Source organism: Acetivibrio cellulolyticus CD2 (genome assembly GCF_000179595.2).
GTDB lineage: Bacteria > Bacillota > Clostridia > Acetivibrionales > Acetivibrionaceae > Acetivibrio > Acetivibrio cellulolyticus.
Genome location: NZ_JH556657.1, coordinates 692,017 through 749,687, shown reverse-complemented (window position 1 = coordinate 749,687; position 57,671 = coordinate 692,017). Strand labels below are relative to the sequence as shown.

General features: G+C 34.6%; 42 protein-coding genes and 1 pseudogene (1 of these 43 running past the window's edge). 27 read left to right on the top strand and 16 right to left on the bottom strand.

The genetic code is table 11. The annotated features are described in order from the left end of the window. Positions 1-111, top strand: partial view of an S-layer homology domain-containing protein gene (locus tag ACECE_RS0215070; RefSeq protein WP_010248686.1) — the end only. Its footprint begins 2,475 nt before the window's first position; only the last 111 of its 2,586 coding nucleotides appear in the window; its start codon lies beyond the left edge, outside the window; its stop codon occupies positions 109-111. 119 nt (positions 112-230) lie between these two features. Here the strand turns inward: ACECE_RS0215070 and ACECE_RS0215065 are convergent, their stop codons facing one another. From ACECE_RS0215065 to ACECE_RS0215050, 4 genes are all read right to left on the bottom strand, one after another. Next, positions 231-449, bottom strand: a complete 219-nt coding sequence (locus ACECE_RS0215065) for a zinc-ribbon domain-containing protein (protein WP_010248683.1) — start codon at positions 447-449, stop codon at positions 231-233. Positions 450-718: 269 nt separating this feature from the next. Continuing rightward, entirely contained in the window at positions 719-1,468 is a 750-nt protein-coding gene (locus ACECE_RS0215060) for a peptidylprolyl isomerase (protein WP_010248680.1), read from the bottom strand. A gap of 365 nt (positions 1,469-1,833) precedes the next feature. Next, complete coding sequence (locus ACECE_RS0215055) at positions 1,834-6,696, bottom strand: hypothetical protein (protein ID WP_162862555.1); 4,863 nt, start codon at positions 6,694-6,696, stop codon at positions 1,834-1,836. A gap of 235 nt (positions 6,697-6,931) precedes the next feature. Next, positions 6,932-7,345: a hypothetical protein gene (locus ACECE_RS0215050; protein WP_010248676.1), complete on the bottom strand. Its 414-nt coding sequence runs from the start codon at positions 7,343-7,345 to the stop codon at positions 6,932-6,934. A gap of 608 nt (positions 7,346-7,953) precedes the next feature. Between ACECE_RS0215050 and ACECE_RS0215045 the strand changes: the two genes are divergently transcribed. The 15 genes from ACECE_RS0215045 to ACECE_RS0214975 all read left to right on the top strand — a co-directional run bounded on the left by ACECE_RS0215045 (position 7,954) and on the right by ACECE_RS0214975 (position 22,503). Continuing rightward, positions 7,954-8,598, top strand: coding sequence for a PilZ domain-containing protein (locus tag ACECE_RS0215045; RefSeq protein WP_010248674.1), 645 nt, complete (start codon positions 7,954-7,956; stop codon positions 8,596-8,598). 75 nt (positions 8,599-8,673) lie between these two features. Further along, a complete protein-coding gene (locus ACECE_RS0215040) occupies positions 8,674-10,035 on the top strand; it encodes a P-loop NTPase family protein (protein WP_010248672.1) in 1,362 nt (453 codons plus the stop codon). 19 nt (positions 10,036-10,054) lie between these two features. Further along, on the top strand, positions 10,055-10,951 hold the full coding sequence (locus ACECE_RS0215035) for a hypothetical protein (protein ID WP_010248670.1): 897 nt from the start codon (positions 10,055-10,057) through the stop codon (positions 10,949-10,951). Beyond that, complete coding sequence (locus ACECE_RS0215030) at positions 10,924-11,754, top strand: MinD/ParA family ATP-binding protein (protein ID WP_010248668.1); 831 nt, start codon at positions 10,924-10,926, stop codon at positions 11,752-11,754. The genes ACECE_RS0215035 and ACECE_RS0215030 overlap by 28 nt, the downstream gene beginning before the upstream one ends. 45 nt (positions 11,755-11,799) lie before the next feature. Further along, a complete protein-coding gene (locus tag ACECE_RS0215025; RefSeq protein WP_010248666.1) occupies positions 11,800-13,257 on the top strand; it encodes a CpaF family protein in 1,458 nt (485 codons plus the stop codon). Beyond that, complete coding sequence (locus ACECE_RS0215020; protein WP_010248664.1) at positions 13,235-14,206, top strand: hypothetical protein; 972 nt, start codon at positions 13,235-13,237, stop codon at positions 14,204-14,206. Before ACECE_RS0215025 ends, ACECE_RS0215020 begins: the two co-directional genes overlap by 23 nt. Beyond that, positions 14,206-15,090, top strand: coding sequence for a hypothetical protein (locus ACECE_RS0215015; RefSeq protein WP_010248662.1), 885 nt, complete (start codon positions 14,206-14,208; stop codon positions 15,088-15,090). The genes ACECE_RS0215020 and ACECE_RS0215015 overlap by 1 nt, the downstream gene beginning before the upstream one ends. Positions 15,091-15,305: 215 nt before the next feature. Next, positions 15,306-15,515: a hypothetical protein gene (locus ACECE_RS0215010; protein WP_010248660.1), complete on the top strand. Its 210-nt coding sequence runs from the start codon at positions 15,306-15,308 to the stop codon at positions 15,513-15,515. 167 nt (positions 15,516-15,682) lie between these two features. Next, on the top strand, positions 15,683-16,132 hold the full coding sequence (locus ACECE_RS0215005) for a hypothetical protein (RefSeq protein WP_010248658.1): 450 nt from the start codon (positions 15,683-15,685) through the stop codon (positions 16,130-16,132). Between the two features lie 10 nt (positions 16,133-16,142). Continuing rightward, a complete protein-coding gene (locus ACECE_RS0215000; RefSeq protein WP_010248657.1) occupies positions 16,143-16,646 on the top strand; it encodes a hypothetical protein in 504 nt (167 codons plus the stop codon). A gap of 48 nt (positions 16,647-16,694) precedes the next feature. Continuing rightward, positions 16,695-17,681, top strand: coding sequence for a copper amine oxidase N-terminal domain-containing protein (locus tag ACECE_RS0214995; protein ID WP_010248656.1), 987 nt, complete (start codon positions 16,695-16,697; stop codon positions 17,679-17,681). A gap of 21 nt (positions 17,682-17,702) precedes the next feature. Further along, positions 17,703-20,474, top strand: coding sequence for a hypothetical protein (locus ACECE_RS0214990; RefSeq protein WP_010248655.1), 2,772 nt, complete (start codon positions 17,703-17,705; stop codon positions 20,472-20,474). A gap of 198 nt (positions 20,475-20,672) precedes the next feature. Continuing rightward, on the top strand, positions 20,673-20,948 hold the full coding sequence (locus tag ACECE_RS0214985) for a stalk domain-containing protein (protein ID WP_010248653.1): 276 nt from the start codon (positions 20,673-20,675) through the stop codon (positions 20,946-20,948). A gap of 548 nt (positions 20,949-21,496) precedes the next feature. Continuing rightward, a complete protein-coding gene (locus ACECE_RS0214980) occupies positions 21,497-22,216 on the top strand; it encodes a hypothetical protein (protein WP_010248651.1) in 720 nt (239 codons plus the stop codon). Between the two features lie 59 nt (positions 22,217-22,275). Beyond that, positions 22,276-22,503: a hypothetical protein gene (locus ACECE_RS0214975; protein ID WP_010248650.1), complete on the top strand. Its 228-nt coding sequence runs from the start codon at positions 22,276-22,278 to the stop codon at positions 22,501-22,503. Between the two features lie 131 nt (positions 22,504-22,634). Here ACECE_RS0214975 and ACECE_RS31190 read toward each other — a convergent pair whose 3' ends face one another. Together ACECE_RS31190 and ACECE_RS31185 are read right to left on the bottom strand one after the other, a co-directional pair. Continuing rightward, entirely contained in the window at positions 22,635-22,775 is a 141-nt protein-coding gene (locus tag ACECE_RS31190; RefSeq protein WP_162862554.1) for a hypothetical protein, read from the bottom strand. Positions 22,776-23,062: 287 nt separating this feature from the next. Beyond that, positions 23,063-23,230 (bottom strand): cyclic nucleotide-binding domain-containing protein, encoded by a 168-nt coding sequence (locus tag ACECE_RS31185; protein ID WP_162862553.1) that lies wholly within the window; start codon positions 23,228-23,230, stop codon positions 23,063-23,065. A gap of 178 nt (positions 23,231-23,408) precedes the next feature. On the opposite strand from ACECE_RS31185, the gene ACECE_RS0214955 reads away from it, so the two are divergent. Next, on the top strand, positions 23,409-24,002 hold the full coding sequence (locus ACECE_RS0214955) for a hypothetical protein (protein WP_010248648.1): 594 nt from the start codon (positions 23,409-23,411) through the stop codon (positions 24,000-24,002). Positions 24,003-24,289: 287 nt separating this feature from the next. On the opposite strand, the gene ACECE_RS0214945 is transcribed toward ACECE_RS0214955, so the two are convergent. Genes ACECE_RS0214945 through ACECE_RS0214930 form a run of 4 tightly spaced genes read right to left on the bottom strand, consistent with a single transcriptional unit; the run spans position 24,290 to position 28,326 of the window. Further along, positions 24,290-25,384 (bottom strand): GerAB/ArcD/ProY family transporter, encoded by a 1,095-nt coding sequence (locus ACECE_RS0214945; protein WP_010248646.1) that lies wholly within the window; start codon positions 25,382-25,384, stop codon positions 24,290-24,292. 7 nt (positions 25,385-25,391) lie between these two features. Continuing rightward, positions 25,392-25,601 (bottom strand): hypothetical protein, encoded by a 210-nt coding sequence (locus tag ACECE_RS0214940; protein WP_010248644.1) that lies wholly within the window; start codon positions 25,599-25,601, stop codon positions 25,392-25,394. Between the two features lie 5 nt (positions 25,602-25,606). Then, positions 25,607-26,761, bottom strand: coding sequence for a Ger(x)C family spore germination protein (locus tag ACECE_RS0214935; RefSeq protein ID WP_010248643.1), 1,155 nt, complete (start codon positions 26,759-26,761; stop codon positions 25,607-25,609). Positions 26,762-26,766: 5 nt separating this feature from the next. Then, a complete protein-coding gene (locus ACECE_RS0214930; RefSeq protein ID WP_010248640.1) occupies positions 26,767-28,326 on the bottom strand; it encodes a spore germination protein in 1,560 nt (519 codons plus the stop codon). A gap of 901 nt (positions 28,327-29,227) precedes the next feature. Between ACECE_RS0214930 and ACECE_RS0214925 the strand changes: the two genes are divergently transcribed. From ACECE_RS0214925 to ACECE_RS0214915, 3 genes are all read left to right on the top strand, one after another. Next, positions 29,228-30,616, top strand: a complete 1,389-nt coding sequence (locus tag ACECE_RS0214925; protein ID WP_456049024.1) for a bifunctional diguanylate cyclase/phosphohydrolase — start codon at positions 29,228-29,230, stop codon at positions 30,614-30,616. A gap of 339 nt (positions 30,617-30,955) precedes the next feature. Then, positions 30,956-33,871 carry a LamG-like jellyroll fold domain-containing protein gene (locus ACECE_RS0214920; protein WP_010248637.1) on the top strand — a complete coding sequence of 972 codons (2,916 nt, stop codon included), beginning with the start codon at positions 30,956-30,958 and terminating at the stop codon, positions 33,869-33,871. A gap of 68 nt (positions 33,872-33,939) precedes the next feature. Continuing rightward, on the top strand, positions 33,940-37,767 hold the full coding sequence (locus tag ACECE_RS0214915; RefSeq protein ID WP_010248635.1) for a LamG-like jellyroll fold domain-containing protein: 3,828 nt from the start codon (positions 33,940-33,942) through the stop codon (positions 37,765-37,767). 265 nt (positions 37,768-38,032) lie between these two features. Here the strand turns inward: ACECE_RS0214915 and ACECE_RS0214910 are convergent, their stop codons facing one another. The 3 genes from ACECE_RS0214910 to ACECE_RS0214900 all read right to left on the bottom strand — a co-directional run bounded on the left by ACECE_RS0214910 (position 38,033) and on the right by ACECE_RS0214900 (position 42,924). Beyond that, on the bottom strand, positions 38,033-39,754 hold the full coding sequence (locus tag ACECE_RS0214910) for a methyl-accepting chemotaxis protein (protein ID WP_010248633.1): 1,722 nt from the start codon (positions 39,752-39,754) through the stop codon (positions 38,033-38,035). 319 nt (positions 39,755-40,073) lie between these two features. Further along, the gene (locus ACECE_RS0214905; protein ID WP_010248631.1) at positions 40,074-41,048 is read right to left on the bottom strand and encodes an aromatic ring-hydroxylating oxygenase subunit alpha; all 975 of its coding nucleotides are present in this window, start codon (positions 41,046-41,048) and stop codon (positions 40,074-40,076) included. A gap of 442 nt (positions 41,049-41,490) precedes the next feature. Next, complete coding sequence (locus ACECE_RS0214900; RefSeq protein WP_010243494.1) at positions 41,491-42,924, bottom strand: ISNCY family transposase; 1,434 nt, start codon at positions 42,922-42,924, stop codon at positions 41,491-41,493. Positions 42,925-43,083: 159 nt separating this feature from the next. Between ACECE_RS0214900 and ACECE_RS0214895 the strand changes: the two genes are divergently transcribed. The 3 genes from ACECE_RS0214895 to ACECE_RS0214885 all read left to right on the top strand — a co-directional run bounded on the left by ACECE_RS0214895 (position 43,084) and on the right by ACECE_RS0214885 (position 48,416). Further along, positions 43,084-43,902, top strand: a complete 819-nt coding sequence (locus tag ACECE_RS0214895) for an alpha/beta fold hydrolase domain-containing protein (protein ID WP_010248629.1) — start codon at positions 43,084-43,086, stop codon at positions 43,900-43,902. A 388-nt stretch (positions 43,903-44,290) separates the two neighbouring features. Then, a complete protein-coding gene (locus ACECE_RS0214890; RefSeq protein ID WP_010248627.1) occupies positions 44,291-46,228 on the top strand; it encodes a carbohydrate-binding protein in 1,938 nt (645 codons plus the stop codon). A 475-nt stretch (positions 46,229-46,703) separates the two neighbouring features. Continuing rightward, positions 46,704-48,416, top strand: a complete 1,713-nt coding sequence (locus ACECE_RS0214885) for a dockerin type I repeat-containing protein (protein ID WP_010248625.1) — start codon at positions 46,704-46,706, stop codon at positions 48,414-48,416. Positions 48,417-48,623: 207 nt separating this feature from the next. Here ACECE_RS0214885 and ACECE_RS0214880 read toward each other — a convergent pair whose 3' ends face one another. Beyond that, positions 48,624-49,760 (bottom strand): DUF6688 domain-containing protein, encoded by a 1,137-nt coding sequence (locus ACECE_RS0214880; protein ID WP_010248622.1) that lies wholly within the window; start codon positions 49,758-49,760, stop codon positions 48,624-48,626. Positions 49,761-49,900: 140 nt separating this feature from the next. Further along, complete coding sequence (locus ACECE_RS0214875; protein WP_010248621.1) at positions 49,901-51,646, bottom strand: hypothetical protein; 1,746 nt, start codon at positions 51,644-51,646, stop codon at positions 49,901-49,903. A gap of 242 nt (positions 51,647-51,888) precedes the next feature. On the opposite strand from ACECE_RS0214875, the gene ACECE_RS27700 reads away from it, so the two are divergent. The 4 genes from ACECE_RS27700 (at position 51,889) to ACECE_RS0214855 (ending at position 56,696) form a co-directional block, all read left to right on the top strand. Next, positions 51,889-52,395 carry a hypothetical protein gene (locus ACECE_RS27700; protein ID WP_010248619.1) on the top strand — a complete coding sequence of 169 codons (507 nt, stop codon included), beginning with the start codon at positions 51,889-51,891 and terminating at the stop codon, positions 52,393-52,395. Between the two features lie 133 nt (positions 52,396-52,528). Next, on the top strand, positions 52,529-53,944 hold the full coding sequence (locus tag ACECE_RS0214865) for a L,D-transpeptidase family protein (protein ID WP_010248616.1): 1,416 nt from the start codon (positions 52,529-52,531) through the stop codon (positions 53,942-53,944). A gap of 217 nt (positions 53,945-54,161) precedes the next feature. After that, the gene (locus tag ACECE_RS0214860) at positions 54,162-54,704 is read left to right on the top strand and encodes a hypothetical protein (RefSeq protein ID WP_010248614.1); all 543 of its coding nucleotides are present in this window, start codon (positions 54,162-54,164) and stop codon (positions 54,702-54,704) included. A gap of 258 nt (positions 54,705-54,962) precedes the next feature. Next, positions 54,963-56,696, top strand: a complete 1,734-nt coding sequence (locus ACECE_RS0214855; RefSeq protein WP_010248612.1) for a hypothetical protein — start codon at positions 54,963-54,965, stop codon at positions 56,694-56,696. A gap of 482 nt (positions 56,697-57,178) precedes the next feature. On the opposite strand, the pseudogene ACECE_RS0214850 reads toward ACECE_RS0214855, so the two are convergent. Next, positions 57,179-57,671 (bottom strand): annotated as a pseudogene (locus ACECE_RS0214850) (ISNCY family transposase); the annotation flags it as partial.

Below are 57,671 nucleotides of genomic sequence, written 5' to 3'. Positions count from 1 at the left end.
GGATATACGGATAAAACATTCAAACCAAAGTCGTTTACTAAAAGGGCAGAAGCAATTGTAATTATAAACAGGTGCCTGAATATAAAGGAATCTGGTAAACCTACGAAATAATTTGTTTCGAAATTTCTCAAATAAAAGCTCTGGGGCATAGAGCTCCAGAGCTTTTGCCACTTTCAGATTATTCGAAAGGGGCGTAATCAAAGATGGGGAAGCCTAGGGGTTCCTCATTTTTACCATCTGTTTAGTCCAACGCCGCCAAACCTGTTCCCAAAGCCTTTGCTTTTAGGAAAACTACTTGGACCTCGTCTTTGACTCTTGATTTTTGTTCTACAGCTTAAACATCTCTGCGGTTCGTTCTGAAAGCCTTTCTCCTTGAAGAAGTTTTGTTCACCTTCCGTGAATAAGAATTCAGCACTGCAACTTTTGCATACCAATGTTTTATCGGCCATTTGACATACCTCCTTAGTAATTAGGATTTAACCGATTTTTGACGTGACTCCGTAGGTTAGAAAGGAGGAATGTACTCAAAAATAAATTAATCCTTTATTTTAATTATTATCCAGCAAGGACTAATTTATACAAAGATGGGAATAAATTTTTGGGATCAATAAAATATAACTTCCACTACTTTTGTGTCTAAGGCTTTTTAGGAGCCAGACCTTCAAAAAACAGTGGAAGTTATATTTCTGCAATTACCTCTAATGGAAATAGGGCTTTGTTATATAAATAACTTAACGTCATATTTGCCTTTAAGTTCGTCAACTTTTTTATAATACTCTGCTTGCTGTTTTTTTGCCATTAGCTCTGCTTTAACCTTATCTTCTGCTTCACTGAATGTTAATTCCATGGCATCTCTTTTTCCTGTAAGCTTTATAATATGAAAACCAAACTGTGTTTTGACAGGAGTTTTAGTGATTTCACCCTTGTCCAATGCAAAAGCAGCAGTTTCAAATTCAGGAACCATTTGTCCTTTGGAGAAGAATCCAAGATCTCCGCCATTAGCTTTTGAAGGACAAGTGGAGTACTCTTTTGCAGCATCTTCAAACTTTTTGCCTTCGTCTATTTCAGAGAGAATTTTATTGGCTGTTGCTTCGTCTTGAACAAGAATATGACTTGCTTTAACTGATTCAGGTTCATTAAAAAGTCCCTTGTTTTCGTTATAAAATTTCTTGGCTTCAACTTCGTTGATAGTTACTGATTTAAGGAATTTGCTCAAAGCATATTGCTTTAGAAAATTTACTTTTATTCTCTCGATTTCTTCAAGATACTCAGTTTCGTTTTCTAATCCTTTTTCAATAGCATCCAAGTAAAACAGTTCCTGCTCTGCTAACTGTGCAATGAGTTGTTTTACGCCATCTGGGCTTGTAAATTGAGTAGCAATTTTAGGATCAACACTTTGTAAAAAATTCTGTAAGTCTTGTGAAGTAATTTCTCTGTTACCGATTTTTGCAAATACTTTATTATCCATGACAGGTCTCCTTTTAATAATATACAGCTATAATAACAGATTATAGCGGATATGTCCAACCAGTATTATTTTACCCCAAAAATCCAATTTATTTAGAAATATCAGAAAATCACTTTATTCTCTAAATGACTTCTTTTTCAAACTCAGTGCTTCCTGAATCTTTAAATAAAATCTTCTAAATTCTTATCAACTTTTTCAAATCTAAAAGTATTCAAAATATAGCCGAAAAGTTATGTATAGAGAGGTAAAAGAAGATATTGAGGCAGCAAGTAAAAATCCCGCTTATAGTGGAAAAATCAAGCTATACCACCATTTGAAAGGGTAGTACAGCCTGATTTTTGCAAGTTCCAAAAGATTTTACAAATCTACTGATTAAAGTTACCGGTAATAAGAAAATCTCCGGGTATATTAGCTGATTTAAAATTAATATAATTATTGTTTACAAATAATAGGTTCTTGAGGGCAAAAAGAGAAATCTCATTAAAACTAATGTTCATGTGCCCAACAATTTGTCCTGGTAGCTGTTGGTTTATTTGTTGATTGAACCGGGCATCCAAATCATCACAGCCACAAGGTCCTCCTCCTGAAAGATGCCCTGAAACAACACAGGAATCATCACTCATGCTTATACTAATCTTTTGTTCCATACCCGTACCAGTAATTCCGATAGACATATTTGCATTTATATCTAGTGTATAGTCAGTGCTTAAGGGATTATCCGTTTCATCCGTATTTCCACTAGGATAGGTAGTTATTATATGTTCAGTATAAGATTGTGTCATTATACGATGGAATTCTAGGCCTATAGCATTTGTATTTGGAAATAAAGTCATTCCATCAACACTATTATTTACCTGTGACACAAAATAACTATAATCATTATTAGTGCAATAACCGTCACCAGAGTATGTAGTCTCACTATGATTTAAAGAACTCAAATCAACATTCGCAGCTAGATTTCCCTGAGTAAATTTAGCATTCCAACTTCCAGTTATATTGCCTGGATTTATACCAATCAGGCACCACCCGTTGGTGTTCAAACTATTAGGCAGTACGTTGTCAAAAAATACCTTGCTGCTAATCATCAGACTACACTCATTACCTAATGGAATAGGTTCATCTACATTATTGATAAATGCTTGACTATAGCTTTGTGCATCTCTATTAGCTGTTGTAATAAATAACTGTAAAATTCGGTTTTTACATGTTCTTGTGATTAGTGTTTTAAATAAAAATTTATTGGGGCAAAGATCTGGTAGTATGCTTATATTACTTAAATCCAAAGAGTTTAATATAAATTGGACTTTATTGTTGGTAAAGTAATTTATTAATGATGTATTGAAAGCGGATTTATCATCGTCATTATCAACAGTCATATTTTTGCTGGTGAAAGTCCCTGCTTGCATATCTATAGCAATACTTAAAACTTTACTCTGATCGCTATTCCCTGTTCCTTCAATTTGGCCTAAAGGAACAGTAGCAAGAATCAAAGCATCCGGATCAACCACAACAGGATCATCCCAATCAATATCCTGATCAGTATTTTGAGAACCATTTTGTACATAGCCATCTAGAATTGGGATCTCCAAATTTATATTAACTGTATCATTTTCCATAAAGGATAATTTAGGATAACCGTATGTTACTTTGAATTTTTTATAAGTAGTTAATTTGCTGGTTGGATGAGATTCGGTTGTTACGTCGATTATAGTGGCATAACTAGTACTTTCTTTTAGTTGATCATACTGTTCATTTAAAGCTGATTGAATTTTATTCAATGCCATATTAAACACTACGTCCCAACCGTTTAAAACAGTACAATTACTCATATTTCCTATTAAGCTTTCAATCGGAGGTGTGTCAGGTGAAACAGAAGGAACTTCATCAGACATCGCATTCAAAGGAATATAAGCTTTTTCTGCTACAAGAGGTATAGACATTTCCCCATGCAATACCGCTGTATCCACAATTCTCGCATTAAGTATGAATTTTAAAGATACGTCTGCGAAAACATCATTAAATTTAAGGCCTTTATTGATGGAGGTATTAGGTAAGCTGATATTCCATGTGGAAAACGGGCTTATTGGGTTTACACCATCTGACCAACTCTGCCCCTTATCAGAAAAATTAGGTTCATTTGTTCCTGCAATGAACTCATAAATACGCTCTCTGGCAACCGTTCTGAAAAAAATCGGATTTCGTTCCGTATCTCTATCCACAAAAGAATTGCCTGGATAATCCAATTTAACAATATACTTACCGCTTTCTGTTGAAGAAATACCATCAATATTAACAACTACTGATTGGACTCTGGCACATACATATTCGTAGAAGTTTATGTTATCCGGAGTGATATTGAGACTATAGGAATTGCCATCAATTAAATTATTCACTGGAACTTTTACGCATACATTAATCTCAGTTGTTGTTGATTCTTGTATAGCTTTCAATTTTGTAAGAGCATTCATGGTATTTTGTTGCTGATTAACAATTGCTCCCTTAAAATTCAACAAATCAAAAGAGTTTATAACTGTAGCAGGCTGAAGGTTACGATACTGTAACGATTGGTCCTGAAGTAAAAAAGTCTTTGCCAAAGTTCCGAGCATTTGAGTACGTAAGAAAATTAAACTACTAGTCATACCAATCAAATCGAGCGATAATGGGTTTAAAGAAGGAATGTTTTCAGGTTTTAGAGAATCAGACAATTGATCAAGACGCACTTGTTGAAACTGACTTAAAGAATTCAAACGCTGCTGGTCATAAACTTCTTTAGCTATCTGTGTAGCGGAGTTTTTTGCACTCAATAAAGCTTTACCTCTTAAAACAAGAATGCTAAATTCTTTTTGCAATTCCGATTTGGCATCAATATTAGGTCCACAATTTAAAATACACGTCATATTAGTATTTAGCTCATCCCAAGCTAGGTAACTGTTTACGTCAAAATCACAGCCATCAAGATCATTTAAAGCTGTTTGTGCATTATTCAAGGATTTGTAGTCAGCGTTAACAGTAGTGTAAACCTTGTAGGTGTTATTTAAAATATTTAGCAACTTCTGTATCCGTTGGAAGGTCAGACCTAATTCCTTGACAGCATTGATGGAACTTGCCGGAATAATAATAGATGTAACAGCAGAAAAAAAAGTTGTTGCAACATCCAGACCAAATTGAATTTCTTGTTGTGTCTCCCAATTGCTAACAGCTTGTTTGTAGGCTTCTACTGCATTACTAACGTTAATTCTTTGTTCATCAACACTTATTTGCATTTTGTTGATGTTATCGTTGGCTAGACGTAACTCATCTTGTTTCTGGCTGATAACTGACTGGTAGTAAGAGGAAAGGTCACGTTGTTGATCGGCGTTTGCTTGAATAAATTTTACAAGAAGTTGGCCTGTTTGAATAATGTCATCATTCAAAGTTTTACCGACATCAATAATCAGTTCCTGTGTTTTGCGGGTATCGATAATCTCTTGATATTGATTTATTTGAGCAGTTATTGCATCAGAATAATTTAGAATGTTTGTTACTTGTTGCTGATAATTTTCAGGTGGCAACAGCGGCACGAATGTCCCTTGAGAAGGATTTTTAACCATACGGACAGCATCAAGGGCAGAAACTCTCAATTCGATCATATCCATATCTGTGCAATCATCAGGGATAATTTCACCAAGCCAGCGCATAGCTTCTTCTGCAAATTTGTATGAAGGATCATTTCTATTTGTATAATTACATCCACCAATTATTGAATCGGCATAGGTATAGGCGAATGATAAATTGTCTTTTAATCTAGGTAAATATTTTACATCTGGAGCAATGCGAATATCATCTTTTATAGAAACAAGATATCTTCCATATTCATTAATATTGTCACAAACATATCTTAATCCATCACATATAGTTTCACTTCTTGTGCAGGAACGGTTAGAAATCTGTAAACAACCATAAAAACTGAAACAAGAGATTGAATAATCAAAAAAAGCATCGTCATCGATAATGATGTTTGTAATATTTTCATTGCTTTCAAGTTTTGCCGTTTGAAAAGCGAACATAATATCGTTACCGGGAATCTGTATTTCACTTGATGTGGAAGAAATCATATTAGCACACAATGTAAATTTGCAATTTTTTTCTGAAGCAACAAATTGCAAATCACCAAGATCTATAATAGGTTTGTAAGTATTTACATTGGTTGTAGCAATAGTTGATACAAATCCTGGAATATCATTATATGAGGGTAAGGTAGAATCACTATATGGAAAATAACTTTCAAAGTGAGGAGTAATAGCTTGTTTGAATTTTTGAACCATTGCAGATTTAAATACACGCTTCCAAGCTTTTCGTCTCTCAAATTCCAAGAAAATAGCCAGAGTTGTTAGGTTGTAATTTATTGGGGCTATCTCCGTATATTCACTATTTAAAATCAAGCTATTGATATTGCAACCGTCGATATAAGGGGCAAAAATACTATTATTTTCACTCCAATATTTATCCTGCCAGACATTAGCCTCAAGATCATTCTTTAGTTTCAGGTCACCGCTGAATGATAAAATATTTCCATATTCTTTTACATATCCATAAGTGCCGGTATTAGCATCAGTTGTATACATTAAAAAGTTCATTGCATTTTCTCCGGTAAAATTATTAGAATTGAAAGCTCTTTTTACCGATTTAAACTTGTTTTGCTCATAAGCAAAGACCTGGAAAATACAGTCGCCAAACATGACCTGCGAAATAAAATGAGTTCCATATGTTTGAAATGAACTAAGATATTTCTGTGCATGCTCCACTGTAAATTGTGATGGATCAAAATGTCCATCAGTTCCAATAGGGGAACGCAATTTAATAAGATTTGAACGAAATTTGTCAACCACTCCAAAACTCTTGTCAGGCCTCAATGGATGGGGATAAAGTGTAATGCCATTCTTTACTGTGGGATGAGAAACAGATCCTATTTCTTTCCTCAACTGCACAAGTACAAAACCATAATTGGAATTACCAATATTCACACCAAGTGTTTTAGAAAGAGACTGGATAGCTTCATTACAATCATGATCACCTATAAGTAATGAACCTGTAGTGATTTCTTCATCAGCACTTCTAACTAAAGAACCAATAACTTTAAATGGGAAAAGATTACTTAACAGACTTTCAGCAGTGTCATAAATGGATATTTGAGGATAGCTCCAAAACGAATCTGTATCCGATGGAAAATCGAAATCTTTCTCCTCCAAGGAAAGCATTGGTGAAAAGAAAAGCCCCGTCTTATCCGGATCGCCCGGTACCCAATCGGGGTTAAATCCTAAAGTCAAGTTTATACTTGTGCCAAGTTTAATGTTTAATGGTAACATCGACAACACCCTTTCTTCATCCAAGCCACTACCTATTGCAGCTGTGCCAGTTCCGTAAAAATGAAAATCCCCATTCATAACTATATACATCCCTGGAACGCTAATAATATCATGGACTTTATATTGTTATTGTAGTAACTATATTAAAGTCTAATTCAACAGTAAAATATGGTGATAATGAATCAGTAGAAAAATCACATACAATTTTAGCATTTTTGGTACCCTTTAATAAAGTGAACGTAAATGTATTTTTACTGTTAATCTCTTTTTGAGTTTGATTTTCATGTATTTGATTTATTATTTTAGTATCAGTTGGATTTTTTCCATCATTCTCATATAATGATATTGTTGCATTATATAAGTCAGATGCACCATTTTCAGAGTTAATAATTAATAACGTGCCTTTAAAAGTACTATCGTTATCAACCTCATTCAATACATAAGTAAACTTATTTTCCTTTTTGTCTAAATATCCTTCGAAAGTTACTTCACCAGTTGTAGTTACTTTTTTGGATAGACTTTTTTCTGCCATATTATTTCCCTCCTGTTTAAGTTAGCTGTAGCTATTGGGGTATAGCCACAACACCATATTTTTGGTATGTTAGAATTAGATATTACACAACATATACAAAGATTTTTAGTATAAAGCAATATATTTTATAATTATAAATATATGTTACTTTTAAATACTTATTACTCATAACCTATAACCGATTTGCTGGAGAGCCAAAAGTAGTGCAAAATAAAATCACTACGAAAGGGTGTCAGAAATGGTTTATTATAACCGACAACGTCGCCATACAGGGATTGGTTATATTTCACCGTTCGAATTTAGATTTAAATATTTTGAAAGATTAAAGATGGTCAGATATAGATATTTAGAGATATTTTAAGCTTTCAGTTAATATGCATTAATAAAACCTGTCCGAAAAATGGAAAACAACACTTTACCCGCAATAAAATTATTTTACCCAAATTATAAATTTGTAATTTCTATTATTTATTTAAGAGGTTTTGTCGATATCATCATTAGTTAATTTCGCTATCCAGTGTTATGGGAGTTTTCCAGATTTAACAGTCAAAGCTGTATAAAAAATGTTGTATAAATATATTCTAAGAATATGAAGGGAGAAGTGTAAAATGTCAGTAAAATCTTTTTTGAGTTCTTTTTTTAATAGTTCAAATGTCACTAAATTAGTAGAGAAAGACTCCAGGATCAAGCTAAAACACTATGAGTATGATGAATTTTTTGAAGCTCAAGTAGAGAAAATTGAAGGTGAGCAGATAAAAATTGCTATAGATGATGTAATTGAAAGAGAAAAATTCCGTACGAATGACCATCTTGTTGTAAGTTTTCTGAAATCCAATGAGGTATACTGGGCAGATGGAGAGATAATGTCTATTAAGCATGGTTTGGCTGTGGAAATTATTTTAAAGCTGAAGGATATTAAAAAGCGCGAGAATATGAGAAAGAAAAGCCGTTATTTTGTCAGTCTTTCAGGAAGTATTAAGAAGGATGCTGAGGAAATGGGAAGGGCGGTAATTATAAGGGATTTGAGCTTTGAAGGCCTAAGACTTGATTGCTCAAGTGACCTTGATTTGAACAGCAATGTGTATATCAGCATAAACCTGAGTAAAAATGAGAAATGCAGTTTTAAAGGAAGGGTTGTAAGAAAAGCCGAGTTTGGAAAAAGTTTTGAATATGGAATTGAGATCAGTAATATTATGAGACAAAATAATATAATCCTATATGACTATATCAATAAACTGGAGAATGCTGTTTAAATGTATTGCCTCGTAACAGGCTTTTAAAAGCACTAGTTAGATACATGATTCTGGTGATGCTTAATGGGGGTATTTATGAACTTGTATTTGATAGCAGGTGCCAACTCTGATGCAGTAAAGCAGGCATTGGAGAGGAATAGTATTACCGTTGTGAGGTCTGAAGCATCTATTGCAGAGGCTCTGAATTTCTTATCAAAAAACTACCTCGAATATGATTCGATTTTACTGACAGATCAAGGTATGATTAATGACTATCAAAATTTCAGTGGGATATTAGAAGGACTAAAGCCGATATTAAACCGTCGTTCGGAGTTTAAATTCATGACTAAGGATCCTGCATTGGAGACGGTTTTTAAAACGGTTTTCGGAAGTGATGGCAGGTTTCATGTTTTTTTAACCGATCAGGTTAAGATACCTGTTATGGCTCTTATTGATTTTTGTATATCAAAGACCTCCAGTCAGGAAGATAATAGGTCTATTAAGCAACCAATTGATGATACGGTTATGTTAAAAAAGCCCCGGTCGATTTTTGATAAATTTAAACCAGGGGCCAGGCAGGGACTTGAGCTGGAAAGCAAGCCTGAGGAGGGCAGTAAGCTTTTACGTCCTAAGGAGAAGAGTAATGAAAAAACACTATTAAGTTTAAAGGATTCTAGAAAGGTAGTAATTATTACCGGACATAGAGGCTCTGGTGTAACCGGAACTATTGCAAATATTGCATCGGTTGCAAGTAACCAGGGTCTTTCTGTTATGATTTTAGACATGGACACTGTTTATAGAGGAACTAATCTTTTTTTTACAAAGTTCGGTGATGAAGTTGAGATAAACTCAGATTTAGGATATTCTCTTATCCGCTGCCTTATGAAGCCGGAGTCTTATGATATCAATTCATGCATGATAAATGAAAATTTATCCCTAATAGCATTGGCATATTCTGTTTCCAGCAAGGACAGAATACTGGAAGCTATGGATTATAAAAGGGTTTTAAGTCTTATCAGTCTACTAAGAATGAAATACAATCTGGTTTTAATAGATCTTCCGATAGAAATTTTAAAACATTTTCCTGATATTATCACGCAGATTGACAGTATCGGGCTATGCGTAAATAATAATCTTTATTCCGTTATAAATACTGTTAAGGCCGTTGAAGAAAGCATATTAAAAGATACATTGCTATTTAGAACAAAGAGCAGGATCATAGTCTCAAAGTATAATGAAAACAACAGACATCACGGCAAAAAGTTTTCTCCTGAGTTTACATGTGAAATATTAAATGACATTAGCGGAATATCCAAGGGAGAATACCAAAGCGGCGGCATGATACCTTATTCAAAGGATTATGATTTGCAGACAAGTAGTGGGGAACGGATATGTAATACAAACAGCGTGTATAAAAATTACTATTTAGATATATTAAAAAATCTATTCCAGTTCTAAAGCATTAGAGGAGGTCTATATGGACGTAAACAGTATAAAGAACATAAAACCAGGAAGCAACCTGCCAAAGAAAATAATTGCAGTGCTTGTAAGTGTAGTTGTGGTAATTGTATCTTTTATGTATTTAAATAATGTCAACAGTGACGCAAAAGAAGTTATAGAAATCGTGGTTGTAAAGCCAGCGGAGGGAATTCCTGCCCAAGCTCTTTTGACTGAAAAAATGCTTGAAAAGGGGAAAATTTTGAAAAGTGATTTCAAGGATAAAATGGTTACGTATGATAAAGTTGGTGAGGTTTTAAACAAATACTCGGCATACTTTTTAAGATACAACACACCTGTATATTTTGATCAATTGACCGAAACGAAGCCTATAAGAAACGAATGGCTGTATAGCCTGTCAAAAGAAACAGAGGTTTTGACTGTGCCTTATGACTATGACAAGTGCGGAGGGGATGTCCTTATGCCTGGGGACTATGTGAGGGTCAGGGTTACTCAGGAATATGACGAAAATACTGCACCTTCATCAGATGTAGGACAAAATCCATATTTTAGTACAGGGGTAAGCTCTTCAAAACGAATGAAAACTGAAATACTTTTTGACAAAATACTTGTTAAAGATATGCTAAATTCAAAAGGGCATTCGATATACGAAGTTTATCGTGAAGTGCAAAAGTTGGGAGAAGAGGAAAAACAGGCAGCGATGACCAGCAAGGATTTTATGCAGAGTGTTCTTGCCAAATCTCTGGTTTTTGAAGCTACTCCTGAACAGGTTAATAAATACGCCCACTGCAATGTAACTACAGCTACCTTTACCTTTACCATTTTAACCAGAGAAGGTAATAAAAATCTTATAGAACAATTGCCTACCGTCGAAAAGGAGGTAGAAACATGGATAAACAGCAACAAGAAAGAGTAGATGTCAAGGAAATCTTAGAAAAACTATCTCCTAGAGACAAGATATACAGTGAAATTGAAACAAATAAGATTATTGATAACGTCATAGCTTTTTTCCCTTCAGGTGATTCAACCGACAGTTCAATATTAATTGCAAATTTGGCAGCGTCAATAGCAAAAAGATCTTGGAATGTGTGCATTATAGATTTTAAAGTATTTTATCCGAATATATACAAAATGTTAGATTGCGAAGCTATGCCAAAGGGGAAAGGGCTTATAAAACTTCTAAGAAGTGACAAGATTGATTTTAGAGAAGAAATCAGTGATACCAAGTACAGAAACCTATACCTTTTATCACCAAGTCCAATGGACCTTATAGAAGAGTACTTTGATTTTCAGTTTGAGGATATTGACAGGGTCATTAATACAATAAAGGAAATGTTTGATCTTATATTAATAGACGTTCCGAATTTTCCACCGCTGGAATTCTGTGTTGGTGCAATAAAGCAGTGCAATGTCGGGTTTTGTGTGTGGAGCGAAAGAATAGACTGCCCGCAAAACACCCAGAGGTTTCTTAGCTATATAGGATCATTGGGTATCAGCTCTGCGAAAATTGCAAACGTAATTTTAAACAATGTTCAGGGCTTTGAATATGACAAGCAAATTATTAACGAAATGGGTATGAAGTTTATAGGAGAAATTCCTCATGTACCTTCGGTTATCAATTATTCTCTTGAGGGCCGGGTTTATTCTGTTGACAGCATAATTATAGATAAAAGATATCAGCGATCGATTGAGCGTCTGACTGATCTGCTGGTTAAGTAATAATTAAATCTGTAACGTTAAGAAACAACAGAAGGGGGTCATAAGATGCTTACAAGGAGTGCTGTAAGTGAACTGCAAAAGAAAGCAAGATATATACATAAAGTAGAACATACTCAAAGCAAATTAACGATGATGACTTTTGAAGAGGCATTAAAGCAATGCCAGCAGTATATAAGCAAGGTTGCCTCCAATTTTTATAGAAGAATTGATGACCTAAAAAAGAAGAGAGAAATGACTGAGCGCTATATTATCGACTATGTGGAAACGCAAAAGCCTGATGTTGAAGGATATGAAAATCTTGGAGCATTAAGAAATGCACTGATCGATGAAATAACTCACTACGGGCCAATAACTGATGCAATGGAAGACCCTGAGATCGATGAAATTAGAGCAAACGGTCCCTATCAGATTTTTGTTGAGAAATATGGAAAGACAGAGCAGTGGGACAGATGCTTTACTGACAGAGAGCATATGGAAAGAATTATAGCCAAGCTTATTGGTGTATCAAAGGTAAGGCTGACTCCGAGAACACCTATGGTTAATGCACGTACGATTGACGGATACAGGGTAAATGCAACACATGCAGACATTTCTCCATACGGAAACCCTGCCTTTGTAATAAGGAAATTCAAGAAAGCCACTATGTCTCCTGATAAAATGATAAGAGAAAAATCTTTTTCCATAAATATGTTTAAATTGTTATCCTTAATTCCCAGGGCAGATATGTCATGGATGACGGTTGGGCCTACAGGAAGCGGAAAGACTACTTTAAACGAAGTACTTATAAAGCAGATCGATCCTTTGAGCAGGATTATAACAATTGAGAATCCGTCTGAATTAAGACTGTTGAGATATAAGAATAATGATCCCAATGAGAAGGTAATTAATGATGTCCTTCAATATGAGTCAGTTCCTGATGATGATGACAGCAGCCCAGCCACGATGGAAAATCTTTTGATAAATGCAATGAGACAGTCACCACACTGGATAGGCCCGGGCGAGCTCAGGTCTCCTGGAGAGTTTGCAACTGCACTTCGTGCTGCTCAAACAGGACATTATTTCTTCACTACACTTCATGCTGAAGGCGATAAAGAAGCAATATATAGATTCCTGACTGCTTATCTGATACAGTCGGATGAACCTGCAGAACTGGCCTTAAGGAATATATGCTCTGCAGTTAAATTTGTGGTATTTCAGGAGAAACTGGCTGATGGAACCCGTAAGGTTACGTCAATATCTGAAATTCTAGGCTCGGAAGGTCTTTCACCAATTGTCAATCAATTATACGAATTTGAATGTATTGATGTGGAAGACGACCCTCAGACAGGAAAGGTAAAAAGTATTATAGGTAGGCATAGAAGAGTGGGGTGTATTTCTGAAACACTCCAGCAAAAGATGCTGAAATCCGGCATAAAACGCAGCAAGTTTGAATTTCTTACGCGGCCGGTGGACCCAAACGAGGAGGAGGTATACGATACCGATGAATTTGAATTTACTGTTTAGTCTGGGTTTAGGTATTGTTGTACTTATTGTGCTAAATATTGTTATGGATTTGCAAATGGCAAACTATATAAAGTATGCAGTTATCGGCATGGTTGATGGACTTGCTAATCGTAATACTAAGGCATATGTCAAAAGAGTCAGGAGAAGCAAGATAGTAAAGCAAAAGGAGAGTATTGTAACGAGGTATAACTCTATAGTGGAAAATCTGATTTTTGATTTCAATCTGCCTCTTACTCTTGAAGGATTTAATTCGCTCATATGTATCCTTTTCGCTGTGATGGTACTGTTTGTAGTCATGTTCCTGAAAAATATTACGCTTTCAGCATTTGTATCGATATCAATACTTGTCGGGTTTATCACATTTTTTACAATGCAGTCAAGGCAGACTAAATCGGCTAAGATAGAGTGCATTATGGATGCTGAGGATATCCTATGTCCTCTGGCAAGAGAAGGAGTTCTTGTTGCTGTAAAAAAAGTACTGGAATCTGAGGAGTATCTTCATAAAAGTATCAGGCCATATTTTATACAATTTGTAGAGAACTACGAAAACCACGGCTATTCATTCAGGCGAGCTATGGACGTTCTTAACAAGCAGTTAGGGCCTAAGTTTGACAGTTTTGCCAAGAAGGCTGTTATATTTGAATACAATGAGAGAAAAGGGATGGCAGATGTATTCTTAGACATTGTAGATGAGAATGCTGCATTAAGAGAGATTAATGCAAGGAAGAACAGGATTTTTAAGAAGATGAACTTTGATTTTCTGATAAAGACCTGCCTTATTGTAATATTCATTATGTACAGTATGACCTCAATGGAAATTAGAGAGTTCTTAATGAATAATGATATTGGAAGGTTCATCAATACATTAGCCATTGTTACCATTTGCCTTGGGTTTGCAAGATGTCAGGCTCTTCAAGGTGACATAGGCAAGTTCGGAGGGGATAAATAGTGGTTGTTATTGCTAAGCTTATAAGTCTTGTGGCAATTATATATCTGGTAAGCTTTTTTATTTATCCTGTTTTCAAGCCCATGTCAGGAAAAAGAAAGAAGCGGTCAAGGGAGTTTTTAGCTGTATCAAAAAAGAAGATGAAAACGGAAAAGTATTTATATTTTAAGGACATTGTGCTGAGGCGCATGTCCAACAAACTGTTTCTTAATGAAGTAAAACGTGAGCAATTAAATTTTATTATCAGCAGACTTGATATGAAAATTACTCCTGAAGAGATAAGGCTTAACCAGATTTTGTACTCTTTGGCAGGGTTGTTGGTATCTTTGGTTATGATGAGACTTATGCCTATGCTAGGCTATGTTTGCTTGATTTTTATTGTTCTAGGCTGGCTGTACCCAATTGACGAATTGGAAAAGAAAGTTGAACACAAAAATAAAAATATACTGAAGGATTTTCCCGCTTTTTACAGTATGGTGTACTATCAGTATTCAAGGTCAATAAACATTTATCTTGCTGATGTCATAAAGGATTTTTTACCGAATGCAAACCGTGATATGGCAGATGAAATGGGAGTATTGCTTGATAATATTGAATACGGCGAGGAATTTGCCCTAAAGCAGTTTAAAAAGAGAGTACCCCTGAGACATATAATAAAGTTCTGCGACATTATGGAAACCAGGCTTAAAGGCTATGATAATACATCACAGATGGCATATCTTAAAAATGAATTGTATGATCTGAGAGTTGTAGCCCTTGAGGAAGAATTAAACCATAGGAAGGCAAGTAACGAGAGGACACAGTTTGTGCTGGTTGCAGTTTTGTTAATCTATATTTTGATATACTATTACTTCCAGTTTATTGGCGCAATAAAATTGTTTGGATAATCTACGTATGATTAAATTTGTTATGTAAAATATGGATTTATTTTTGTAAATGTGATATTATAGTAATATACTTAAACACATAAACATCCATACGTTCATAACTCCTATATGGAAATTCTAATTTGGCATATCTTGTATTTTCAAAAAGTAGCTTTATTGAATCAGCTAGCAGCTTAAAATACGTTTGCAGAAATTAAAATCTAGGAGGTAGTTTTATGAAAAAAAGAATCGGTATCCATTCATTGGTGGCCAGACTAAAGGGCAATTGTGGGGAATTTAGCGTAAAACAAATTGCCGGAACAGTTGCAGTTGTTGTGATAATCGGTTTTATAGTCCAGTTTATGACTGGTGGATGGCTGACCGCTAGAGTAGAGGATGTTTGGAACTGGCTCTGGGAGGATGTAATACAAAGCTGGCTTTCCTAGTAAGTCCGTTATATAGAGTTGATTTTAATGATTTTCCTCAAAATAAATGTACAAGTTATTTCACGACTTGTACATTGTTGTATTAAGATGTTTTTTTAGTTGAGATGGCTAAATGCACACAAAATTTTGATCAATAATAATTGAATTACTGAAGGAGATAAAAACAAATGGCTGGATTTGCTAAAGTTATACTAATATCTATATTAGTTGTCACTTTGTTTGTCGTATTTACAAACTTTGTGCTGTTCTTTCCATGGTATATGACTTTGGCTTATGAAACTTACAACCTTGCATCTGTGGCTGCAAACTACAATTATCTGCCTCAGGGCGAAAAAGAATTTATTTTGGATAATTTGAAAAGTAAGCCTGTCTTTAAGGAGAATCCGGAAAAGATTGTGATATCTTCAGACCATGAAGGTGAATATTCATACGACTATTATAAGGAACTGGATAGTTCGTTGAAGCCTTATGGGCAAAGAGGAGAGTCTTTTTATGTTGAAATCCGTGCAGCGTATCCCTTTAAAATTCAGCTTGCAGGTTCAGAGAGACAGCTTGACTATGATGTGTCATTCCGACTTCCGGTAACAGGGATCAGATATTACAAAGATTTGGAGTAATGGTGATTATATGAAGGGTATTGCATATGCAATTTTAATTGTAGTTGCTTCAACAATAATTTTAGGACCTTTGGTTGAGTGTTTTCAACTTGTTGCAGAAAAAGCCAGGCTGGACTCATCCATCAACAACTGTGGAAAGCTTGCTGTACTGGTTTCTTCACAAGACAATTCAGCACAGAACCTGGACGCAGAAATTGATCTGGAAAAGTTTATGGATAGTTTTAACGCTTCTTTTGAGAATAGTTTAAACTTAAGTCTCAAAGAAAGTAATACAGCCGATTTACCGGAAGAAAAAATCGCTACCGCATATTTTGAATCCAATGACGGAAGATACAATGACTTTACAGTGAATTTAACAGTAAGGAAAGACAGGTTGGACGTATGCGAGGTTCTGGTAGTATCAAAGTATAAATTTAAAACAAAGCATTTGGTATATGTTGAAGAGCATGTTCCGGGGTTTGCGGAATTTAACCTTGAAAGGAAATCTAAGTTTGCTCTTGAACTGGCTAATTAATTGTACATATCTGCTGTTGCAGGTAATTATAGATTGGAGGAGATATCAATGATAAAGAGAATAGTAAAAGTTTTGGCTGTGGTATTTATTTTGACAATTCTGGCATCATCGTTTTCATTAGCAGCAGAAATACCGCTTAGAGTAGTAGTTAATGGTGAAAAAGTGAGTTTTCCGGATGCCCAGCCCTTTATAGACGGAAATGGAAGAACGCAGGTTCCTGTAAGGTTTGTAAGTGAGGCGTTGGGAGCCCAGGTAGATTGGAATAGCGGTACTAAAAAGGTAACAGTTACTTTGAATAGCAGAAAGGTTGTCCTAACTATTGGAAAGAAGGACTATCAAATAAACGGGCAGGGTTACCAGATGGATACAGTTGCATTGCTTGTAGAGTCAAGGACTTTTGTCCCAATACGTTTCGTAAGTGAGGCACTAGGTGCATCAGTTATTTGGGAGCAGGATATAAAGACGGTTTATATTAATTTTGATCCAAGTGTATCGCCTACACCGATTCCAAGTGCGCCTCCACAAAGTGGTAAAGTGACTTACTATGATGGAATTGCATTTAACGATGTGACAGATGTAGATAAGTATGGGCGGATAACAGTCGAGAAATCAAAAGAGTTTGTACTCAAATTGGCAAATCAGTTGTCATTTGTGAAGGAAGACGGCAAGTATTATATTAAATGTGATTATCCGAAGATTCCGGAGGGTTATGAGTGGAGTTTGGGGATAATGATCTATAATAAAGATGGTACTTATGATGACTACTCTCCTATTGGGCGAAATCAAGAATGGTTAATACCTAGAGAAGGATCGTTTAAAAAAGAAGCTACTTTAATAACAAATATAAACGATGTTAGGAAATTTAGTATTCGAATTTCAATAGATCATTTAGAGATGGGAGAGACTGGGCTATTAGATATACTTTATTATAGGGATGGATCCAAAAAAAGAATCGAATTTGTTCCAGAATCATCGCTAATTCCTCAAGAAGAATACACAGATACTTATGATTTTAAAAGAATGTTCCAATGGTAAATAAAAGAATTGAGGTGGATAATGAAGAAGGTTTGCTGTATATTTATAGCTTTTGTCTTGATATATGGGATTGAAATTAATCTTGCATTTAGCAGAATTGTGAATGCAGAAACCCAATCTGTTGAAGTTTTAATAGATGGAGTTGACCTTGCACCAGCAACTGAGATTATAGGTGAATGCAATTCGGTAGACAATAGTATAGAGTTATGGCATTATAGTGGGGGATATTGGAAATACAAAGGTTTGGTGATTAAAGACGAAGTATTAGAAGATGATTTAAGAAATTCAGAAAAACTAGCTCAGTTAATTAATGAAGAAATTATTTTTGAGATTCCTATTGAGCAAAATTTATATAATAAATTGGCAAACTCTAGAAGTATAAAAGTTGTTTGTTCAACAACTTTGAAAAATCAAAAGACTTCAGAAAATATACCTATTACAGATTTGTTTTATGATAGACCAATTATTGAGGTCAAAAATAATAAAATATATTTCAAAGCTAAACCAAAACTCCATTTTTACACAAAAGATATGATTTCGTATCAAAAAATTATTGGAGATAAATTCAATGTAACCATCCCTATAGTAGACCCGGACTATGGTTACAACACATACGCAATATGGAAAAGAACTGCAGCTGTGCAGTGGGGTGCAGTAAATGGGTATTTCGACAAGGAAGATCCATTTGCTGGAGCTCCTGCGGATTCCAACTTGTTAGCTCCTGCGCAAATCAAAAACGCAGATGGTCATTTATATGATGGCTTCACCTTCAAAACTGGCGAGACAACAAGAAGCTCTGATAATTCATCAGTTGGCTATTACACTTTTAGGAACGGTGGGGCAGTTGGAATTGTATTTAAGTACCCGATTAAATTTACCTTCTATTCGGATGAGACACCAAGAGATTTGTCTGCTCACTTTGAAACACTGCCGTCAAGTGCAACAAAGGGTGAAAAGGTGCAGGTGTGTGTAAACGTCAGATCAAACTTTGGAGAAGATTTGGAAAGTGTGCCTTTTAAATGGGAGATAACAAAGGCTGACGGTACGCCATTAAAAGCTTCAGACCAGCTTGAGTTTATCGGAAGTTCAAAATTGCCGGAGGGGACAATTGATATATCAGGGAAAACACAGCAAGCAATTTTTTATGCTGATTTCATAATGCCCAGTAGTGATGTAAAAGTAAAATTCAGCATAAACGGTGGGGGAAGTGCGCCCAGCGAAACAAATCTTGGTAATAATACCATCGATTCAGGAGAATCAGTCAAGCTTGTAGAAGACATATCGTATAGCGGTAAGTTCGATTTGGATTATAACGTACTGGAACGAAGAGTGAGATTCCCTCTTATAAATGGGGCGGACATAACTGCAAAGTTAATTCTACCCCGCGGTGATTGGCTAAGAAATGCCAAAGGCAAACTAAATGTTGAGAATGATACAACTAATATTTATCATGATTTTTCAGCAGATAATACCAATGTTGATGAATGGAAGGATACAATTGTAAGAAACCCTGTAATATATACTACTCTTCATAGAATCGATTTTGGAGATAAACCATTGGAACATAAATGGCTGTCCCTGGAGGATGCATTTGAACCAAGGTTGAAGAGTGGAAGAGTAGTATTTGATGGCTCTGTTAGCAGAACATACACATATAAATATTATGATGCCTGCATGAAAAGAGAAGACGGAACTACCTACTGTAACGGACATACGGTTAACACGACTACTTCGGCAGCATTTAACTCAGGAACAGATACAAGAGAAATCAGAACGTTTATATATAATGGCAGAGCGAATATGCCAAATGTTGCAGCTAGAAATTTTGTGAATAAAGTTGAAAACAACGGATGGCAAAGAAATTTATTATGGACAAGTGATCCGTACAAATTTGATGTGATTCGTTGGATGTGTTACATAGATGAAGATAACAAACCTTATAACTGGACGAAAGTAGATGGTCAGTATAAGAGAACATTTACTCAGCAAAACACAGCCAGTATAAACTGGGCAGTTAAAAATTCCATGGCAAATCTTTATAATTACGACAGAGAGAATGCTCGTAAGATGAATTATGGAAAGGCATATTATCCAAATGCAGTATTTGCAACAGACAAGGGTTTGCAGAAATACGATTGGCCGATAAAATCAGGTTATTATTTTAATCCTCTCGGAGAGTATACCTGTACAGTCAAAACCGTGCAGTACAAGAACACTTCGGATACAACAAGCGAACACACTGAATTGGTAAATAAAATAAAAAATTCATTTCACTACACCTCAAACATGTTATATACAAGTGATGGCGTAACATACCAGAGTCTCAATCTTCAAAATGGAAATGATAAAATATTTGGTATGGACATGCTTGATATTACAACCAGCTATAGCAAGAATCAAACAAAGCTGGAGCATTATGATAACAGTGCATATGCCGATAAAACGCATAAGTTTTTCAAAGAGATTCTGGAAGGATATATGGAATCGAATACTGACAACAGCAGGGAGAATTTTAAATACCGTGAGTATATAAAGCGGGGGGATATATACAAAGTCGAGGAGACAACAGTAATAAACTTTAGAGTAGCATCTCCCTCAGATATGCAAAAACTATACACCTACATAAAAATGAAGGATGGACAGTATTCGATAAATGCCGGAGTAGACAGCATAATGCTTGATAAATACATGTACAATGGGCTTAGAGTAAGCGGATTGTCATCAATAGATAATATTTCTGTTACTGTAAATGGTTCCATGTATGATGATCAGAATGCAACGCTTGGGAATTAGATAAATAAAGCCTTACATGCTATGTTTTTAGTTGCTGCAACGATAATTTTAGGACCTTTGGTTGAGTGTTTTTAAAATGTTACGGAAAAAGCGAAGATTTGCATAATTTAACCTTGAAAGCCAATTCTAGTTTGCTCTTGAATTGGCTAATTAATTGTACATATCTGCTGTTGCAATTATAGATTAGAGGAGATATCAATGATAAAGAGAGTAGTAAAAGTTTTGACTGTGGTATTTATTTTGACAATTCTGGTATCATCGTTTTCATTAGCAGCCGAAATGCCGCTTAGAGTAGTAGTTGATGGTGAAAAGGTTAGTTTTCCGGATGTCCAGCCATTTATAGACGGAAATGGAAGAACGCAGGTTCCTGTAAGGTTTGTAAGTGAGGAGTTGGGAGCCCAGGTAGATTGGAATAGCGGTCTTGAAGCTCTTTCTGCATTTTGCCCTTACTGCACTTTTGGCATCACGGTCTAGACTATATGGAATCGAGTAGCACCTCCGTCAGATATGGTAAAGCTATACACTGCATAAAAATGAAGGAGTAGACAGCATAATGCTTGATAAATACATGTACAATGCACTTAGAGTAAGCGGATTGACATCAATAGATAATATTTCTGTAGTATAGAATAATTAAAAGTTGAGTTGAATTTTTTGCGCCTTTTTTCATATTTCCTTCGATTATCAAACGCTTCAAAACCTTAATTAAACTTGCTTTCAAGTTGGTTTACAACTATACGATGCTTTACTATGAAGTAGATAAAAGATATAATAATACCAGAACATATGTTTGAGATTTCGGTATACCGAAATAAATTAACTGTTGAAAATTATCGGAAAATTTCGGTGACATATACCAAAATATGTGGTATCATGCTTTTGTACCACAATATACTACATTATGGTATAGTTGCTAAAAATAATGAAAGGAGGTTGTTTATACCAAATACAAGTTAACAGAAGCACTATTAGAAAACGTCAGAGAAAACATTTTAAAATTAATTTGAAAAGGGGATTGACTTATGAAAGAAAATACGACAAAATTTACATGGTGTAATTTGAAGATTAGAAAAGTTTTATCAGCAATAACAGCTACAGCAATAGCAGTAAGTTTGGTTTCTACATGTTTTGCTTCTACGACAACTATGGGTGAAACAACTAAGAAAATTACAGCTAAGGATGGCAGAGTAGTAACTGTTACATACTTGAATGGTACAGTAGAAAAAGTACCAGATTCACATATACAGGACATATTAAAAAATAACCCTGATGGTGAGAATATACGAATACTAGAAGTTGGGTACGCTAAACCAAATGCAATTACTATAACTCCAAATGTAGGATTACCTACGTGGACTTCACCAGTCATTAAAACTGTGTTTACAGAAGATGAATTAGAGTCAGACCGCTTTATGGATTCTTGTGCTAAAGGAGAGGAAAAAACAGAATCCAGAGATATAACTGCGAAACTGTGTCCTGCGTCTGATGGAAATGCTTTGGCAAAGATTGGATTGAAGTTAAATGGAGAAATTAGTTACTCTATAAAAAAAGGCACTAAATTAGTCGGCCCGCCTGAATCCTCTACACGTAATTCAAGGGAATACAGGTGTAAATTTTACCGAAATACAGGTATATGGGAAAGGTTTGGTATTATAAGTGGAATACCCTACTATTTTTGGGGTAATTTCAGTGAGCCTACCTATTTTGAAAGTTATTCAATTGATAAATTAATAAGTAGGTAATATATTTATTTAATATATAATATATTTAATACAAACTTATTTAGAAAGGATGTAAATCAATGTTAAGAGACAAATATTCTTTAACCTTTATTATGGGGGTTGTCTTGCAATCTAGTTATGTAATTGGGGTAGCTATAACAAATATAAGTACTGTAGATAGTTATAGTATGGCACGTACATTATATGCCCCACCAATTTGTTTAAGTTACATATTTATGATTATAGGATTGTTAGGTATGTTTGGTGTAGTAGATAAGTTTCTAAATAAGTTTAAAAAAAGTAAATAATACAAGTGGTAAATAACTACAACGTAAGGGTTATCAATGCAAAAAGGACTACTGAAATTAATCGGTAGTCTTTTTTTATACTCTAATTCTGCCCTACGATTCGATTTGGGACACCTTTGAGCATGTATAATTTAATTCTTATAAAAATCATAATCATCTAATTCACTAGTATTTTCAGTACTTCCACCAAAATCGTAATCATCTAATTCGGAATTATTAAAATAGTATTGCTGTCTATCTTTATCTATTACCTTTATTTTCTTCTTTAACATGTAGTTTGGTAATTTCCCCTCAAGCATGAAGTACTTAATTAGCCTTGGTTACGCTCATGACAGAAGTGCCACATGCTTGGAGTATTACCTTCAAATGGTTTACATTCATGCTTGAATAAATCAAAATAGATATCTATTAACTGCTTTGTATTTTTATTATTATATTGTGTTGTTTCTAAAAACATTTGTTTAGCTGATTTGGGCACACATAATTTTGCATTATAAATATCCTCATATTTGTTGCAGAAATAACTTATATCAGTAGTTTCAACCACGCAAGTTCCATTTTATAGTATAATATTTCTTTCGGAAATACTGATTATTCCTTTTGTTTCTAACTCTTTCAGATGTTTTTGAAGTGTTTTCCTGTCGATGTTCCCCATTTCGGATATTCTTGATTTTGTTAAGCTAATGGTATTAGTGTTTTCATAAGTCAGCATCTTAAGTTTTGCCAATAATCCTAATTCCTTATAACTAAGGTCATAGTCATTATTAAACTCTGTATAATCCTTTTGTGGGGGTACTACAGATATAATACTTGATTGATTATATCTTCGAGTCCTAGTAATATATCCATGCTCTAATAGATATTATTTTAATCCTCTTGGAGAGTATACCTGTACTGTCAAAACCGTGCAGTACAAGAACACTCCGGATACAACAAGCGAACACAATGAATTAGTAAATAAAATAAAAAATTCATTTCACTACACCTCAAATATGTTATATATAAGTGATGGAGTAACATACCAGAGTCTCAACCTTCAAAATGGAAAGGATAAAATATTTGGTATGGACATGCTTGATATTACAACCAGCTATAGCAAGAATCAAACAAAGCTGGAGCATTATGATAACAGTGCATATGCCGATAAAACGCATAAGTTTTTCAAAGAGATTCTGGAAGGTTATATGGAATCGAATACTGATGACAGCAGGGAGAATTTTAAATACCGTGAGTATATAAAGCAGGGGGATATATACAAAGTCGAGGAGACAACAGTAATAAACTTTAGAGTAGCATCTCCATCAGATATGCAAAAACTATACACCTACATAAAAATGAAGGATGGACAGTATTCGATAAATGCCGGAGTAGACAGCATAATGCTTGATAAATACATGTACAATGGGCTTAGAGTAAGCGGATTGTCATCAATAGATAATATTTCTGTTACTGTAAATGGTTCCATGTATGACGATCAGAATGCAACTATTGGAAATTAGGCATGTAAAAAGTTAATATATCGTACTAAAGGCGGGGTAAAACTCGCCTTACTTCTTTTTGAAAATTTTATCTATTATTCCAAATATGCCGAGTAGACCTATAATCATAAACAGCCAACTAAAAAAGACTGGCGGTGCATATGCTGTATTCATCATAGTAGAGCTATCTTCTGTGCTTATAGCTATCCCGATTATATAAAAAGATTGCAGGACAACTCCCATAATAAGTTTTTGCTGTGTTACTATAATTTGATATTAACGGTTCTGAACTCTGTTTATTGAAAGTCTCATGTGCAGGAAGTCTTTGCAGCAATTCTTACTTTTATTTCTGCCAAAACCCAAATGATAACAGGTAGTACAACTTGCATAGGGAAAGCGTAATACGGATAAACTTTAAAAGCCCATAAATTCATTTCCATGAAGTTATCATAAACAAAATAAGAAAAATAGACCATTAATAATCCTGTCTGTATCACAATAGACCTGTAATCATGCAAATTAAATATTTTTCCTATGCCTTTGCAGGCAACCAATAAACAAATTGAGCTTTTTATTACGACATCAAAAACAAAAGCGATGGAAACGGTTACTTCTATTCTTTGTATAAAGTCACCAATACTTGTCTGGCTAACAGCTTGATAAGCTGGAAAATAGAAGCTGCCAAGCATATTGCCTAACACAGAAATATTTCTAATTGTGACTAAAATAATAGCAATTGCCGAAATAAAAACTCCCCATAAGTAAACTTTTATGGGCGACTTCTTAGTTTTTAACGCAGAGAAAACCCCAATAAATAGAACTGTTTCAGCAAAAGGAAATGAAAAAGTTGAAAACCCACCTTTTAAAACTGGGGCTAAGCCTTTACCTAAAATCGGTTTTAAATATTCTATATGAAGCATTGGCAAACCCAGTATTAGCACTGCAACTAAAATGAAAAAAATGATAGGGAGAAAATATGTAGTAGTTCTTCCTAATACTTCTATTCCAAGCCTCACAGCAATAATGGACACCAAACCAATAGAAAGTAAAGGTACAAACATTGGAGTTTCAGGCAGGGCTATTGTATTGACAAACTCTCCAAAATTACGAAGCACTAATGCCCCGAGATGAAAAGCATACCATATATATATTATAGAAATAATTCTCCCTACTACTTTACCAAAAATTATAATAAGAATATCAAACAAATCTTTTCCTTGATATAGCGATAGTATTCTAGAAAATATCAATAGCATAGGGATAAACATAAAAAGACTTACTATCAATGAAATCCATGCATCATTTTTGGCTTCTCCCCCGCCGCCTACTATAAGCGTGGTTCCAAACACAAATGCGATTAATAAACATATAGCCTCTTTATCTGTTATTTGCTCTTTAACCATTTTAAACCTACTTTCCAAATATTGAAGTAATTATATTTTGAATTGGCTTTGCAGGACTTGGAATCTTTACATTTAGACACAATAATATAGCAGCTGTAAGTGAAAAAATACCTAATACTGTATTTGTCCAAAAGTCATTCCAACGTTTTTGTTTGTATAAAAGCCTAAATTCAAAAATTGCTAATAATGAATACATCATAATTACAAGTATAAGCATAATTGTTAATCACCTTCTTGAACTGATTTTGAAATAACGGCACTATTTTTTATATGAACCTTCGTTTGCACATTCACTTTCAAATCTTTAAAGATTTCCTCCCAATTGCTGCTTACAAGCTTCCACGTTTTTGGATTATCTTGATGTAATTTTGTTTCAAATCTGAAAATATCCGCAGCATATTCTTGTTGAATTTTCTTTATTAAAGATTCTATTTGCTCTTTTAATGTATTAGCAGCAGTTTGTTCAAGTTTTGTTCGCCCCTCCTCAGCAATGTAGTTTTCTGTGCCATCTATTTCATCAATAGCAACAGTGGTATCAACATTCAAATTTATTTCAATCTGTTTTCCATCCACAATAGGGGTAACTTTTGTTTTACTTTTAAATATTTCAAGAGAAGCAGGTGAATTAACTGATTCTTTTTGTGCTCCTTCAACTAACACTCCACCTTTAATCTCATTTCTGATGAAAAGCAAAACTTGTGTTTCTTCTCCACTAAGAAAGCCCACCAGCTTTCCATTTTTAATGATTGCAGTCCCAAAAATCTGAGGTGCCATTTTGCCATCTATTTGTTTAATATTTATGGCAGGAAGAATTGCTGACACACCTTCAGCTTTCGACTCAATATTAAAATGTAGGACATCTTTTACGGGGGCTTTGCTTAAGCTTACCTGGTTTTTAAGTATGGCATCCATATTATAAGATTTAATTTCTTCTGAAATACTTTGCCCTTCAAATATTTTTCTGGCAGATTCAGTTTCAGAAATCAAAATATTCACATCTTCCCTTGTTTCAGCATCACGCATATACCAATCAATAATATTATTCACATTTTCACTTGCAACTTCCTTACTTAAGACTAATACTTTCGTATGACTCCAAAAAGGTTTTTTTCCCAATACTGATATCAAATTTCTTACTGCATCAAATATGGTTTTACCTTCTATACTTATAATTTTTGATGTTATTTTCGTTTCTCTACCTCCTGATATATCAACAATTTCAGGAGTTATCAAGTATTGACCATCTTTACTTTTATCAACAGCAACACCGGCAACAATTGCAAATTTATCTATTTCCCTATAATTCCAACATCCTGTAAAACATATTAAGTATACTAAAACCATCATTGCCATCATGAAAATTTTAATTTTTCTCATACAAGCTATTTCTCCTTGCTTTTTCTTGGTGACTGTCTTACTATGTTTTTTGCTGCGACAATTTTAGGTCTTAAGGCCATAATCCACCATGGAGCACGAATCCACGCATCCTGTCCATCATGGTTTTTAGCTCTGGTAACGTTCATCATGTAAGGTACACCAAATGAGCGAATACTCATTAAATGTAAGTACATAACAATAAAAGTTAGCAAAAACCCGTATATTCCCAAAAATGATGCTCCTAATAAAAAAAATGTACGAAAAACAATTGTTGCTGTTAAAAAGTTCATATTGATTAGCGTAGTAATTCCTGTTAATGCAGTTATTATTACTACGGGAGCACTTACCAGCCTTGCTTCCACAGCAGCCTGCCCCAACACAAGTGTACCGACAATATTTACAGCCTGTCCTATTGGAGCAGGCATTCTAGTACCAACTTCCCTTAAAATGTCAAACATAAAAAGCATCAAAAATAATGATATTACTGTTGGGAATGGAACCCCTTGCCTTGAACCAGCAATACTTAACAACAAAGGTGTGGGTAACATTTCATGATGGAAGGTGACAATCGATAGAAATACTGCTGGAATAGCAACGGAAGTTACTGCAGTGAGACCCCTCATAAGCCGATTTATACTGGCAAAAATGAAATTATTGTAGTAGTCCTCATTTGCTTGAAAATTCTCAACAACCAAATATGGGACTGTCAATACAAAGGGACTTCCATCAACAAATAGTGCAATTCTTCCTTCTAGGAGCTTTGATGCGATTACGTCCGGTCTTTCACTTGAGCCTACCGTTTCAAACGGGGAATAGGGTGAGTCTTTGATCAGTTCCTGTATGTAACCCGAATCAATAATACCGTCGATTTCTATTTTTTCCAGCCGCTGTTCCAATTCTTCCAAAACACCATCTAAAGCCAAACCTTCGATATAACTGATACAAGTCTTTGTGTTTGTTCTCTCTCCAATTTCTTTAAACTTGAATTTTAAGTCGGGATTTTTTATTTTACGCCGAACCATAGACAAGTTTACAATTATGGATTCAGTAAAACCTTCCCTTGGGCCACGTATAACCTTAGCGGACTCAGGTTCACTGATTGACCTCGTTTGCCAGCCTTTTGAATCTATTACTAATGCTTTATCGTATCCTTCCAATAAAAAAAGAGTATCTCCATTAATAATCGAACTAACAATTTTATTTATGTCTGTTTGTGTTGACACATTGTTTGAAACAATTACCTTTTTCTTTAATTCATCTAATAAATTGTTTCTCTCAATATCTTCTGACAAATTGCTGCGAAGAACGGGCTGAATAATATTCTCATTAATGGTTTCTGATTTTACCATCCCGTCAATATATATAATGCAGCATTTAGCGGATTTTAACCACTTATTTTGAAATTCTCTTATAATCAAGGTTTCATCGTTTTTGAAAATGTTCTTAAAAAAAATAATATTATCCTCCAAGGATGCTACCATTTTTTTTACTTGTAAAGTCGCACTGTTTTCTTTATTGCTGTTACTACTATTCGCTCTGCGTTTTCTTAAAAACTTTTTTAGCATATATTATCACCTATATTAGTTATTTGTTTTTTTAAAAAAAATAAACACAAAAACAATTTATTAATTTCTAACATGATTATTTGAATTGAAAATATATTAGAAAGGGCTACTAAAATGTAAAAGATTGGATATGGAGGGGTATCTGCTATTGATAAAAATACTTCTGGCTGGATGAAAATAACCGTATATCTGTATTCCGACATCGTGGGAACACAACTGTTTATCTTTTGCTATACAACTTGGTACAGTTCGATATCTCAGCATATTTGTAAATAATTTCAATGAAGAAGCAATAAAGAAAGACTCACAGATCTTTTTAAATAATGCATGCAATGGTATGAAAAACTTTCTGGGCAATTTCAATGTTTAGTACTTACGAGTAAAATTCTTTGTGTAATCGGAGAATAGATTAATATTTGGGTTAATCCTGATAGAGGCTGTGAGACACCTTATTAGATTTCAAGGTGTCTTATGGTCTTTTGCTTATATAATGAAAGATTTGATCACGTTACAAGTCAACTTTTAAAAGATAAATATTTGTTTAGATATGAGCCCTTAAAGCACAGTTGTTTCCAAGAATTTCTTCATTTGACTTTACACTAATAAAGGTTTATAATTTATTTATATGACATTTTTCTAACACACATTCTAATTTTTACATTTTGTCATGACTCCTTATTCTAATTTAAGTTATCAGTAAAGCATTCTATCCCTTCAATGGAAAGGATGGTTGTAGATGGACTCTTTTCCCGTTTTAAAGTGTTTCATAAAATTTAAAAAGGATTATCTTACTTCTAAATCAAAAACGTTTGAATTTATTATTGGAATTATGTTAATGTTTATTTTAACTATTTTGATAGGAATCTTTCCTCTGAAGTTTCAAGCATATGTAAGCCAAGTTATGGCATTTCTTGCTGTATATATTGCTTTTCGTTTTGGTTCTGTAGGTATTGCTATTTCTCTACTATTCTCTATAAAAGATATTATTTCTCTATTTCTCATTTACTTTGAAAGCCGTCAGAATACCATTTTTGTAGCCTTTTGTTTCATATTTTTTAAGATATTCATGATTATTATTATAGGATCAATCTCTCTAAAACAGGAAAAACAAAGGAGAGAACTGAAAAGGCTTGCAATTACTGATGAACTTACCGGCGTATTTAACCAGAGACATTTTTATAATGTTTTAGATACTGAAATTAAAAATTCAACCAAAAATAATAATTCAATCGGATTGCTTTTGGTAGATATTGATAATTTCAGAATGTACAATGATTTATATGGTCGCCATTTTGGAGATAACCTATTAATAAATACTGCATCAATATTAACAAAAATTATTGGTGATGAAAGTAAAATATATAGATTTGGCGGCGATGAATTTGCATTGTTGATAATAAACAAAGACTTAAAATCTTTAGAATCTATTGCCAAGGACATTTATGCAAGTTATTCAAAATTAAAAACCGAGTATTTTAATGATGGCATTTCAAATAACATAACATTTTCCATTGGATTATCAGAATATCCAAACATTTCAGACAGTATAGAAACGCTGGTATCTCACGCAAATATGGCTCTGTATCAGGCAAAAAATATGGGTGAAGATAAAGTCAACTTTTATCAGGACATTATGATGCAAATACGTGAAAATATTAACTCTGATCAACAGCAACTGGTTGGAATATTTAAAGGTCTGCTCAGTACCATAGTTGCAAAAGATAAATATACATTTGGTCATTGTGAACGGGTATCTTCATATGCTGTTATGATAGGTGAAGCCATGGGGCTAGACATTAATACAATACAAACCCTTTTACATGCAGGGTTATTACATGATATTGGTAAAATTGAATTGCCAAAGTCTATTCTCAATAAAATCGGCAGATTATCCGATGAAGAATTTGAAATGGTACGCCTTCATCCTGTTCATAGTGCAATTATTCTAGAGCCTTTAGCAGGTATTGATAATAATATTATCGATTATGTTAAACACCATCACGAAAGGTATGATGGTACTGGTTATCCGGATGGTCTTAAGGGAGAAGAAATCAGTCTTGGAGCACGAATATTATGTATAGCAGACTCTTTCGATGCCATGGTTTCTGAACGTCCATACAGAAAAAGCATGTCAATTGAACAAGCTTTCAGAGAATTGGAAAAATGCTTCGGCGCCCAGTTTGATCCTAAAATTGCTGGATTATTCATATCAACAATGCGAAATAGAATGTCTATAAAATATAACTATAAAGTCCACAACAACATTATTATTTCAAAAAATCCCATATGAACTTATAAACGAATTTTATCAATAGAACTCAGACAATAGATTAGTATTTTGGTTAATGCTGGTAGAGACTGTAAGTCACCTTGTTAGATTTCAAGGTGTCTTGCAGTCTTTTTCTTGTATAAAGAGATGAGTTAAGGAATACCATACAACCCGGCTGGTTGGCTCTAACATTACAATTGTCATGTCTTTTTAGCAAAATGTCATGGTTAAAGTCATGACATTTTGCTAAAAGATTATTATACATGTTATCTATTTATGATTAGTGATTTTCAATATAATAATCAGGTATTTGAAACTATTTATGACATTATATATGGCAAAAGAAGGGGGATTTTTAAAATGTTTAAAAAAAGAGAAAGACAACATGTACATTTTGGTGGAATTGTACGGAAGTATGGGCTTGTAACGCTTATACTTGTTGTAATGTCAGTATTTATGGCTTCCACAGCCTATGCAAAAGAGGATAACTGGATTTTGCAGGGAGAGATGAAAACTCTCCCAACAGTGAATCCTGTGAGCGTTTCATCACCGTTGATAAATTCTTCATTTAACACAAGCGGCAATCTTGCAATCTCAGCATGCATACCTATTGCCAATCCATATGTTGTATCTTTTGTTGAGAAAATAAACTGGGGTAATGCATTTGAGGGGGGAGCTGAATACAAGCTTGTATGGAAAGCAAAATCCATATCCGGTACGGCTACAGTAGATGGACACACTTTACCTGCAGATACCTGGAGCCCTGAGTATGAGACAAAGGGAAAAACACTTGTATGGGCTGGCTCCACCTATAATAACATTGAGTTTGAATATGTAAAACTTTATGCCAGAGATAGTTTTTTCAGCCAATATGAAGTAACTGCCCAGTGGGATTTTAAGGGCGGATCGGCCAATGATGCCTCTGGTAATGGCAATAATGGAACTTATATCGGAACCATACCAGCCAACATTAAAGGGAAGACAAATGAGGGACTAAGCCTTAACGGTAGTAGTGGTATGAGTGTTCCAGCCAGCAACAGCTTCTGTTTTGGAGATCAGAATTTTTCTGTAAGCTTATGGTACAAGTCAACTGAACCAGGAAATTATACCCTTGTTGATGCCACAAAGAGAGTAGATGGAAAAAAATCAGGTTACTATCTTGGTACGTTTGGAACTGAGTTCTATGCACAGGTATTTTTAGATGGCAGGTATGGAATCGCATCCGTTTCAAATGCCATTAAATATGATGGTAATTGGCATCATATTTCTATTGTCTATGACAAAACTCTGACTTACAGCCTTTTTATATACTCTGATGGGGAAATCCTTGGTTTTTCAGCACCGAAAACCAGCACAGTTGCAGGTTCATCCAACTCAGTTCCATTATTTGTAGGTATGAGTGATGGTGGTTATTCAGGTTTTAAAGGTGTAATCGATGATGTGACAATCTATAAAAAAGCATTAGATTATAGTGAAATGTCAGTTATTTCAGATGCAAGTCCTGATGTGACTGCAAATGCAATAAAAAAAGACACTGTGCTTGATATTAACGCAAATGGAAATGTTCTTGATTATAGCCAAAATTCAAATCATGCTATTCAAGCAGACGGTAATGTACCGACTTTTGAAAAGTCAAAAACCGAGCCTATGGGTAAGGCATTACAGTTTAACGGAAAGAATGGTTTAGTTGTCCCAAATTCACCATCAATAAATTTCGGTACAGAAGATTTTTCAATTTCGTGCTGGTTTAAAACCACAAATACTAACATCAACAATACAATTCTTGACAAACGTGATGCTGTGGGGACTAACTGGCATGGTTATCATTTAAGTGTTTATAACGGAAAAGACATTCTATTGCAAATGGCGGACGATCTAAAAGGCTGGTACAACTTCCGTGGATCTTCACCAGTAAAACTCAATGACGGAAACTGGCATTTTATAGCAGTTACGATTGACCGCGACAGCACCCAGGGTGTGAAAATCTACATTGACGGGCAGCTCCGTTCCAGCGGCAATGCTACCGAAAGATGGGGAAGTATTGACTCTACCGCAAATCTTTTGATAGGAAAACACAGTGATTTTGCATCCAATAATTTTATTGGTGCAATTGACGAAGTTAAGCTCTTTAAAAGGGTTATAACTGAGGCTGAAGTAAAGAAAGTTTATGGCAAAAAGAAATGGAATGTACTTCTTTTCTTAAATGGAGATAATAGTCTTGAGGGCCAGCAGGTTCCCAAACTTAATGATTTTGAATTGACAGGATCTACTGATGATATAAATGTTCTTGTCCTCCTTGATAGACTTGAAAATGAGGAGTTAGATTTAAACCAAGCAGATTGGACAGGTACAAGACTTTATTATGTTACAAAAGACCAGTATTCAGATTACCGCCATTGTTCTCAACTATTGAAAGACTACGGTGAATTGGATATGTCGGATCCGAAAAATCTTCAAGATTTCATTTCATACTGCCAGACAAACTACCCAGCTGAAAAAACTTTAGTCTCAATATCTGATCATGGGAATGGACTAACTGGAATAAGTCAGGATGAGACTTCAGGCAATAGTGTTATGAGTATTGCAAAGGTAAAGCAGGCTCTTACAAATGCACGTACAAAGACAAACCAGAAGATAGATATTCTGCTTTTTGATGCATGCCTTATGCAGATGTCTGAAATTGCATATCAGTTCAGAAATGAAACCGATTACATTGTTGGTAGTGAAGAAGAATCTAATGGCGCAACATTAAATGATATGAAATTTTATTCTGAGTTTGCAAAAAACGGATCAAGAAGCCCAGAAGAAGTTATGGGACTGTTTTCACAATTCTGCACACAATGGACTTTTTCAGGGATCAAGACAAAAGATAATGCTATGTCAAGCTTTGTTACCGCCTTTAATAATTTCTCAACACTTTTGGCAGCAAAGACTGATTTAACAGACATAAAAGCAGCATATGCAGATTCCTTCAAAATGTATGCCAACAGGAATTACATTGATTTAATCAATTTTGCAGACAATGTATATGCCAAAACAACCGATACCAACCTCAAGAACTCTATTACTGCACTAAAAACAGCTTATAATAATTGTATCGTTTTTAACAAACCTTTTTACGACTACAGTGGTAAAGTAAATGGACTTACTATATTCTTCCCTACAAATATATATGCACTTGCTTTCTATGAAAATGAATACGGTTATACCGATTCAGGATATGATTTCCTTGCAAGTACAAAATGGAATGAGTTTTTGCATGTTTATTATCCTTAAGTTTTAATAATAAAGGAAAACCAATTTTTAAAACTAAATTAAACTGATTTTTATGGGAGGTTTTTATATTGAAGTATTTAAGATCTTTTAAACTTTTATGGATTATTCTAGCCACTCTTGCGGCAATCGGAATAACAGGAACGAGTAGCTATGCAGCAGACACATGGGAGGACATGGGTGTGCTTAAACAGGTAGATAGCCCATTAAACGCTCAGTATGAAAGGGTAGTTTGGGATTCTACCAAAGAAGCTTTCGATCTCTACTTTTCTCCACCTACATCTTCGTATTGTTTTCTTAAGTACCTTTCATTTGGTGTGATAACTCAGACGGGATATGACTACAAACTGGTATGGTCAGCCAAATGTGTTAATGGAACTTCTTACATAGACGGTAGAAGCCTGCCTGCTGATGGCAGCTACAGCCAGTCATATGAGACTTATGGTACAACTCTTTCATGGAACGGTATGTCAGGTACCAGCGTGGAGTTAAAAAATGTGAAGCTTATGCGCAAAAAGGTTCATGGTGATTGGGAATACCAAGGTGAAATTAAGTACAACACCAATCCTGTGGATACTGGCTATGAAAAAACGAAGTGGGATGATGTAAGTCAGAATTTTATACTGTCATACGACCCTCCTGCTTCGGGCAGCTATAGCTTCGGCAGACAGCTTTCATTTGAAGGGTTTAAGGAGGAGGGCTACGAGTATAAGCTGGTGTGGAGAGCACAGAAGACTGCCTCTGGGAATACACTCCTTGATAACCGCAATCTGCCCTTAGGAAGCTCAAACTGGAGCCCTGAGTATGAGACACGAGGTTTGGTAATTCCATGGTCAGGTATCTGGCATGTACCTGTAAATATTGACTATGTGAAGCTTTATGTACGCAAGATAAATCCCCATACTGATGCAAATGGTTATTGGGAATTCAATAACGGAAGTGGCGTTGATTGTTCTGGAAATGCTAATAACGGCACTTTTACAAATACTGTTAGTTCCACTGAGCCTGGCGTAGTAGGACAAGGTCTGCTTTTAGATGGTAACAATACAATGATTGTACCCGATAGTAACAATTTGCATTTTGGCGAGGTAGGATCAACAATTAATTTCTGGATGAAAGCACCTAAATTAACTGAAAACGATTATGATGAGATAGTAATGAGTAAATTTATAAGAGATTCGGGAAAGACCAATGGTTTTAGAATGACTCGATCAAACAACGGTTTTCGAGTGGATTATGGTTATAATGACACTAAATTCGGCCAATTTGCAGTGAATGGCATTCCTGCGGATGGCAGCTGGCATATGTATACCTTCACTTTTTATAAAGGTTCTGATAACTTTTATCATTTTAATTGCTTCTGCGATGCCAAGCTGGTAATTGACTCCGTAAATTCCGATAATTTTTTAAATAGTGTTTTTAATAATACTGCGCCTTTAAAGGTTGGGAACATTCAAAGCGGAATTTTACCTGGTATTAATGGCGTAATAGACGAATTAAGTATTTATAGCCATAGTCTTAGTCTAAGTCAAATTAACACCATGTATATTAACGCTTTAGGTCAAAATAAAACAACCTATGATGATAATACTGTTTTAAAACTGTCTTATAATAAGAATACTATAGATACAAGCGGAAAGAAGAATATTGTCACTACATCAGATGGAACAGTACCTGTTTATTCTCCTCATAACGATCTTTATAAGTCAGGCATAGATTTTAATGGTAAGAGCTACACTAAAGTGAAGAATGCTTCTCATCTTAACTTTGGTACAAGTGACTTTTCCATTTCCTGCTGGTTTAAAACAAATAGCACTTTTATTAACAACACTATATTGGACAAGCGTTCTAATGCTGATACATCTCCTATTGGCTATCATGTATGTATATATAATGGGAATGAAATAGTTCTCCAATTGGCAGATCCTGCGAATGGCTGGTACAACTTCCGATGCATTCCTTCTGGGATAACATGCAACGACGGGCAATGGCATCAAGTTATAATTACCGTAGATAGAGATAATAAACAAGGACTTAAATTTTATGTTGATGGTTCACTGAAAGGAACCTATGATCCCACTATAAGAATGGGCAACCTTGACAATTCGTCAGATCTTATGATTGGGGGACATTCATCTATTTCTCAATATTACTTTACTGGCTCCCTCGATGAGGTGGCATTATACCCAAAATGCTTATCCTCAGAAGAAGCAGGTAAGATCTACAATAAAAAGAAATGGAATGTTCTTGTTTATATGGATGGCGATTGCAATTTGGAAGGATCAATGGTAAGGGATGTCATAAGAACAGAAAAGGGGTTAAAAGATGATGATCTCAATGTAATGGTTTTAATGGACAGAATAGCTGGAGGATGCTCAGAACCTGATGCAAGTAACGATTGGACAGGCGCAAAGCTGTTTAAGCTTCGTAAATCTCCACATGATCCAAATAACGCATACCTTATGTCTTCACCTTGTTTAAAAGATTATGGCGAAGTAAATATGGGAGATCCAAAGACCCTTGAGGAATTTATTGTGTATTGCAGTACCAATTATCCTGCTGAACATACATTATTAATCCCTTCAAACCACGGTGTTGGTATAAATGGTTTATGTTTGGATGATACAAACAATTATGATTATTTAACTCTATCTGAGTTTCAAAGTGCTCTTGCATCTACTAGAACGAAAACTGGGCAGAAGATAGATATAATAAGTATGAATGCCTGTCTTATGCAGATGATGGAAACTCTTTATCAATTACGAAATGAAGCGGATTTTATTCAGGGCGCTGAAGAAACAGCAGGGGCTTATTTTATTGAAACAATTGTAAGTAAAATTGCGAGTAATCCAAGTTCTACACCCGAAACAGTTGCTGGTTTTATCTATCAACAGCAATATTCAAAAACAGATTCATGTTTTAGAATGGGGAGCAGCTTTGAAACATTTATTTCGGATTTCAAAAATTTCGCAACTCTTCTTAAAAACAAAAGCAAATATGATGATATAAAAAGCAGTGTAGATAATGTATTTCGACTAAGTGTAAATTCATATGCCGATCTTATGGATTTTGTAAAAAGAGTGTCTTCCAACACCACCGATCCAACTGTTAAGGCGGCTGCAAATAAGCTTATATCTTCATACCAGCAGTGTCTTTTGTGGTTTGATATTTGCAGAGGATCTGCAAGTGAGGCATATATTGGCGCAGTACCTTATCTAGGAAATGCCAATGGGCTTTCAATTTGTCTGGCATCGGGGGTAGTTTCCAAATTTAAAGATGGAGTATTATATGACCCCACAATAACAGGTATACTTTCTTTCACAACTGATACTGATTGGGATGAATTCCTTTATAATTATTATACTTACATAAAAGGCATAACCGATAACTTTGATTCACAACTGACAGGACAAGTTCCAACGGGTTATACTGTATCTGGAAGCACTGTTGAAGTAAGTAACAAAACCCTCAGAATACTAGATTCTTCAACCACTACAGCCGTTCAAGCTTCTAAAACCACTACAGCAGGCACAAATAAAACTTTAGAATGCTCTATCGGAGCAAAAAATATTACCAATGGTATTGAACTTTCCATTTGCAGTGGTAGCAGTGCTAACAAAGTATTTAATATAAAGATACTACCCGATGGCAGTATTAAATATTATAACGGAACAACATGGAATGCTCTAGCAAAGGAAAATACAATAAAGTTTGATCAGTGGAGTAGAATGGAACTCAAGGCTGAAGGGACTACAAATGCTCGTCTTTTTATAGATGATATTTGTGTAGGCAACCTTAGTAATTGTGGAAGTTATTCAACGATGGATCGTTTTGTAATTTCTACCAGTTCATTAACTGGAACGGGAGATGAAGTATGTTTTGACAACATAGTTTTCTGATAAAAATGGGCTATAATATAGTATTATTACTACAGCTTGCTTATTCCCTTTATTTTTAGAGATGAATGAAAAAATAACTTACGCTATAATTTTGCGGGGCACGCATGCTTGGCATGGGTGTCCCGCAAAAAAGCGCAAGTTATTTTCTATTTATGCCTTAATACAATTTTCTCTCAGTGTCTATCTAATAGTTTTTCTACAGTACTTATCCTTGGATAAATAATAGTTCTATCTATACATCTAATTGGAATTTTTTTGTATAATTCTATTCTACTTTAAACTTATTAACTTCCTTCTCTAGATCAATTGCCATGTGATTTAATCTATCAATGCAGTTTTCCATATCATGCATAACAGCCAGTTGTTCCTGTGTAGAGGATGCTACTCCCTGACTGCTTAAACTAAATCCCTTTGAAATATCCACAAGTTTTTTCGTTCCGTCTAGTACTAATCTACCAGAATCCTTTATAACATGTACAGCACTTATAACATCTTCAACACTCAAATAAGCATTCTTGGTTGAGGCATACATGTTTTCCAGAACTGATTCAACACGTTTAACAGAATCAACCCCTTCGCTCGCCTGAATTACACCTTTTTGTATGAAGGCGACCGCACCTTCAATTTCTTTCTGCATCATATTTACGATATTGTTTATTTGCTTGCTTGCATGATTTGATTGTTCTGCCAATACTTTAACCTGATCAGACACAATGGCAAATCCTCTTCCGTTTTCACCAGCTCTTGCTGCTTCGATTGCCGCATTCAATGCAAGCAAATTGGTTTGCTTAGCTATTTGCGAAATAGCTTCACTAAAAGACTCTATCTCTTTTGATCTGGCCCCCAACTTTTGGATAATTTCAGCCGTATTATCAACAGTGCTATTCACAAGGTTTACCATTACCATTGTATCCTTGAATATATCTGATACCTTTTGAACACCATCCATAGCTTGATTTGACGAATCAGATAACAAATCAGCTTGATTTATCACTCTTTCTATATTACTAAAGGCTTCGTCCATTGTCTTTGAAACTTCTTCAACACTTTTAACCTGTTCTATAGTACCATCTGCAATAGAGTTTATTGCTGTTGTTATTTCTTCCGTGGCCTTGCTTGTTTCATTTGCACTAATACTCAATTCATTAGTATGAATTAAAACATTTTTTGTATTATATCTAATATTCTTTGTAATATCAGCCATACTTCCTATCAAATCCTTAAATGCTTGAGTCAACCGTCCAATCTCATCACGGCTGTTTATGTTAATATCTACTGTCAAATCACCTTGTTTTGCTATCTCTGCTTTATTCTCCAACTCCTTTAGTGAACGTACCAGGAGATACGATACCTTTCTGCTTATGATTATTCCAATCAAATTTATCACAAGAATTACTATTATAATACTGCTTTTCATCTTGTCCAAAGCCTCAAGCGCATATCCCGCTTCAAAATCTGCAGCTAATATTCCAACGATTTTACCTGTTTTATCTTTAATAGGAACATACGCAGAAATTAAATCTCCCCACCCTTCAGTAATATTTATTATATAACCACCAATTCCTTCAAAACTAGCTTCCAAAGCTTTGTCTAGTTCCTCCTCCTCATCGCCAAGCATAGACATGTTTTCACTATCATAAGGAGTTCCATCAACTAGGTAAATATACTTTCCATCATCGGTCTTTCTCATTGTATATAGATATTTGAGTCCTACAGAATCTTTCATAGCAAGCAATTTGTCATGAAGTTCCTTGTAATAATCGCTATCCATATCCTCTTTAGTCTTGAGTTGATTCATCTTGTCAACATCAATTAAACCTACTATAGAATTAGCTATATTCAATGCTGATTTTCCAACTGCATCTTCAACAGTTGATCTGGCTTTTTTACCGGCATACATACCTATAACAAGTGAAGATATCAATAAAAGTATAATAAAACTACCACTAAGCTTTGATCTTAAAGAAATATCAAATTTTTTAAGCATACCCAAACCTCTCCCATCGAATCTATTTTTATCTGACGTCTGGCAAAGTTTTACTATTAACTTTTAAACTATACTGACATAAGTTTATCGTCTTATTTCACTTGTTACTAAAGCATAATTAATAGTCACATTAAACTTAATTGACAATGAATATTACAATATAAAAGTTAAGAGAATACGCACTTTGAGCAATCATTACATTGTTGCGCGATACTTTGTAATGATAAAATTGGAAATATGTATCAAGGGAATATAAAAAAGGCTCCACACTTTTTAAGTTATATGGAGTCTTTCAAATTTAACCTTATATTATGATTTCTTAAACGTTCTTACCATTTTTTAGTTCATCCCTGATTTTCCTGTACATAATAATTGGACCGTCTCCTTTTAGAAGCTTTTCAATGGATTTGAATTCGGAAGCTTTTGGCTGTTGGGTAATTACAACTCTTTTGTCCTGTCTTTCTACTATCTTGTCAGCATATCTTCCAAAAAAGCAGATCAGATTATTAATAAGTCTTAATTTCGATAATTTGCAGTAAAATCTAATATATAGTACAGTGTTTTCGTCATCTACAGGAGCAAAAAATATTAATACTTTGATTTTATCAGTAATATGGTTTAGCCATACATTTGGGTATTTAAATGAAAGGTAAGTACTTTTAATTACACATTCAGAGGCAGGCTTGGGTTTTTGGCCTACATCCTTCTCGTTATTGGCACTTGTTATCAGTGTGTTATTTTCAAACAATGTTTTTGGACCATTTATAAGGCTCTTATTTCCCCTGCCTATTGTGTTATAATGTACAACTGGCACATGAACTACATCAAGCTGATTTTCTATACAGCGCGAATAATGGGAATTCCACAAATCTGAAATTTCACCATAGGAATAGGAGGGATCAATCTGATCATAAAAGAAAGGAAGTTCATCAGTTGATTTTTCATTGTCTCCATACCAAACGTATATAATATCATTTGCTTCCATTACTTTGTAAGACTTAACATTATATCTGGATAGGTCTTCAGTTGACGATATTCCATTGGCAGGTATAAATCTACATTTTCCGCTGCTATCAAATTCAAGTGCATGAAAAGGACAGCAAATGCAGTCAGATTTTAGCTTCCCTATACTCAATGCGGCACCTCTATGGGTGCACTGGTCAACAACACAACCTAACTGCCCAGCTTCCGTCCTAAAAAAAGCAAGGTTGAGCCCTAGTCTTTTGACGGCTAGAATTTTGCCCTTTTTTACTTCACGTGACGGTAGTACTGCATACCATTGATTATAGATCATGGGATCACTCCTCTTAGTTTTTTGATATAAGGCATTTCATTTAGAATATACCACCTTTTTTGCAAGTCATACCATTAAAAAAATTAGGCTTTTCCAAATTGATAAAATATACTTAATTAAATTTATTAATCTAATTATTATTAATTCTTTTATTGTTTTATTTGAAGGGAAATTATAGTAAAATTGTAGTTGAGGAGTTTATTAAAGAGTTCTACTACAAATAATAGTAATAAGCTTGAAAGTATTTGAAAGTATTTTTAGGCATTTGCAAAATGACTTAAAAAATCAGATGTAAAAAGTTAGAAGAGATGTAAAATGGACTTTGATAACTTAAGAGGGATATATGTTAGTGATTTGACTGAAAAACCAGAACCTTGTTGATGAAATTACAGCACAAATAAGCTTATGTATAAGACATAAGTTTCAAGAGTAAGTTAGTAAATCAAGCGATTAAAGGTTTTAAACTACGTATATACTTGTGCTCATGAATTTTATCTGCAAGTATTACAGTAATTAGTTGTGTGATACCTGCGAGATATAAATCTGCTTTAATAGTTAGGTTGTCTCTTGTTTTAAGATTACCACAGGCCATAGGCTCCTTAAGGTATTGAATGTTTTTTTCTACTACAGTCCTAATTTTGTAGTCAGAAATCCATTCGTCAGAGCCTCTAATCACACCTGGATACATGCGTTTATCCATGGCAGGAGATGTGAAGGTTACACGACCGCAAGGCTTGCCATTACAGGGGTTATCACAAGAAGTAACCCATTTACCTTTAATTAGTTTTGCCTGTGGGCACCGCCATTTGAATCTTTCGATTCTTCCTTCTTCTCGGCTCCAGCCATTTGGTTTCATTGGTACAGAAGAATCTTTAGAGCAAAGTGGCCAACCATCATCATTGTATTTAATAGGCGGAAGATTAGGGTTTGAATTTCTGGAATTCAAAGGTATTAGAGCCCTTTGAAACTTGAGTTCATCTAAGAGCAATGTGTAGGTATCGCACGTATCAAAAATAGAATCACCAAGGAAAGTGCTTGGTTTAAAATCCGGGTGAAGAGTAAAGAAGTCTGCAAATACTGGTTTAAGGGATTTGGAATCACTAATAGATTTATCTTCGTCTGGAGAATCCGATTTTTTCTCAATGTGCATTTCAGGATGTTTCTTTTTGAAGTCACTATCCAAAAAGGCAATATGTCTTGGAATGCCGAGGCCGTTGGTGATAATGCCAAACTTGTAGACATAGCAGAAGTAGCCGTTTATGTAGAGTTGCTTGATTTCTTTGTTTGCAGAGGCTGAAGAAGGCATAAGGCTATAAGCCATTTTATATACATCGACATCAGGCTTGTCCTTGTAGAAAGCCTTGAGTTTTTTTATGATAGAATTTATGAACTTTGGGTTATTCTCAGTTACAAAGGTTTCAATACCTGAAGTATCATAAGCGATAGTGGATGCAAGAGTAGTGTTAATTTCCTGGCAAATAGGTTCTGTAATATCTACAAGGTGGTTAAAGAAGTTTTCCAGGTAAATAACGAAATCTTGTTTGAACCGTGTAAACTGAGAGTTATGAGGGACGTCTGGAAGGCCACAGAATTCACGGGCTTCATGGCATAAATTAAGAAAAATAATGAGTAGCGAAACTGTAGGAATGCCAAGAATTTTCTGCAGAACTAATGCTGAAAGCATTGAAGAGAGTGAATATTTACGGTCTCTCCCTAGAGTTTTGTGGTAAGACCAATAAAAATCCTGTGGTATAAGCGAAGATAAATCAAGATGTTGTGAGAGTAGCTTAAGAAATTTTGGCTTATTATTTTGAAAAACATCTTTACATTCTTCGAATGTGTCAGCAAAAGAAATTTGTTTATAAAGTTTTACCATTTGTTTTCCCCTTCTCTTGTTTAAAATTGGATTAGATACCTATATTTTACTAGAAGCAGAGGGGGAAAACAATAAAAATATCAATTTGAAATGCAGTAAATTCAAGCGTTATAGCATTTCGCAAATAACTAAGAAAGTATTTTTACAAGGGGGATATAAGTGAAAAAAATAATTACTTTTTGTTTAGGGTTAACATTTTTAATTTTATGTGCTTGTTCAAGTGAATATAATAAAGAAGCATCTGTCACACCTATTGCATCAGATACTTTAGTTGCAGATAATACAGCAGAATCCCAGGAGAATATAAGTGAAAAAGAATACAAGATTGATTTAGGAACAATTTTGGAAGGAGAAATCGGTGGCGCTAAATATAAAGTTCATGTACCTGAAAAATGGAATGGAAAATTGTTGATATATGCCCATGGACTAAGACAAGCTTATGAACCTTTAGAAGTAACACTTGAAACCGATTCATCCGATCATATCAAGATGATTAAAGATGGCTGGATAGTTGCTGCAACTAGTTTTAGAAGAAATGGTTTTATATTAGGAGATGCTTTTGAAGATATTGATAATCTAAGGGAATTTATTGAAAGAAAATATGGAAAATCGAATATTGCAATTGTACAGGGCTATTCAATGGGGGGGTTAATAGCAACAAGGATGGCAGAATGTGGTTATGATTACAGCGGATTTTTGGCAATTGGAGCTGTATATGATATTTCGGTAAAATATACTCCCCAAAAGCCGATACTTTTCTTGTCAAATCAGGATGAGGTAGGGTTTCCGTTGGAGTATTGCGGAAATGTGCAAGGGAATTATGTAAAACCTGCAGTATGGAAAGTCTCAAGAGATGGACATTGTAACGTAAATGGAAAAGAAGTATCAGCATGTATAGATGCACTTTTGAATTGGATTGAAAATAAGGAGATTGTTTATGAGAAAGACATAACTATGGAGAATGACCTGGCACAATAGCATTGTACATCCCAACTCTCTCTCCAATTATTTCAAACAGCTTTTTTGAGTCAAAGGGTTTGCTTATATAGTTTCCGAATTTTATTAGTAGCTTCATAGCCATTCATTATCGGCATTTGACAACCCATAAAAACAATATCGTAGTTTTTAATCGTTAATACATTTAATGTAAGATCTGGATTTATAGGATTGATAAAAATGTCGGAATTATTTTTTATAATTCCGGACGCAAAAAGAGAATTGTTATCGCATATATTAATTGATAAACTATCTAACAATATAAAAGCGTCGGGTTAATGGCATTTAATGAGGCTATTGAATTATTGAAAACATAAATATTTATAAAAAGTTAAAAACTAAAAAATAATAGAATATGAGGGGGAAGAAAATGAATAAGTTAAAAAAATTGATACTGTTTGTTACTATTTTGACACTTGCTGTTGTACAGCCTCTTTGCAGTACAATGATATCAGAGGCGGCAAGTGATGTAACAGTAAATTTATCAGCACAAAAACAATCGATTAGAGGTTTTGGTGGGATAAATCATCCGGTTTGGGCTGGAGATTTGACAGAAGCCCAAAGAGAAACAGCTTTTGGCAATGAACCAGGGCAGTTAGGTTTTTCAGTTTTAAGAATTCATGTAGATGAAAACAAAAATAATTGGTCAAAAGAATTAGCAACTGCAAAAAAAGCGGTTGAAAAAGGAGCAATAGTTTTTGCTTCGCCATGGAACCCTCCAAGTGATATGGTTGAGACCTTCACTCGTAATGGTGTAGCAAATCAAAAACGGCTTAGATACGATAAGTATGCTGCTTATGCACAGCATCTTAACGACTTCGTTAAATACATGAAGGACAATGGCGTGGATCTTTATGCTATTTCTGTACAAAATGAACCTGATTACGCAAGCGATTGGACATGGTGGACTCCACAAGAAATGCTTAACTTTATGAAAAATAATGCCGGCTCAATTACAGGCTGTAAAGTAATAGCACCTGAGTCGTTTCAATATTTAAAAAATATGTCGGATCCTATTTTGAACGATGCTACGGCTCTTGACAATATGGATATTCTTGGTGCTCACTTTTATGGTACAAGCATAAGTAATATGAGCTATCCCCTTTTCCAACAAAAAGGAGCTGGAAAAGAACTCTGGATGACGGAGGTATATGTACCAAACAGTGACAGTAACTCTGCAGACCGTTGGCCTGAGGCTATAGAGGTTGCATATAATATGCATAATGCTTTGGTAGAGGGGAATTTTCAGGCATATGTGTGGTGGTACATACGCAGGCAATATGGTCCGATGAAAGAGGACGGTAATGTAAGTAAGCGTGGCTATATGATGGCTCAATACTCCAAATATGTCCGTCCTGGATATTATAGAGTTGATGCTACAAAGAATCCAAATACAAACGTGTATGTATCTGCCTATACAGGTGATAACAAAGTTGTTATAGTTGCAATCAATAAAGGTACTTCTGCGGTAAGTCAGAAATTTAATATACAGGGCGGCTCACCGTCAACTATAAGTGCATACACAACTACTGGCAGCCAAAATTTAGCGGCCGGATCCGTTAATGTATCAGCAAGTTCCTTTACAGCTCAGCTGCCTGCAGAAAGTGTTACAACCTTTGTAGGTAGTTTAGAAGGACCAATTGTTACTCAAACCCCAACATCAAGCCAAACCCCAACACCTGTAGCTCAAAGAAGTGCATTTGATAAATTGGAAGCAGAAAGTTATAACGAACAGTCAGGAATCCAAAACGGATCTGTTGATGAAGGTGGAGAGTGTGTCGGTTATATTGAGAATGGGGATTATACTGTTTACAAAAATATGAATTTTGGTAGCGGTGCCACAAGTTTTGAGGCAAGAGTTTCCAGCAATGGCAATGGAGGTAATATTGAGATCAGGCTTGATAGTATTAGCGGCACTTTGATAGGGACTTGTCCGGTTCCAGTAACTGGCGGTTGGCAGAACTATACTACCAAATCGTGCAGTGTAAGCGGAGTGAGTGGAACTCATGATCTTTATTTAAAATATACAGGTAGTAGCAGTTATTTGTTTAACCTGAACTGGTTTAAGTTTGGAACTGATACTGCGACTCCAACCCCAACCCTTGGTAAAAAAGGAGATGTGAATCAGGACGGAAATGCCAATTCGATAGACTTAGGATTATTACGACTGCATTTACTTGGCATAACTCTGCTTACAGGAACGAATCTTTCCAATGCCGATGTTAATTCTGACGGTCAGGTAAACTCTATCGACTTTGCATTGATGAGGCAATATGTATTGGGTATGATAGCTGATTTTCCAAGTTAAGGTGGAAGAAGAAAATTATATTGTAGTTTAGGACATTTGCTTCGCAAATTCCTCAAATAAAAAGATTTGGTTCAATTCGCTTAGAACCAAATCTTTTTATTTATATATTATTTTTCTGTGTAATACCTTCTTTTGCTTATTAAAAATTATTCCCTTCTGTAAAGCATAATTATCATCAATTTATCAAATCAACCATAGTTATAATTTCAACAATCTATTGTCCAATTGTCAATAACTAAGTAAAGGGATGGATGCCCTGAAACTGTTGCCGAATTACAAAAAAGTGTCATATAAAAAGAGAAGTATTAATGAACTGCAAAATATGTATTTTCTAAAGTAGAATTTTGTACAAATTTTGTGATAGTATATATATTATTTGTTTTAATGTATAAGCATAAAGCACTGGCGTTTACACAAGCTAGTGCTTTTATACAAATAGATATAGTGCTATTATTTTTATCAGGGGGAAATATTAATGTACAAAAAGATCCAATTTGTTTTAACGTTCTTTGTCTTTGCTATGATTTTTCATCTTAACGCCTTTGGCTTAACAGCTTCACAAGAAACCTTTGTCAACTCATTTAATAATGCAGGAGATCAATCTACATATGCCAATTCAATACCATTACCTTATGATGATTGTAGTGATTCTTATACTGGTATTAATGACCCGCATCCTATAAAAGAATCTACTGTAATAATAAATAATACTGATTGTTATCCGGATATGGATGCATATAGTTTTTACCCAACTACAAGTGAAGAATTTGTTTTTTCAATCAATGCTAGTAATTCCGTAACAATCGAAATAACTGATATTGAAGATAATATTTTATACGAATTTTGTGCTGAAGATGTGTTGGAAAGTGAATTCATTATCAACTTACCGTTTGATTACTTTTATACTATTAAGGTTATAGGATATTCAAATTACGCTGAATATCAATTTTATCTTTTACCTGTTACTGATGATTATGGCAATGATACAGAAAGTTCATCCGAAATTCAGATAGGTAGTATAGTTACAGGAAATCTTATTTCAACTGATGATATCGATTATTTTAGTTTTGTTCCCGAAAAGACTGGTGCATACAAACTCAACTTAGTATCACCTCATTGTTACAATCTTATTATCACAGATAGCAATGGTGAACAAATTCACAATTTGGCCTGTTATTTCAATCTTACAAGAGACCAAAAATACTACATAAAAGTATGGAATGAAGACAGCAGTAAAGTGCTATCCTATTATGACTTTTCAATAACCGGTCCTTTGGAAGAAGATTATGGTGATACCATAAGTACTTCTCAATCTGTTTACACAAATCAAAATATTCAAGGTTCAATATACCATTCTGGAGACTATGATATTTTCAGTTTTAATGCCACTTCGATATATTGTATACTAGAGGTTAAAGGAGTTCCGTACAAAAATATAGAGCTTTATGATAGTTCAAATAATCTCGTTATTTGTTATGATGGCATAGAATACATATCTGCAACTAAGAATTTAGCAATTGATGAAGTAGCAATACAACATAAATCAATAGTATGTTATGACAACTTACAAGTGGGTAGCACATATTTTTTGAAAATTGGAGGAGATACTGATCCTACACCTTATACCTTTACAATAAAATCATCATTAGATGGTTACAATGATAATTCCTATATTTTTGCAAAGACTATAGATGTAGCTACTCCTGTAACCGGCAACATCAATTCTTACCACAAAGATGTTTTTAGGTTTATCCCTAAATTATCAGGCACTTATAGTATAAACTTTTTAGATATCTTACATTTAGATTTTTCAGTTTTTGATTTCAACTCATATTCATATCTAGATCCAATATTTTCAACTCAAGTCAATTCATCAAGATATAATTATGAACTGGAAAAAGGTAAAACATACTATATATTTATTTATCCTTATTATGAAACCGAATACTCATTTATTATTGACGGTCCATTACCAACGCCTGAAGTAAAAATTGGAGATGTGAATGGAGACAATAGCATTAACTCAATTGACTTTGCAAACTTGCGAATGTTCCTGCTTGGAATGATTAATACATTCCCATCCCCATTAGGACAGGATGCCGCAGATATAAATCAAGACGGTTCAATTAATTCAATTGATTTTGCTATATTACGACAATATCTCTTGGGGATTATTGACACTCTTTGAAACTAATTTCTACAGATTGTATATTATAATAGGCTCACTAAAATAGCTATGACCACTAAGCCATAGCTATTTTTATACTCAGCTCAATCTATTTTCCTGTAAAACCTACAACCTACTGCAAAACAATTGTTTTCACTCAAGGTGCTTTCATCTATATCAATCTCTGCCATTTTCATGACAAAGTGCGCTCAATAAAATTAGTATTGCCTATGGAAGTACCTTTTTACCTGTATACTGCATAGCTATTCTGTTTTCCGGATTAACATCCACAAAGTAAAGTATAAATAGGAAAAACCATTCCAGAGGCTTCATTAAAACATACACAAAATCTGCACGCCAGCTGGTTGTTATGTGTTTTGAAACAGGATATCCGTATTTGTCATATATATACCGGATAAATTTATGAATTCCCGGAGTTTTCTCCTGTATAAGCTGTTCAAAAGCATTTGCTATACAAAGCTGCCTGTTCACCACAATTTTCACACCATGCCTTATACCCATCCTTGTCGGTTTTACCAGACTCTTGTGTCCATTTACCGCAACTGTACAAAGATAATGCCCTTCATATTTAATGGGAGGAGGAGATATCTTTTGTGATAAAGTCCAGTCACTTGTTTCTGTAAATGCTTTAATAATTGAGTCTGGTGATTGTCCAAACAATACAAGAATAATAAGCAAAACGCCAAGAAGTGGGATCAACACAAGAAAGGCAACAGCATACCAGTTTTTACTGCTGGTCAGTATTATATGACAGAAATTGAGAAATCTGTTTTCATAATAAATTCCTTTTTCCTCTTGATTCTCTGAATGTATATTTATAATTTGTCTCAAGAGTCTGGCAGAACAGAGTATGTAATTTAGTGGCAATAGACATAAATAGATTACATCAAAAGGTAGAAGAGTTTCCTTGCTTAAAAAGTTCCTGGACAGTTGAATTATAAATAAAATTCCTAAAGCCATTCCCAAATAAATTGCTGAAATGCATATAAGGCTTATAATTGGGGATAATTCACCCTTTTTTTTTCTGAGAATCAAGTATCCTGCTGTTGCAATAAAAGCAAAAACTATAAACGTTAAGATATGTTCGTAAGATATAGGCGTATGCAGCCTAAAGGACGTGGGATCCAAAACAATAGCCTCTTTATAATCCTTTGCTCCCCATGATGCAAATAAAAATAAAGATAATGGAATCCCCAAAAGAAAAGTAAATATATCTGTACGATTTTCTAATGCCGGCTTCTTTTTGACAAGATTAATTATATTAAACACTGTAATTACTAACGGTGCAATATAAAAAATAAAAATAACTATAATTAGAACAATAGCACCAGCTACTTGCCCCATAAAATCCCCTCCTTAACAAAGCATCCTGCATATATGGTACTTTCTTAATAGAAAGGGGCATTACACTACGTTTTTTATTCAATAGTGCAACAGCCCCTGAATGCAAAAAATATTTATAGTAAATGTCTAAAATTTATAGATTAACCGCCAAGTTTTTCTTGTTCTTCTCTTGGGGGCATTCCTACAGAGTTTTTTGGTGCACCAAGGTTATTTGCTGGTGATACCTGATTTACAGAGTAAATGTTTTTAATTGATTCCATATCCCTGTTAGACATAGAATTTGCAATAGTTTGTTGGTCATCAAGGAATGTACGTATTCCCTTTACAAGATTTTCTAGAATATAATCATCTTTTCTCATATCAAGAACATATCTGGTACCTTCAAGATTCTGAACACCTGAGCCTGCTAAAGTACTCGTTTTTATCTGGGATAAAATCAGCCACGGTGTAAACGATGTACGTACAATCTGGTTTTCACTTCGGGTCGAATCAGTATATGCCATCCCTGTTGAAATTTTTGATTCAGAATATGTTCCTTCTCCCTGAAAATGTATAAGATAGCTTTTGAAGTTTATTTCGGACCAATAGAGGTGCGCAATATTTATTGATATGCTGCCAAAAGCCCATAAAATTATGGGAACATACAATGACTTAAAGACATAACTGAGTGAAAGTACATTTGAGATATTCCGGTTAAGCAAAAATAGCAGTAAAGATGATAGAGCCACAAGAACACCACCGTATACAGATATGTAGAATCGAATATTTTTAAACATATCGGAATACTGAATTTCGTCATATATCGGTTGAGTTTCTACGATTGTATCGCCTGTGAAGCTGCCTTTATCCATGCTGCCTTCCATATTGAGCTGAGGGTTTAGCTCACGGTAAATCCTGTTCGGCATTTCTTTAAACCTCATATTTGACATTTCCATATCAAAACTTCTAAATATGTCTTTCGGATGTACATTTTCCTGCCAATGATTCCGGTACTCAGACACTTCTGTCAGCGGGTTAAGCATGTCGGAACGCATCTTAGCCAATATTAGCCCTACAGTAATTGAAGCCGCAATAAGTACAAAATCCAGAACAATAAACATGAATGGATTTAATGGGGCAGCAGGTATTTTGACACCTTTATTTATAAGAAGCTCTCCTGCAACAGGAAGCATTACAGCCAACACTATGAAAAAAATAAAGTTACCTTTGCTTAAGCTTTCAATCTTAAGTTTGGGAATTACTTTAAGTGATGTCTTGTGATTACTCCAAATGATGAGAAGGACAAGAGCCAAACCAATACACATCCAATTAGAGAAAGAGGTTTTTGTTAGCTTGGTAAGTCCTAGTGAACCGGATAAAACTGCTAGAACATAAACTCCCACCCAGACTAGAGAATAAGCAGTCTTAGTCAGAAGTATGGAAATGTAATTTCTCATTGCAAAGGGTAAAAAAATGAACTTGGGGAAAATGCTGTAAACAAGCTGATCAATAAATGAAGTGGGTTCAACGAAGGTTGGATTCTTTCTACCCATAAGCATTTGTTCGAGATTTTTTGAATTGTAAAGGACTCCAGGTTCATTTACATGTGCTTCACTTTTGGAAACATTTTTTGAAAGACTTGCCGGTATACCTCTGCCAACATAGAAACGTAAAACCTTGTAAATTCCGCTGCTTATGTATCCAACACCTGTTCCAAGGAGTATAAGGCATATACCTAAGCTTATCCAACCAGATAAAGTACCACCGCTTAACATTCGACTTCTAACAGAAAAAAGAGCAAGCAAACCCATTAAAAACTCAAAGACTCCAATAGAAATATAAATTATACCTTCCTTTTTAAAAGGGTTTTTAATTTCAACAGAGTCCGAACCATAATAATATGACATTTTAAAATTCCCCCCTAGTATTAAAAGCCTTAAACCATTAAAATTTTATAATATGCAGACTAAAATGTCCAGTAGAAAATCATTTTATATCATTTATACTGCTTGATTTTACAACATAATGAATACAAAAATATTTTTTATATGACTTTAGTCATATCGATATATGACTTTTGACATCTTACGACAGGACAAAATTCGTTGTAAAATACAGGTATAATTTTACTTGCGGGGGTAATTTGATAATGATACAGATAACAGATATAGAAATGCCATTTGCTGTTTGCGCAAAGGAAAGGGACACAGGCCCGCCTTTTAAAAGACAGACTATGCTTATTAAGGAAGATTATGAATCACTGATTTATGGAAAGTGGGTATCTGAAAATGGCACTTTATTTGAAATCAGTGAGGATGAGCGATATGGGTTTTATATGGATAAAAATGATACTTCAGATTATTATTATAAAGGTCCGTTGACTCTACTAGCCGGTGCGGAGGCAATAGAGGATCTGGAAATAACTGATGAGGAATATATTCAATTATTTGATTCATATACAGAAAGCGAGTATTATATTTTTTCTTTAAAAATGCATTTGGAAACACTTTATTCAGAAGGAATAGATAAGAGTGATACTTTATACAGAGAAGACTATTATTATTTTATGTTTATGATCTGGGGAGAAAATAGAGATAGAGCAACTGTAGTAAATATGTCAGACAATTCTACTTATAATGTGAGTAGATTAGAGTAAACAGTTGCAAAAGGAATAGCTAAAATATTACTTCGGATTTTTCACGAGGACTCTTTAGAACAAATAAGGCCGGAAGTGAAAAACCAGCAAAGTACAATTTCAGTATTCCTAAGGGAAGTTGGGGGAGTAAACTATGAAGAAAGCTTTGGCTTATATATATATTACTTTATTATTGCTTGCAGGTTGTAGAACTAATGCAGTTGAAAGTGAAGTTTTAAGCAATAATGTGTATGATAATGTATATAAAACGGAGAACGAGTGCGATACTGTTAAAATACCAGGTCCGCTGGGGACGGACGAGCCTTTGAAAGATGACGGAGATGTTGAAAAGAATATTAACGCTGATCAATTGTCGGAAGATAGGGAGCTTACAAAAGAAGCAGAAGAGAAGAACGTTACAGAGTCCGATGTAATTGTTGATCAGGAAGGTATTAAAAGTGAAAAGGACAACCTTGTTTCAGATGAGGAAACCATATTGAAAACATTTGAATCCAAGGTCCCCAAAGAAGTAGTAATGAATATAAAATATAATAAATATGAGGTTCCAACTGATTATCTGCTGATATTAAGCAGTGAGATAAACATAAGGGAAAAGCCATCAACATCATCAAAGGTGATTGGATGTGCCCACTATTTTGAAAAGGTTAATCTAATAGCGGAAGTACAGGGTGAATTTATTGCGAAATATAATACGGATAAATGGTACAAGATAGCCTTGAAAGTAGGAGGGAAAGTTCAAAACGGGTACATTCTGTCAAATTTGGCTGAGCCGAGAGGCTTTCAGTTCAATAAGATGTTTGAGGCTGTTAAAAGGGCAAAAAGTGAAATGGAGAGTAATACTTCTGCATATATTACGAATTATAAGAACCGTGTTGGTTTAGCTCCTTTATATAATGGCAGCACAAAGGACAAATTCGGAATACTAAGAAACCAGTCAGCACCAGCATATTATGAACCGAATCTGGGAGCTAACTTCAGGTATATTACTGATGGTACTTTGGTTTCTACTCTTGCAGAAACGGATAGCTTCTATAAGATACGTACCTTGAATTTTGATGGGGAATACTATGTACCTAAAAAGTATCTTTCTTTCAGGAAAACAATAAAAGAACTTACAAAAGTGGTAGTAGTAGATAGGAAGAATCAAAATGAGGGCGTTTTTGAATTGATTGATGGAAAATGGAATCTGATATCCTACATTTATGCTACAACAGGTGAAAATTCCAAACACAAACTTCCTACAGACCTTGGGTATTATATGGCGATTCAAAAGGTGGAAAAATTCTCATACTTGGACGATGTCACAAAACAAATAGCAGGGTATGCGCCATATGCTATAAGATTTAACGGTGGAGCATATATTCATGGCGTACCTGTTGATTATGTGCTGAAAGACGGAAAACGCGTAGATCCTGGTATACAGGAATATTTGTTTACAGTCGGTACCGTTCCGAGGTCGCATAAATGTGTAAGAAACTATACAAGTCATTCGAAGTTTTTGTACGATTGGATTGAAATTGGCAAGAGTGCTGTTATAGTTATAGAGTAAGCAGTTAGTCAAACTTTTTCAATCAAACTTATATGTTTTACTGTATAATTGTCACAACCATTCCTTATTTCGCCCAAAATTGCGATAATGGATGTTTTTAGTGCGTTTTACGACTATAATCATGGCATTTTGCTAAAAGTTTATCCATTTAGTCTTTCAAAATGTGGCGATTGTATGGTAGAATATAGACATACTATTCTTATTGGGGGTTAGTTTGATGAAGAAAAGGATAATAACAAGTGTTTTGGCGGTAGTAATGTTGCTATCGTTTACTGCATGTGAAAATAAAAATCAGTCTGCACCGGATGCTAATGCTACTGCTAAAACATCTATGTCAGATCCAATACAAAACTCTGACAATTTAATCTATGGGAAATGGGCAGCGCAAAGTGGTCCAATGTTTGCATTTACTCCAGACGGACGTTATTTGTATTATAAAGACAAGAATAATACTACAGATAATTATTATAAGGGTTCGCTAACATTTCTTTCAGGTGTAAAAGCGTTGGCTGATTTGAAAATAAATACTGCGGATTACCTGCAAAAGTATGATAAATATGCACAAGGATATTTCAATGTTTTTTCTTTAAAGATGCACTATGAAACACTTCAGTCAGAAGGTGCTGATAAGAGTGCTACTCTAAATAAGCAAGAATCCTTAAATTACTTGTTTTTGCTCTCAGGAGAAAATAAGGATAAGGCAACTATAATAAATATGGCTGATTCTACTTCAATTGAATTGACTAGAGTAATTGAGTAGGAATAATTGTATAGAATTTAAATTTATAATATTGTTGAACCAAAAGATTATAATAAAAGTCAACTTGCAGAAAGAAGTGGTATATGCCACTTCTTTTTTGTACTTGTTCAGCATATGTATTTAAGAGTTGGGTTTTACCCCTAAATACTGGGGTCACTCATGTTCAAAGTAGTTAAAAGCAAGCCCAGACTGAGGGAGTTACAAAATGTGTTTTTAATATACAGAAGATACACTATATTAGCAGGGGGACATAGTAAAATGAGGTATCTTCTAAGAAAGAGGAGCATATTTTCAGCAACCATCATTTTGAGTTGTTTTTTTATGTATTCAGCTTCAGCGGTGGCAGGAAAGGGCCAATTGGTGATAAAAGAACCTGTTACGGTCAAAATCTATCAGGAGCCAAGAGCGCAAAATTATAAATTTATCAGGGATGTAGATGGAAAAATAAATTTAACAGCAGTTCGTTATTTTCCATGGCATACAAGTAGGGCATATTTGGAAGGAGCTACACTTTGGTTTTATGAAACAGGAGATAGTGGGATCAAGGACTTTATTGAGGATTACTCGCTTTCAGATGAGGGTATGCTGGTGGAAGAGCAAACTGTTCCTGCAGCAACTGTTACTGACGGAAAGCATATAGGGATTATAAAAATACTAAATGTTGAGATGAGCAATGAGAAATATATAGCCCATAGAGCGTATGTTGACATTGAAGGGATATCTTTACCTGGGGTATATTCAGGCTATTTAAACGATGGAACAAAGATATATGTGACAGTTCACGACCACTTCGCTATAGCTGCTGTCTTTATTTTTATCGGATTAATGCTGGCAGTAATATTATCTAATTTGGCGCCGTATTCCATAAAATTTATTGCTTTTTCAAGTATTAAGAGGTTGCAAGATGAGTATTTACAAAAGTATAAGATCCTTCAGGCGATATTCAAGGAAATGGGACATGAAGAGATTCTTCCGCCAAACGAGTATATAGAAGCTTGCTTTTATAAAGCGGAAAAGCTGAAGAGTAAAGGCATATTTATGGCGTTTTTTGTTAATCCGGCAAATGCAGATTATAAACTTGGGCAGAGCATTCTTGATGATTACAAAGCAGGGTTTGAAAAACTGCTTCATCCCGATAAACAGTTTTTATACGATTTGGAGTATTTGGATAAGTTGTTGAGTGGAGAAAGCCAAAAAAGGTTGTATGATATGGTTCCGTTTTTCGTAGAGAAGATGAGGAATAACATACACAGATATGATTTCAATTCACCGGAAATGTATCGTGAACCGTATCAATATCTGTATAAGAAAATTGCTATTTGTAAAATCCAGGTAGAAGAGGTAAGTGATATTGTAGATTGGATTTGCTTTTTTGATACGGTTAAGAACCAATTATTGAACCATCCACTGTTTTCGGATGAAGAACGGAGGGTTTTAGGAGATTTGTCGCTGACCAGTGAGGAATTAAGTTTGGCACTTAAGGGTATAAGAGAATATAAGAATTTTAAAGACTTAAAGTTGACTGATATTTATGTGGATGCCAAAAATAGACTGCGGCGGGTTTTGAAGATTTATGAAGAGTTTGATGAGTATGAAGGAAATCATAAGGATGATATAATAGAACAGCTTAAGCATAAGGAGAATGTATTTGAGAAAATATTAAAAAAAGTCTGGCCGAAAAAGGGTAGGATGGCAGTACAGGTATTGGATGAAGATATAGGTCATGAAAGCATAGGCAAGCAGAAGAAATTACTCCAATTTTTATTTAATATTATAGGTGGCTTATTAATAATGAGTTTGATATTGACAGTACCTATATTAATTGGATTGGTTCTGTTTTACTTTCCAAATCCTGTTTTTGGAAAGGTTCAGGACTATTTAACTCTGCTATTGCTGGGTACAGGTGTTAATCCTAGTTTAAACCTGATATATAATATTACAGATAATTCCTTTTCAATAAAGTATAATCTAAAAAATAAAATTCTAAAGTAAACTTATAAAGAAAACTTATAAAGAGAAGTGGCGTATAGCTGCTTCTTTTTTTATACCTTGCAGGCAGGGCAAATGCTTTATACTTTACAAATATTAATTGATATAATAATATTTATAGGTGAAAGGTAAGTAATTTTTCATTTATGCCTTAGTGTTCGAATAAGTAAGTAATTTCAATATTTTGAATTTCGTTGGGTGATTTTGTTTATACAAGCCTGTTCTTTTCCGATATATTTAGAGAGGTTTTATCAAATTTATAAGTACACTATGAAAAAAGTTATATATTACGAATAGTTAGTAGGCATTTGCAAAATGACTTAAAAAATCAGATGTAAAAAGTTAGAAGAGATGTAAAATGGACTTTGATAACTTAAGAGGGATATATGTTAGTGATTTGACTGAAAAACCAGAACCTTGTTGATGAAATTACAGCACAAATAAGCTTATGTATAAGACATAAGTTTCAAGAGTAAGTTAGTAAATCAAGCGATTAAAGGTTTTAAACTACGTATATACTTGTGCTCATGAATTTTATCTGCAAGTATTACAGTAATTAGTTGTGTGATACCTGCGAGATATAAATCTGCTTTAATAGTTAGGTTGTCTCTTGTTTTAAGATTACCACAGGCCATAGGCTCCTTAAGGTATTGAATGTTTTTTTCTACTACAGTCCTAATTTTGTAGTCAGAAATCCATTCGTCAGAGCCTCTAATCACACCTGGATACATGCGTTTATCCATGGCAGGAGATGTGAAGGTTACACGACCGCAAGGCTTGCCATTACAGGGGTTATCACAAGAAGTAACCCATTTACCTTTAATTAGTTTCGCCTGTGGGCACCGCCATTTGAATCTTTCGATTCTTCCTTCTTCTCGGCTCCAGCCATTTGGTCTCATTGGTACAGAAGAATCCTTAGAGCAAAGTGGCCAACCATCATCATTGTATTTAATAGGCGGAAGATTAGGGTTTGAATTT

What these genes read in the sequence shown, in the direction of transcription:
- ACECE_RS0214865 (WP_010248616.1), top strand. Translation starts at nt 52,529, where the DNA reads ATGAAGAAAGCTTTGGCTTATATATATATTACTTTATTATTGCTTGCA.
- ACECE_RS0214885 (WP_010248625.1), top strand. Translation starts at nt 46,704, where the DNA reads ATGTACAAAAAGATCCAATTTGTTTTAACGTTCTTTGTCTTTGCTATG.
- ACECE_RS27700 (WP_010248619.1), top strand. Translation starts at nt 51,889, where the DNA reads ATGATACAGATAACAGATATAGAAATGCCATTTGCTGTTTGCGCAAAG.
- ACECE_RS0215030 (WP_010248668.1), top strand. Translation starts at nt 10,924, where the DNA reads ATGGATAAACAGCAACAAGAAAGAGTAGATGTCAAGGAAATCTTAGAA.
- ACECE_RS0215035 (WP_010248670.1), top strand. Translation starts at nt 10,055, where the DNA reads ATGGACGTAAACAGTATAAAGAACATAAAACCAGGAAGCAACCTGCCA.
- ACECE_RS0215005 (WP_010248658.1), top strand. Translation starts at nt 15,683, where the DNA reads ATGGCTGGATTTGCTAAAGTTATACTAATATCTATATTAGTTGTCACT.
- ACECE_RS0215020 (WP_010248664.1), top strand. Translation starts at nt 13,235, where the DNA reads ATGAATTTGAATTTACTGTTTAGTCTGGGTTTAGGTATTGTTGTACTT.
- ACECE_RS0214940 (WP_010248644.1), bottom strand. Translation starts at nt 25,601, where the DNA reads ATGCTTATACTTGTAATTATGATGTATTCATTATTAGCAATTTTTGAA.
- ACECE_RS0215050 (WP_010248676.1), bottom strand. Translation starts at nt 7,345, where the DNA reads ATGGCAGAAAAAAGTCTATCCAAAAAAGTAACTACAACTGGTGAAGTA.
- ACECE_RS0214890 (WP_010248627.1), top strand. Translation starts at nt 44,291, where the DNA reads ATGAATAAGTTAAAAAAATTGATACTGTTTGTTACTATTTTGACACTT.
- ACECE_RS0214985 (WP_010248653.1), top strand. Translation starts at nt 20,673, where the DNA reads ATGATAAAGAGAGTAGTAAAAGTTTTGACTGTGGTATTTATTTTGACA.
- ACECE_RS0215065 (WP_010248683.1), bottom strand. Translation starts at nt 449, where the DNA reads ATGGCCGATAAAACATTGGTATGCAAAAGTTGCAGTGCTGAATTCTTA.
- ACECE_RS0214980 (WP_010248651.1), top strand. Translation starts at nt 21,497, where the DNA reads ATGAAAGAAAATACGACAAAATTTACATGGTGTAATTTGAAGATTAGA.
- ACECE_RS0215000 (WP_010248657.1), top strand. Translation starts at nt 16,143, where the DNA reads ATGAAGGGTATTGCATATGCAATTTTAATTGTAGTTGCTTCAACAATA.
- ACECE_RS0214935 (WP_010248643.1), bottom strand. Translation starts at nt 26,761, where the DNA reads ATGAGAAAAATTAAAATTTTCATGATGGCAATGATGGTTTTAGTATAC.
- ACECE_RS0214925 (WP_456049024.1), top strand. Translation starts at nt 29,228, where the DNA reads ATGGCATTTCTTGCTGTATATATTGCTTTTCGTTTTGGTTCTGTAGGT.
- ACECE_RS0214975 (WP_010248650.1), top strand. Translation starts at nt 22,276, where the DNA reads ATGTTAAGAGACAAATATTCTTTAACCTTTATTATGGGGGTTGTCTTG.
- ACECE_RS0214945 (WP_010248646.1), bottom strand. Translation starts at nt 25,384, where the DNA reads ATGGTTAAAGAGCAAATAACAGATAAAGAGGCTATATGTTTATTAATC.
- ACECE_RS0215045 (WP_010248674.1), top strand. Translation starts at nt 7,954, where the DNA reads ATGTCAGTAAAATCTTTTTTGAGTTCTTTTTTTAATAGTTCAAATGTC.
- ACECE_RS0214900 (WP_010243494.1), bottom strand. Translation starts at nt 42,924, where the DNA reads ATGGTAAAACTTTATAAACAAATTTCTTTTGCTGACACATTCGAAGAA.
- ACECE_RS0214880 (WP_010248622.1), bottom strand. Translation starts at nt 49,760, where the DNA reads ATGGGGCAAGTAGCTGGTGCTATTGTTCTAATTATAGTTATTTTTATT.
- ACECE_RS0214990 (WP_010248655.1), top strand. Translation starts at nt 17,703, where the DNA reads ATGAAGAAGGTTTGCTGTATATTTATAGCTTTTGTCTTGATATATGGG.
- ACECE_RS0214860 (WP_010248614.1), top strand. Translation starts at nt 54,162, where the DNA reads ATGAAGAAAAGGATAATAACAAGTGTTTTGGCGGTAGTAATGTTGCTA.
- ACECE_RS0214995 (WP_010248656.1), top strand. Translation starts at nt 16,695, where the DNA reads ATGATAAAGAGAATAGTAAAAGTTTTGGCTGTGGTATTTATTTTGACA.
- ACECE_RS0215040 (WP_010248672.1), top strand. Translation starts at nt 8,674, where the DNA reads ATGAACTTGTATTTGATAGCAGGTGCCAACTCTGATGCAGTAAAGCAG.
- ACECE_RS0215060 (WP_010248680.1), bottom strand. Translation starts at nt 1,468, where the DNA reads ATGGATAATAAAGTATTTGCAAAAATCGGTAACAGAGAAATTACTTCA.
- ACECE_RS0215025 (WP_010248666.1), top strand. Translation starts at nt 11,800, where the DNA reads ATGCTTACAAGGAGTGCTGTAAGTGAACTGCAAAAGAAAGCAAGATAT.
- ACECE_RS31190 (WP_162862554.1), bottom strand. Translation starts at nt 22,775, where the DNA reads ATGTTAAAGAAGAAAATAAAGGTAATAGATAAAGATAGACAGCAATAC.
- ACECE_RS0215010 (WP_010248660.1), top strand. Translation starts at nt 15,306, where the DNA reads ATGAAAAAAAGAATCGGTATCCATTCATTGGTGGCCAGACTAAAGGGC.
- ACECE_RS0214875 (WP_010248621.1), bottom strand. Translation starts at nt 51,646, where the DNA reads ATGTCATATTATTATGGTTCGGACTCTGTTGAAATTAAAAACCCTTTT.
- ACECE_RS0214905 (WP_010248631.1), bottom strand. Translation starts at nt 41,048, where the DNA reads ATGATCTATAATCAATGGTATGCAGTACTACCGTCACGTGAAGTAAAA.
- ACECE_RS0214910 (WP_010248633.1), bottom strand. Translation starts at nt 39,754, where the DNA reads ATGCTTAAAAAATTTGATATTTCTTTAAGATCAAAGCTTAGTGGTAGT.
- ACECE_RS0214855 (WP_010248612.1), top strand. Translation starts at nt 54,963, where the DNA reads ATGAGGTATCTTCTAAGAAAGAGGAGCATATTTTCAGCAACCATCATT.
- ACECE_RS0214930 (WP_010248640.1), bottom strand. Translation starts at nt 28,326, where the DNA reads ATGCTAAAAAAGTTTTTAAGAAAACGCAGAGCGAATAGTAGTAACAGC.
- ACECE_RS0214920 (WP_010248637.1), top strand. Translation starts at nt 30,956, where the DNA reads ATGTTTAAAAAAAGAGAAAGACAACATGTACATTTTGGTGGAATTGTA.